At 57.1% G+C, this 54,761-nt stretch carries 61 protein-coding genes and 1 tRNA gene (1 of these 62 running past the window's edge); 33 read left to right on the forward strand and 29 right to left on the reverse strand.

Features of this window, described 5'->3' with window-relative positions:
- Nucleotides 1-1,054: N,N-dimethylformamidase beta subunit family domain-containing protein (locus ACR0M9_RS18045; RefSeq protein WP_480774281.1), on the forward strand; the 1,054-nt coding region annotated here is incomplete at its 5' end.
- A 385-nt stretch (nucleotides 1,055-1,439) separates the two neighbouring features.
- Here ACR0M9_RS18045 and ACR0M9_RS18050 read toward each other — a convergent pair.
- The 5 genes from ACR0M9_RS18050 to ACR0M9_RS18070 form a co-directional block, all read right to left on the reverse strand.
- Complete coding sequence (locus ACR0M9_RS18050; protein ID WP_480774282.1) at nucleotides 1,440-1,889, reverse strand: winged helix DNA-binding protein; 450 nt, start codon at nucleotides 1,887-1,889, stop codon at nucleotides 1,440-1,442.
- A gap of 203 nt (nucleotides 1,890-2,092) precedes the next feature.
- Nucleotides 2,093-2,926, reverse strand: coding sequence for a universal stress protein (locus ACR0M9_RS18055; protein ID WP_480774283.1), 834 nt, complete (start codon nucleotides 2,924-2,926; stop codon nucleotides 2,093-2,095).
- Nucleotides 2,927-2,938: 12 nt separating this feature from the next.
- Nucleotides 2,939-4,234 carry a TRAP transporter large permease gene (locus ACR0M9_RS18060; protein ID WP_480774284.1) on the reverse strand — a complete coding sequence of 432 codons (1,296 nt, stop codon included), beginning with the start codon at nucleotides 4,232-4,234 and terminating at the stop codon, nucleotides 2,939-2,941.
- Between the two features lie 9 nt (nucleotides 4,235-4,243).
- A complete protein-coding gene (locus tag ACR0M9_RS18065) occupies nucleotides 4,244-4,792 on the reverse strand; it encodes a TRAP transporter small permease (protein ID WP_480774285.1) in 549 nt (182 codons plus the stop codon).
- Between the two features lie 62 nt (nucleotides 4,793-4,854).
- Nucleotides 4,855-5,826 carry a TRAP transporter substrate-binding protein gene (locus ACR0M9_RS18070; RefSeq protein ID WP_480774286.1) on the reverse strand — a complete coding sequence of 324 codons (972 nt, stop codon included), beginning with the start codon at nucleotides 5,824-5,826 and terminating at the stop codon, nucleotides 4,855-4,857.
- Nucleotides 5,827-5,974: 148 nt separating this feature from the next.
- On the opposite strand from ACR0M9_RS18070, the gene ACR0M9_RS18075 reads away from it, so the two are divergent.
- Both ACR0M9_RS18075 and ACR0M9_RS18080 read left to right on the forward strand, forming a co-directional pair.
- On the forward strand, nucleotides 5,975-9,601 hold the full coding sequence (locus tag ACR0M9_RS18075) for a hydantoinase B/oxoprolinase family protein (protein WP_480774287.1): 3,627 nt from the start codon (nucleotides 5,975-5,977) through the stop codon (nucleotides 9,599-9,601).
- On the forward strand, nucleotides 9,598-11,004 hold the full coding sequence (locus tag ACR0M9_RS18080; protein WP_480774288.1) for a Glu/Leu/Phe/Val family dehydrogenase: 1,407 nt from the start codon (nucleotides 9,598-9,600) through the stop codon (nucleotides 11,002-11,004). Before ACR0M9_RS18075 ends, ACR0M9_RS18080 begins: the two co-directional genes overlap by 4 nt.
- Before the next feature lie 592 nt (nucleotides 11,005-11,596).
- On the opposite strand, the gene ACR0M9_RS18085 is transcribed toward ACR0M9_RS18080, so the two are convergent.
- From ACR0M9_RS18085 to ACR0M9_RS18105, 5 genes are all read right to left on the reverse strand, one after another.
- Nucleotides 11,597-13,336 carry an ATP-dependent nuclease gene (locus ACR0M9_RS18085; RefSeq protein ID WP_480774289.1) on the reverse strand — a complete coding sequence of 580 codons (1,740 nt, stop codon included), beginning with the start codon at nucleotides 13,334-13,336 and terminating at the stop codon, nucleotides 11,597-11,599.
- 851 nt (nucleotides 13,337-14,187) lie between these two features.
- Nucleotides 14,188-14,264: transfer RNA gene (locus ACR0M9_RS18090), tRNA-Arg, on the reverse strand.
- Nucleotides 14,265-14,328: 64 nt separating this feature from the next.
- Nucleotides 14,329-15,711, reverse strand: coding sequence for an ATP-binding protein (locus tag ACR0M9_RS18095; protein WP_480484751.1), 1,383 nt, complete (start codon nucleotides 15,709-15,711; stop codon nucleotides 14,329-14,331).
- Nucleotides 15,712-15,729: 18 nt separating this feature from the next.
- A complete protein-coding gene (locus ACR0M9_RS18100; protein WP_480774290.1) occupies nucleotides 15,730-17,148 on the reverse strand; it encodes a dihydrolipoyl dehydrogenase family protein in 1,419 nt (472 codons plus the stop codon).
- 3 nt (nucleotides 17,149-17,151) lie between these two features.
- Complete coding sequence (locus tag ACR0M9_RS18105) at nucleotides 17,152-17,910, reverse strand: TVP38/TMEM64 family protein (RefSeq protein WP_480774291.1); 759 nt, start codon at nucleotides 17,908-17,910, stop codon at nucleotides 17,152-17,154.
- 269 nt (nucleotides 17,911-18,179) lie between these two features.
- On the opposite strand from ACR0M9_RS18105, the gene rpmH reads away from it, so the two are divergent.
- The 3 genes from rpmH to yidD are packed head-to-tail and all read left to right on the forward strand — an operon-like array spanning nucleotide 18,180 to nucleotide 18,996.
- Nucleotides 18,180-18,314 carry a 50S ribosomal protein L34 gene (gene rpmH / locus ACR0M9_RS18110; RefSeq protein WP_005980833.1) on the forward strand — a complete coding sequence of 45 codons (135 nt, stop codon included), beginning with the start codon at nucleotides 18,180-18,182 and terminating at the stop codon, nucleotides 18,312-18,314.
- A gap of 26 nt (nucleotides 18,315-18,340) precedes the next feature.
- Nucleotides 18,341-18,766, forward strand: a complete 426-nt coding sequence (gene rnpA / locus ACR0M9_RS18115) for a ribonuclease P protein component (protein WP_480538810.1) — start codon at nucleotides 18,341-18,343, stop codon at nucleotides 18,764-18,766.
- Nucleotides 18,763-18,996, forward strand: coding sequence for a membrane protein insertion efficiency factor YidD (gene yidD, locus ACR0M9_RS18120; RefSeq protein ID WP_209505895.1), 234 nt, complete (start codon nucleotides 18,763-18,765; stop codon nucleotides 18,994-18,996). The genes rnpA and yidD overlap by 4 nt, the downstream gene beginning before the upstream one ends.
- Here the strand turns inward: yidD and ACR0M9_RS18125 are convergent.
- On the reverse strand, nucleotides 18,993-19,928 hold the full coding sequence (locus ACR0M9_RS18125; protein ID WP_480774292.1) for an alpha/beta fold hydrolase: 936 nt from the start codon (nucleotides 19,926-19,928) through the stop codon (nucleotides 18,993-18,995). The two genes, yidD and ACR0M9_RS18125, sit on opposite strands and share 4 nt — an antisense overlap.
- A 114-nt stretch (nucleotides 19,929-20,042) precedes the next feature.
- Here ACR0M9_RS18125 and ttcA point away from each other — a divergent pair, with 114 nt between their 5' ends.
- The 8 genes from ttcA (at nucleotide 20,043) to ACR0M9_RS18165 (ending at nucleotide 28,004) form a co-directional block, all read left to right on the forward strand.
- Complete coding sequence (ttcA, locus tag ACR0M9_RS18130; RefSeq protein ID WP_480774293.1) at nucleotides 20,043-20,936, forward strand: tRNA 2-thiocytidine(32) synthetase TtcA; 894 nt, start codon at nucleotides 20,043-20,045, stop codon at nucleotides 20,934-20,936.
- A 44-nt stretch (nucleotides 20,937-20,980) separates the two neighbouring features.
- Complete coding sequence (locus ACR0M9_RS18135; protein ID WP_480774294.1) at nucleotides 20,981-22,537, forward strand: putative bifunctional diguanylate cyclase/phosphodiesterase; 1,557 nt, start codon at nucleotides 20,981-20,983, stop codon at nucleotides 22,535-22,537.
- A gap of 126 nt (nucleotides 22,538-22,663) precedes the next feature.
- The gene (gene yidC / locus ACR0M9_RS18140) at nucleotides 22,664-24,493 is read left to right on the forward strand and encodes a membrane protein insertase YidC (protein ID WP_480484757.1); all 1,830 of its coding nucleotides are present in this window, start codon (nucleotides 22,664-22,666) and stop codon (nucleotides 24,491-24,493) included.
- Nucleotides 24,490-25,227, forward strand: coding sequence for an MOSC domain-containing protein (locus ACR0M9_RS18145; protein ID WP_480484758.1), 738 nt, complete (start codon nucleotides 24,490-24,492; stop codon nucleotides 25,225-25,227). The genes yidC and ACR0M9_RS18145 overlap by 4 nt, the downstream gene beginning before the upstream one ends.
- Entirely contained in the window at nucleotides 25,224-25,877 is a 654-nt protein-coding gene (yihA, locus tag ACR0M9_RS18150; RefSeq protein ID WP_480559544.1) for a ribosome biogenesis GTP-binding protein YihA/YsxC, read from the forward strand. Before ACR0M9_RS18145 ends, yihA begins: the two co-directional genes overlap by 4 nt.
- Nucleotides 25,878-25,937: 60 nt before the next feature.
- On the forward strand, nucleotides 25,938-26,801 hold the full coding sequence (gene argB / locus ACR0M9_RS18155) for an acetylglutamate kinase (protein ID WP_480774295.1): 864 nt from the start codon (nucleotides 25,938-25,940) through the stop codon (nucleotides 26,799-26,801).
- Between the two features lie 22 nt (nucleotides 26,802-26,823).
- Complete coding sequence (locus ACR0M9_RS18160) at nucleotides 26,824-27,510, forward strand: ferredoxin (RefSeq protein ID WP_480774296.1); 687 nt, start codon at nucleotides 26,824-26,826, stop codon at nucleotides 27,508-27,510.
- Nucleotides 27,507-28,004, forward strand: a complete 498-nt coding sequence (locus ACR0M9_RS18165) for a SixA phosphatase family protein (protein ID WP_480774297.1) — start codon at nucleotides 27,507-27,509, stop codon at nucleotides 28,002-28,004. Before ACR0M9_RS18160 ends, ACR0M9_RS18165 begins: the two co-directional genes overlap by 4 nt.
- 44 nt (nucleotides 28,005-28,048) lie before the next feature.
- Here the strand turns inward: ACR0M9_RS18165 and ACR0M9_RS18170 are convergent, their stop codons facing one another.
- The 18 genes from ACR0M9_RS18170 to rplO form a co-directional block, all read right to left on the reverse strand.
- On the reverse strand, nucleotides 28,049-28,840 hold the full coding sequence (locus ACR0M9_RS18170) for an amino acid ABC transporter ATP-binding protein (protein WP_480484762.1): 792 nt from the start codon (nucleotides 28,838-28,840) through the stop codon (nucleotides 28,049-28,051).
- Between the two features lie 12 nt (nucleotides 28,841-28,852).
- Nucleotides 28,853-30,157 (reverse strand): amino acid ABC transporter permease, encoded by a 1,305-nt coding sequence (locus ACR0M9_RS18175; protein ID WP_480484763.1) that lies wholly within the window; start codon nucleotides 30,155-30,157, stop codon nucleotides 28,853-28,855.
- Between the two features lies 1 nt (nucleotide 30,158).
- Nucleotides 30,159-31,427 (reverse strand): amino acid ABC transporter permease, encoded by a 1,269-nt coding sequence (locus tag ACR0M9_RS18180; RefSeq protein ID WP_480474035.1) that lies wholly within the window; start codon nucleotides 31,425-31,427, stop codon nucleotides 30,159-30,161.
- A 128-nt stretch (nucleotides 31,428-31,555) separates the two neighbouring features.
- Nucleotides 31,556-32,572, reverse strand: coding sequence for an amino acid ABC transporter substrate-binding protein (locus ACR0M9_RS18185; RefSeq protein WP_480474036.1), 1,017 nt, complete (start codon nucleotides 32,570-32,572; stop codon nucleotides 31,556-31,558).
- Nucleotides 32,573-32,777: 205 nt separating this feature from the next.
- On the reverse strand, nucleotides 32,778-33,485 hold the full coding sequence (locus ACR0M9_RS18190; protein WP_480774298.1) for an ATP12 family chaperone protein: 708 nt from the start codon (nucleotides 33,483-33,485) through the stop codon (nucleotides 32,778-32,780).
- Between the two features lie 3 nt (nucleotides 33,486-33,488).
- Nucleotides 33,489-34,160: an HAD-IA family hydrolase gene (locus ACR0M9_RS18195; RefSeq protein WP_480508505.1), complete on the reverse strand. Its 672-nt coding sequence runs from the start codon at nucleotides 34,158-34,160 to the stop codon at nucleotides 33,489-33,491.
- Entirely contained in the window at nucleotides 34,157-35,200 is a 1,044-nt protein-coding gene (locus ACR0M9_RS18200; protein ID WP_209505873.1) for an RluA family pseudouridine synthase, read from the reverse strand. Before ACR0M9_RS18200 ends, ACR0M9_RS18195 begins: the two co-directional genes overlap by 4 nt.
- Nucleotides 35,201-35,386: 186 nt before the next feature.
- Nucleotides 35,387-36,697: a replication-associated recombination protein A gene (locus ACR0M9_RS18205; RefSeq protein ID WP_480774299.1), complete on the reverse strand. Its 1,311-nt coding sequence runs from the start codon at nucleotides 36,695-36,697 to the stop codon at nucleotides 35,387-35,389.
- A gap of 3 nt (nucleotides 36,698-36,700) precedes the next feature.
- On the reverse strand, nucleotides 36,701-38,086 hold the full coding sequence (locus tag ACR0M9_RS18210; RefSeq protein WP_480774300.1) for a trypsin-like peptidase domain-containing protein: 1,386 nt from the start codon (nucleotides 38,084-38,086) through the stop codon (nucleotides 36,701-36,703).
- Nucleotides 38,087-38,151: 65 nt separating this feature from the next.
- The gene (locus tag ACR0M9_RS18215; protein ID WP_480774301.1) at nucleotides 38,152-38,559 is read right to left on the reverse strand and encodes a hypothetical protein; all 408 of its coding nucleotides are present in this window, start codon (nucleotides 38,557-38,559) and stop codon (nucleotides 38,152-38,154) included.
- A 110-nt stretch (nucleotides 38,560-38,669) separates the two neighbouring features.
- Entirely contained in the window at nucleotides 38,670-39,092 is a 423-nt protein-coding gene (rplQ, locus tag ACR0M9_RS18220; RefSeq protein WP_480774302.1) for a 50S ribosomal protein L17, read from the reverse strand.
- A gap of 175 nt (nucleotides 39,093-39,267) precedes the next feature.
- Complete coding sequence (locus ACR0M9_RS18225; protein ID WP_209598874.1) at nucleotides 39,268-40,284, reverse strand: DNA-directed RNA polymerase subunit alpha; 1,017 nt, start codon at nucleotides 40,282-40,284, stop codon at nucleotides 39,268-39,270.
- A gap of 114 nt (nucleotides 40,285-40,398) precedes the next feature.
- Nucleotides 40,399-40,788, reverse strand: a complete 390-nt coding sequence (rpsK, locus tag ACR0M9_RS18230) for a 30S ribosomal protein S11 (RefSeq protein ID WP_170462414.1) — start codon at nucleotides 40,786-40,788, stop codon at nucleotides 40,399-40,401.
- A gap of 15 nt (nucleotides 40,789-40,803) precedes the next feature.
- On the reverse strand, nucleotides 40,804-41,172 hold the full coding sequence (gene rpsM / locus ACR0M9_RS18235; RefSeq protein ID WP_209505862.1) for a 30S ribosomal protein S13: 369 nt from the start codon (nucleotides 41,170-41,172) through the stop codon (nucleotides 40,804-40,806).
- A gap of 264 nt (nucleotides 41,173-41,436) precedes the next feature.
- Nucleotides 41,437-41,796, reverse strand: a complete 360-nt coding sequence (locus tag ACR0M9_RS18240; RefSeq protein ID WP_480508515.1) for a hypothetical protein — start codon at nucleotides 41,794-41,796, stop codon at nucleotides 41,437-41,439.
- 16 nt (nucleotides 41,797-41,812) lie between these two features.
- Nucleotides 41,813-42,457 (reverse strand): adenylate kinase, encoded by a 645-nt coding sequence (locus ACR0M9_RS18245; RefSeq protein ID WP_267363761.1) that lies wholly within the window; start codon nucleotides 42,455-42,457, stop codon nucleotides 41,813-41,815.
- Complete coding sequence (secY, locus tag ACR0M9_RS18250) at nucleotides 42,454-43,818, reverse strand: preprotein translocase subunit SecY (RefSeq protein WP_480508517.1); 1,365 nt, start codon at nucleotides 43,816-43,818, stop codon at nucleotides 42,454-42,456. The genes ACR0M9_RS18245 and secY overlap by 4 nt, the downstream gene beginning before the upstream one ends.
- A 110-nt stretch (nucleotides 43,819-43,928) precedes the next feature.
- Nucleotides 43,929-44,402: a 50S ribosomal protein L15 gene (rplO, locus tag ACR0M9_RS18255; protein WP_480496037.1), complete on the reverse strand. Its 474-nt coding sequence runs from the start codon at nucleotides 44,400-44,402 to the stop codon at nucleotides 43,929-43,931.
- Nucleotides 44,403-44,721: 319 nt separating this feature from the next.
- Between rplO and ACR0M9_RS18260 the strand changes: the two genes are divergently transcribed.
- The 19 genes from ACR0M9_RS18260 to rplR form a co-directional block, all read left to right on the forward strand.
- Complete coding sequence (locus ACR0M9_RS18260) at nucleotides 44,722-45,756, forward strand: fatty acid desaturase (RefSeq protein WP_480774303.1); 1,035 nt, start codon at nucleotides 44,722-44,724, stop codon at nucleotides 45,754-45,756.
- Between the two features lie 336 nt (nucleotides 45,757-46,092).
- Nucleotides 46,093-46,656, forward strand: coding sequence for a hypothetical protein (locus ACR0M9_RS18265; RefSeq protein WP_480774304.1), 564 nt, complete (start codon nucleotides 46,093-46,095; stop codon nucleotides 46,654-46,656).
- Nucleotides 46,653-47,018 carry a hypothetical protein gene (locus ACR0M9_RS18270; RefSeq protein ID WP_480774305.1) on the forward strand — a complete coding sequence of 122 codons (366 nt, stop codon included), beginning with the start codon at nucleotides 46,653-46,655 and terminating at the stop codon, nucleotides 47,016-47,018. Before ACR0M9_RS18265 ends, ACR0M9_RS18270 begins: the two co-directional genes overlap by 4 nt.
- A 225-nt stretch (nucleotides 47,019-47,243) precedes the next feature.
- Complete coding sequence (gene rplB, locus ACR0M9_RS18275; RefSeq protein WP_170531634.1) at nucleotides 47,244-48,086, forward strand: 50S ribosomal protein L2; 843 nt, start codon at nucleotides 47,244-47,246, stop codon at nucleotides 48,084-48,086.
- Between the two features lie 3 nt (nucleotides 48,087-48,089).
- The gene (rpsS, locus tag ACR0M9_RS18280; RefSeq protein ID WP_005980699.1) at nucleotides 48,090-48,368 is read left to right on the forward strand and encodes a 30S ribosomal protein S19; all 279 of its coding nucleotides are present in this window, start codon (nucleotides 48,090-48,092) and stop codon (nucleotides 48,366-48,368) included.
- 3 nt (nucleotides 48,369-48,371) lie between these two features.
- Nucleotides 48,372-48,752: a 50S ribosomal protein L22 gene (gene rplV, locus ACR0M9_RS18285; RefSeq protein ID WP_039538267.1), complete on the forward strand. Its 381-nt coding sequence runs from the start codon at nucleotides 48,372-48,374 to the stop codon at nucleotides 48,750-48,752.
- The gene (gene rpsC / locus ACR0M9_RS18290; RefSeq protein WP_209505853.1) at nucleotides 48,752-49,462 is read left to right on the forward strand and encodes a 30S ribosomal protein S3; all 711 of its coding nucleotides are present in this window, start codon (nucleotides 48,752-48,754) and stop codon (nucleotides 49,460-49,462) included. Before rplV ends, rpsC begins: the two co-directional genes overlap by 1 nt.
- Before the next feature lie 12 nt (nucleotides 49,463-49,474).
- Entirely contained in the window at nucleotides 49,475-49,888 is a 414-nt protein-coding gene (rplP, locus tag ACR0M9_RS18295) for a 50S ribosomal protein L16 (RefSeq protein ID WP_267364819.1), read from the forward strand.
- A 236-nt stretch (nucleotides 49,889-50,124) separates the two neighbouring features.
- On the forward strand, nucleotides 50,125-50,745 hold the full coding sequence (locus ACR0M9_RS18300; RefSeq protein WP_480774306.1) for a 2OG-Fe(II) oxygenase family protein: 621 nt from the start codon (nucleotides 50,125-50,127) through the stop codon (nucleotides 50,743-50,745).
- 149 nt (nucleotides 50,746-50,894) lie between these two features.
- Nucleotides 50,895-51,398 carry a hypothetical protein gene (locus tag ACR0M9_RS18305; RefSeq protein ID WP_480538830.1) on the forward strand — a complete coding sequence of 168 codons (504 nt, stop codon included), beginning with the start codon at nucleotides 50,895-50,897 and terminating at the stop codon, nucleotides 51,396-51,398.
- A gap of 203 nt (nucleotides 51,399-51,601) precedes the next feature.
- Nucleotides 51,602-51,808 (forward strand): 50S ribosomal protein L29, encoded by a 207-nt coding sequence (gene rpmC / locus ACR0M9_RS18310; protein WP_209505847.1) that lies wholly within the window; start codon nucleotides 51,602-51,604, stop codon nucleotides 51,806-51,808.
- A gap of 4 nt (nucleotides 51,809-51,812) precedes the next feature.
- Entirely contained in the window at nucleotides 51,813-52,043 is a 231-nt protein-coding gene (gene rpsQ / locus ACR0M9_RS18315; protein WP_209505845.1) for a 30S ribosomal protein S17, read from the forward strand.
- A 75-nt stretch (nucleotides 52,044-52,118) separates the two neighbouring features.
- Nucleotides 52,119-52,487: a 50S ribosomal protein L14 gene (gene rplN / locus ACR0M9_RS18320; protein ID WP_005621870.1), complete on the forward strand. Its 369-nt coding sequence runs from the start codon at nucleotides 52,119-52,121 to the stop codon at nucleotides 52,485-52,487.
- Between the two features lie 2 nt (nucleotides 52,488-52,489).
- Nucleotides 52,490-52,801, forward strand: coding sequence for a 50S ribosomal protein L24 (gene rplX, locus ACR0M9_RS18325; RefSeq protein WP_480474055.1), 312 nt, complete (start codon nucleotides 52,490-52,492; stop codon nucleotides 52,799-52,801).
- Nucleotides 52,794-53,354: a 50S ribosomal protein L5 gene (gene rplE, locus ACR0M9_RS18330; RefSeq protein ID WP_480484777.1), complete on the forward strand. Its 561-nt coding sequence runs from the start codon at nucleotides 52,794-52,796 to the stop codon at nucleotides 53,352-53,354. The genes rplX and rplE overlap by 8 nt, the downstream gene beginning before the upstream one ends.
- A 19-nt stretch (nucleotides 53,355-53,373) precedes the next feature.
- Entirely contained in the window at nucleotides 53,374-53,679 is a 306-nt protein-coding gene (rpsN, locus tag ACR0M9_RS18335; RefSeq protein WP_142639784.1) for a 30S ribosomal protein S14, read from the forward strand.
- Nucleotides 53,680-53,692: 13 nt separating this feature from the next.
- Nucleotides 53,693-54,085: a 30S ribosomal protein S8 gene (gene rpsH, locus ACR0M9_RS18340; RefSeq protein WP_209505841.1), complete on the forward strand. Its 393-nt coding sequence runs from the start codon at nucleotides 53,693-53,695 to the stop codon at nucleotides 54,083-54,085.
- 11 nt (nucleotides 54,086-54,096) lie between these two features.
- Nucleotides 54,097-54,630, forward strand: coding sequence for a 50S ribosomal protein L6 (gene rplF, locus ACR0M9_RS18345; RefSeq protein ID WP_170467582.1), 534 nt, complete (start codon nucleotides 54,097-54,099; stop codon nucleotides 54,628-54,630).
- Between the two features lie 11 nt (nucleotides 54,631-54,641).
- A protein-coding gene (gene rplR / locus ACR0M9_RS18350; protein WP_010437103.1) for a 50S ribosomal protein L18 crosses the window boundary here: on the forward strand, nucleotides 54,642-54,761 show its 5' portion. It continues 240 nt past the right edge of the window; only the first 120 of its 360 coding nucleotides appear in the window; the start codon lies at nucleotides 54,642-54,644; the stop codon falls past the right edge of the window.

The following is a 54,761-nucleotide window of genomic DNA, read 5'->3' on the forward strand; positions in this document are numbered from 1 at the left end:
AAATTCGTCCGTCCGTTTCAGTCCCATAGTTCGTCTCCTTTGCTGCAATAAATGCTATCAAAGGAGCGGCAGCAAACCGCGACACGTCCACTATGCCTATGGCTACTCCAAGAAATACGCCTCGGCGGGCTGGGCCAGTTACGAGCGTCACTTCGCCCGCTGGGCCGAGGGTGAAGGTTATGACTTCGACGTGATCACGCAGCATGATCTGCATCGCGAGCCAGACGTGCTGAACCGCTACGCCTGCGCCGTGTTCGTCGGCCACGATGAATACTGGAGCGCGGAGATGCGCGATGCGGTCGACGCCTATGTCGACGGTGGCGGCAATGTCGCGCGGTTTGCGGGCAATTTCCTGTGGCAGACTAGGATCGAGAACGAGGGTCGCACGCAAGTCTGTTACAAGTATATCGCAGATCAGGATCCGCTGATGGGCACGAATCAGGAGCATCTCGTCTCGGGCGCCTTCGAGGTCGCGCCGGTGGGCCGCCCCGGTGCCCTGACCTTCGGGGTCAACGCCCTTCGCGGTGTCTATGCCGGTCTTGGCAATTGCGTGGGCGGCGGAGCGGGCGGTTTCACGATCTATCGCGACGATCATTGGGCGTTTGACGGAGCAGGTGTCGGCTATGGCGACGTGCTGGGTGCCCGGTCGCGGATATTCGGGTACGAGGTCGACGGGCTGGACTACCGCTTCGAAGATGGGCTGCCATACCCGACTTGTACCGACGGGGCCGTTCCAGAGATCGAGATCCTTGCAATGGGGCTGGCCACCAACATCGAGGCGGATCACGGCATCTGGGGCGAGACGCCTTACATCGGGTCAGCCGACGCGGCGTTCAAGGCGCAGGTGCTGTTCGGAGCGGTCACACCCGAAACTCTGGACGCCTGCAAACGCGGCAACGGAATGATCATCTCGTGGCCGCGTGGCAAGGGTGAGATATTCACCGCTGCGACCTGCGAATGGGTAGCGGGCCTGATCCGACAGGACAGACAGGTCGAACAGATCACACGCAACGTGCTAGGCAGGTTTGGCAAGTCGACAGGGTGCTCACGATAGCTTCTGCATCTTTGTCTAAAGCGGACCTCTGTTCAAACCGCAGCATCCGGTCAAACGGGCTCAGTGTTGCCGTTCTCCGCAGCAAGCATGATTGGCTGGTCCCAGCCCAAACCGGACCTTCATCGTCGGGCTTTGCAAATCCCGAGAAGCGGACTTTGCCGCCATTGCGCTTCCGGGTGTTTGCTGACGCAGCATCTACTCGCAGGCGCGGCACGCTATTTATTGCATCGCAGAGAATCTCCCGATTGCGGTCATTCATCGATGCAAAATCCCACAAGATTCAAATCGCACTTTCGCCGCAAACGGGTCTGACCATCGAGGACGGGACAAACCAGCCTTATGCACGTGCGGCCATTGCTTACGCAGCATTCATTCGCTCTGCCGCTTACAGAGATGCAGCTGCGCGCGAGGCCTGATCATAAAGCCCGGAGGTGTTTCTCAGAACCTTTGCGACATGGCTGATCTCATCAAAATCCCGACCGGCAGCGGAAGCTGTTTCAAGCAAACAAGCATTCCGGATCTTGCCATACTCCAGACATACCTGCTGACCTCGCGCCGTGGTGCGATAGAAAATCTCTTTTCCGGTTTTCTGGCCCTCCACCAACCCGGCCTTGATCAGTTTTTTGACCGCGTAGTTGACCGTATGGGTGTCCTCGATATTGAGCATGAACGCGATGTCGGCGAGTCGCTTTTCTTTTTCCCGATGATTGATGTTGTGCAGGATAAGGATATCCAGCGGGTTAAAATCCTTGTAACCAACGGTTTTCATGCAATGCATCATCCAGCGGGAAAACGCGTTATATGTCATGGTCATAGCGTATTCGAGCTCGCTCATTTGCCAGCCAACTGGCGAATCCGCGAGATGAGACGAGGATACGATTGCAGTTTCACTGCTGTTGGTTCCAGTACGGTTAGTTGACTTCGTCACTGCTACTCTCGCTTTCTTCTTGAATCTTCTCCCACTCTATATGACCTACGGGCTTTCGCGCAAGAAACGCTGTCGTAACGTTTGCAATTTGTTGGCGTTAAGTTCGCCACCTAGTGAGACAGAAATAGCGGTACCGTCGTGTGTCGCAACATATGCTGTGTCACGCCACCCAATACCAGGTCCCGCAAACGCGAATGGCCATAGGCACCAAGCACAATCACCTGAGAGCCCAGGTCCTCCGTCTTGGCAAGAAGATCTTTTCCAGCATTTCTGTGTACAGGAGCAATTTCATGGATATTTGCCTCAATACCATGGGCCTGAAGCAGTTCCTTGATCTGTTCACCCGAGATTTGAGGACGTGTTTCGTCCCCTTCATCCGCAATCAGGACGTCAACGGCTGTTGCCGTTGAAAGCAATTCAAGGGCATCGCGCAAGGCGCGGACAGCTTCGCGGCTGCCGTCCCAGCATACAGCGATCCGGTCAAATTCAACCTTGTTCGTGAAGGATTGCGGAATGACCAAGGTCGGGCAGCCGGACCCGATAGCCACGTGCTCGACAATGCGGCGCAGGTCGTTCAGATCATCGGAGGATTTCCCTGGATATCCCAGTATGGCCAGATCGGCGTATCTGGCCATACGGCGGGCTTCGACAACTGGATCTCCCTGGGTCGCCATCCAGCGCGAACGGACGCCAAACTCCTCTAACACCTCATCGAACCTGTCGAGCACCAGCTTCTCTCTGGTCTTTTCCACTGAGCTTTGCACCTGCCCAAGTTCATCCCCGACGGAGGAATCGTAGTAGTTTCGTCTGACCACTTTGGGCTCGACGTGCAGCCCAAGCAGGCGCGCGCCCCACTCTGCTGCCAGCTTCGCCGCCTGTTTGGTCCAGACGGGACACTGAGGCGAGTCATCTTGCAGAACCAGAATACGTTTGAATGAGTTCATGACTTTGAGGCCCTACATGTTGTTGGGGAGATATGTGACAATCCCCGGCACAGCGACGATGATGGCCAGTGCGACGATCATCAGGATGAAGAAGGGGAGTGCGGCGCGGGCAATCACCAGTATGTTTCGTCCGGTCAAAGACTGCAGAACGAACAGGTTGAAACCGACTGGCGGTGTGATCTGCGACATCTCCACCACGATCACCAGGAAGATACCAAACCAGAGAGGATCGATTCCAACCTGCTGCACCATCGGCATGACGACGGAAGTGGTCAGAACCACGACCGAAATTCCATCCAGGAACATGCCCATAATGATGAAGAACACGGTGAGTGCCGCCAGCAGGGCATAGGTAGACAGGTTCATACCTCCGATCCATTCCGCGAGGATACGCGGGATGCCGGTGAACCCCATGGCGACGGTCAGAAAAGACGCTCCTGCAAGAATGAAGGCAATCATGCAAGATGTTTTTGTGGCCCCCATGAGCCCTTCTGCGAAGGTTTTCCTATTCAGCGAACCCGAATGCCAGGAAAGAACCAACGCCAAAACCACCCCTACAGCAGCAGCATCTGTCGGTGAGGCGATGCCAGCGTAGATGGACCCAATCACGCCACCAATCAGAAGTATGACCGGGATCAATCGACGCGATCTGTGGAGTTTTTCCCGGAAGGAAAACTCGAAGGCTTCATCGGGCAGCTTGTCGCGGTTCAACAAAGACCAGATGGCAACATAGCCGACGAACAGGGCTACGAGCAGCAGCCCAGGCAACACGCCAGCCACGAAGAGGCGCGCAATCGATTGCTCGGTGGCAACGCCATAAACGATCAGAATGATGGACGGCGGGATCAATAGGCCCAGAGTGGCCGCACCCGCCAACGTGCCGATCATGAGTTTTTCAGGATAACCCCGTTGAGAGAGTTCGGGGATCGACAATTTGCCAATCGTGGCAGCTGTTGCTGCAGAAGAGCCCGAAACAGCCGCGAAGATGCCACAGCCGAAGATGTTCACATGGAGCAGGCGACCGGGTAGCCGGTTCATCCATGGTGACAGTCCGGTAAACATGTCGTCTGATAGCTTAGAGCGGAACAAGATTTCGCCCATCCAGATGAACAAAGGCAGGGCAGCCAGTGCCCAAGAATTACTGTGGCCCCAAATGGTTGTGGCCATGACAAGGCCAAGCGGCGCGTTTGAGAAGAGCGCCATTGCGGCAATGCCCACGCCCATCAGCGAGAAGGCGACCCAAACGCCTGCCCCGAGCATGGCAAAGAGCAGAACGAGGAGAATTACAGAAAGAAGTCCTACGGTCATAGCACGCTCCTATTCGCTCAGAAGGTTTTCACCCTGACCTTCGTAGGTCGGGGCCTGTCCGCGCAGGACGAGAATGAGTTCGTCGGCAAGTGCGATTGTAAGGATGGCAAGACCGACCAGAACAGGTACCTGTGGGACCCAAACCGGGATGGACACCATCCCGGATGTCATATCGCCAAACTCAATGGACTCGTGCACCAAGCCAAACATGTAGAATGTTGCGTAAGCCGTCATCGCGAGGCCGATCGACAGAGCCAGCGCCTCAAAACCGCGTTGCGCCTTGGGCGGCATTAAGCCAGTTACGAGGGTCACTCGGATGTGACCACCCGAGCGCAGCGTGTAAGCCAAAGCCAGGAACGAGGCTGCCGCAAGGAAGAAACCGGTGAAATCGGAATAAGACGGAATTGTCAGTCCAAGCGCGCTGCCAAATATGGCTGAGTAAATCTTGTCAGTCAGGTTCAGACAAACCTGTGCAAAAACGATTGCCACGATGGCGCTGATGAAAAGCGCGGCGGCAACACCGCTATAAATGTAGAGCGCATCGAGTATGCGTCGCATGGTATTTTCCTCCCTAGAATTGCAGTGGGGGCCATAAGACCCCCACCACATTGTTTTGCGGTTTATTGATTGTACGCATCCAGAATAGATGCACCTGCCTCGCCGGACGATGCCGTCCAGTCCTCAAGCATCTTTGTGCCAATCGCACGCAAACCACTCATCAGTTCTTCCGACGGTTCCTGAACGTCGATCCCATTTTCAGCCAATGCTGCGGTTTGGGCTTCAGTTTCCGCGCGGCTCATCTCCCAACCACGAGTTTCGGCGGCAGCTGCTGCTTCCAACACGGCTTGTTGGGTCGCTTCGTCCAAGCGCTGGAATGCACGTTTGTTGACCACAACGATGTTCTTGGGAATCCAAGCCTGAATGTCTGTGTAGTTGGACAGGAAGTCCCAGGCTTGCGAATTCACACCGGTTGAGGGCGACGTGATCATCGCCTCGACCCGACCCGTGGAGAAGGCTTGAGCGATATCCGGGACTTCGATCTGTGTCGGTGCAGCACCGGCCATTGAAGCGAAGGTTTCCAGAGTTGAGTTGTATGTCCGGAACTTGAGACCGGCCAGATCATCGACTGTTGGGATGGCCTTCGTGGTATACAGCCCCTGAGGCGGCCACGGCACAGCATAAAGAACCATCAGGCCTTGCTCACCGAGCAATTCGTCTACTACCGGACGCTGAGCGGCCCAAAGGCGCTCCGCATCGTCGTAGTTAGTTGCCAGGAACGGCAGAGAATCCACGCCGAAGGCCGGGTTGTCATTGTTCAGGAGCGACAGGAAGAATTCCCCGGCGGGCACCTGACCGCTGCGGACAGCCTTGGAAATTTCGGGATGTTTGAACAACGACCCCGCGGAATGGACGTTGATTTCCAACGCGCCATCTGTTGCAGCCGCCACGTCTGCAGCAAACTGGTTGATGTTTTGTGTGTGGAAAGTTGCGTCGGGATAGGGCGTCGCCATGTCCCAAGTTTCAGCTTGAACGCTTGCGGCCGAAACAGAAAGCGCAATCGCTGCGCCACTTAGAAGCTTCAGAAAACTCATTTGGTTCCTCCCTAAATCGAGTTCGTAGCATTACCCTGATGTTTCCTTGACACTTTGTCAACGTTTTATTACCGTCATGCTAACTAGCAAGATTCTGGGGGAGTACATTCGCCAGAAAGCGTTCACAAAAAGCCCGAGGAAGCTCACCATGAATGTAAATAATAACAAAGCACTATGGCAGTTTTGGGTGGATCGGGGCGGGACATTCACTGATATTGTGGCGCGCCGGCCAGATGGATCTCTGCAATCCCATAAGCTATTGTCGGAAAACCCTGAACGCTACAAAGACGCTGCCGTTCAGGGGATTCGCGAGTTGCTGGGGTTGTCATCAGACGACGAAATCCCTGCTGGCACCATTGAAGCCGTCAAGATGGGAACCACCGTTGCAACAAACGCGTTGCTCGAACGCAAGGGCGACCGCACCGTCTTGTTAATCTCCAAGGGGATGCGCGACCTGTTGCGGATCGGTTATCAGAACCGGCCTAAATTGTTCGATCTGGACATCGTTCTTCCGGAACTCCTCTATGAAGAGGCGATCGAAGTCGATGAACGACTGGATGCCGACGGGAATATTGTCTCGCCCTTGAATTTAAACCAAGTTCGCACGGCTCTCAGCACCGCATATGGTAAGGGCTATCGCTCTGTCGCAGTCGCCTTGATGCATGGATACCGTTTTCCAGAACATGAACAAAAAATCGGCCATATGGCCGAACAACAAGGCTTTACCCAGATATCGCTAAGCCATGAGGTCAGCCCGCTGATCAAGCTGGTATCGCGTGGCGATACAACAGTCGTTGACGCCTATCTGTCCCCCATCCTGCGCCGCTATGTTGGGCAGGTAAGTGACGCGCTTGGTGCCGATCGTAGTGGCTGCAAGTCGTTGATGTTCATGCAGTCAAACGGTGGCCTGACCGATGCGGCGTTGTTTCAGGGCAAGGATGCGATCCTGTCCGGGCCCGCCGGAGGTGTGGTCGGCATGGTGCGGACGGCGGAAGAGGCTGGCTTTGACAAGCTGATCGGTTTCGACATGGGCGGCACCTCGACGGATGTCTGCCACTATGCCGGTGAGTTTGAACGCTCGTTCGAGACCGAGGTGGCTGGCGTTCGGATGCGTGCCCCGATGATGAGCATCCATACGGTCGCGGCTGGGGGCGGGTCGATCCTCAGCTTCCGGCAGGGACGGATGCAGGTTGGCCCGGAAAGTGCGGGGGCAAACCCCGGTCCGGCCAGCTATCGTCGCGGCGGGCCGCTGGCAGTTACCGACTGCAACGTGGTGCTGGGCAAAATTCAGCCCGATCAGTTTCCAGCGGTGTTTGGCCCCGATGGGAACGAGCCGCTGGATGTGGCTGCGGCCCGCGCCAAATTCGAGGAGTTGTCTGCAATAATTGCCAATGAAACCGGTGAGGCTCCCAAGTCGCCAGAAGAACTGGCTGAAGGGTATTTGCGCATCGCGGTCGAAAACATGGCCAACGCGATCAAGAAAATCTCGGTGCAGCGCGGCTATGACGTGACCAGCTACACAATGAACTGCTTCGGCGGCGCCGGAGGGCAGCACGCCTGTCAGGTCGCCGACGTGTTGGGTATGGAAAGCATCTATATCCATCCCTTCGCCGGCGTTCTGTCCGCCTTCGGGATGGGGCTGGCCGACATACGTGCCATTCGGGAATACCAGTTTGCCAGGTCCATTTCACAGATCGAGGACGCAGGGGCGGCGCTCTCCAACATTGGATCTGACGCTCGCACCGAAGTGTTGAATCAGGGCATAGATGCCTCACAAATCAATTTGATCGAGACCGCTCATATCCGGACGCCGGGATCGCATCAGACCTTGCCTGTGCCTTTTGGAAGCGAAAAGGAAATGAAGGTGGGGTTTGAACAGGCCCATCAGCAACGCTTTGGCTTTGTCCCGGACTATGATGATCTGATCATTGATCTGCTCACTGCGGAAGCTGTGGGTGCGACGGGTGAGGGTGTCACTCTCTCAGCTGATGATCTGGCCAGCACCAAGAACAAACTCGCCCGTATGTTTACCAAGGGCGCGTGGCGCGACGTACCGCTGGTCATGCGCGAGACGATCGAGCCGGGTGACAGAGTTTCCGGCCCTGCGATCATTGTTGAGCCAACTGGGACCAATGTGCTTGAGCCGGGCTGGGACGCAGAGGGGCTTTCCGGTGGCGGCTTGGTTTTGCGTCGGGTTGAGGCCATTACCCGTGAAGAAGCAATTGGCACCAATGTCGATCCGGTGATGCTGGAAGTGTTCAACAACCTCTTCATGTCGATTGCTGATCAGATGGGCGCAACGCTGGCCAACACCGCCTATTCGGTAAACATCAAAGAGCGCTTTGATTTCTCCTGCGCGATCTTTGATGCCAATGGCGATCTGGTTGCCAACGCGCCGCACGTCCCGGTTCATTTGGGATCAATGTCGGAAAGCGTGCGCACAATCCTGCGTCAGAACACGGGCAAGATTCGCCCCGGCGACGTTTTCATGATGAACAACCCCTACAACGGCGGAACCCACCTGCCGGATGTGACTGTGATTACGCCCGTCTTTGATGAAGCTGGAAAGGACATCATCTTCCTCACAGCCTCGCGCGGGCACCATGCTGATATCGGTGGCAAGACCCCCGGATCGGCCCCGCCCGATAGTCGCCACATCGACGAAGAAGGCGTGCTGATCGACAATTTCCTGTTGGTTGATCGTGGCACGTTGCGCGAAGAGGAGACCCGCGCGCTTCTGGCCTCGGGCCGCTTTCCCTGTCGCAACATCACCGAAAACATGGCCGATCTTGCCGCACAGGTCGCCGCCAACGCGACCGGTGCAGAAGAGCTTGGCAAAATCACCCGCCAATTCGGCCTGGACGTGGTGCAAGCTTACATGGGTCACGTTCAGGACAATGCCGAGGAAAGCGTGCGCCGTGTGCTCGACGTGCTGAAGGACTGCGAGTTCACCTACCCGCTCGACAGCGGTGCGCAGATTGCGGTCAAGATCACTGTCGACAAAGAAACACGCAGTGCGATCGTTGATTTTGAAGGCACGTCGCCACAGGACCAGTTCAACTACAACGCGCCGTTTTCGATTTGCCGGGCTGTCGTGCTCTACGTCTTCCGCACACTTGTCGGGGCGGACATCCCGATGAATGAAGGTTGCCTGAAGCCAATGGATATTCGCGCGCCGGAAGGGTCGATGATCAATCCGAACTATCCCGCCGCCGTGATTTCAGGAAATACCGAAGTCAGTCAGGCGATTGCGGACACGCTCTACGGCGCTTTGGGTGTGATCGCCGGTTCACAAGGCACGATGAACAACTTCGTATACGGCAATGCGCGCTTGCAGAACTACGAGACCATCTGCGGTGGCGCGGGTGCTGGCGAGGGTTTTGACGGGGCCAGCGCGGTGCACAGCCACATGACCAACACCCGCATGACCGACCCGGAAGTGCTGGAGAGCCGGTTCCCGGTGCGTGTCGAGGAGTTTTCGATCCGGCATGGTTCTGGCGGAGAAGGTAAGTGGACTGGTGGCAGCGGGATCACCCGCAAATTGCGTTTCCTTGAGGAGATGACCGCGACGGTCCTGTCCTCGCACCGCGACGTCCCTCCGCATGGCGCCGCTGGCGGGAATCCGGGCCAAACTGGCGAGAACCACGTCGAACGCAAAGACGGCACCATTGTCCCGCTTCGTGGCAATGACGAGGCATTGATGGCCCCGGGCGATATCTTCGTCATGAACACGCCCGGCGGTGGCGGTTACGGCAAGCCGGAGGCCGCGAAATGAGCAGTTTCCTCTCAGATGTTGACGCCATGTTTGACGCAGCCACCGGCTCTCTGGATCTTCCTGATGGCCTGGCCGAGAAAATCCGGGTGTGCAACGCAACCTATGTGACCCGTTTTGGGGTACGGCTGCGCGGCAAAATGCACACCTTTACCGGTTGGCGTGCAGTGCACTCTACCCATAACAACCCCGCTAAGGGTGGCATTCGGTATTCCGCCCAGGCCGATCAGGGCGAGGTCGAGGCGCTGGCCGCGCTGATGACTTATAAGTGCGCCTTGCTCGGACTGCCTTTCGGTGGCTCCAAGGGGGCGCTGATGATCGACCCGCGCGAGTGGAATGAACTTGAACTGGAGAAAATCACGCGCCGGTTTGCGCAGGAGCTGATCCGTCATGGGTTCTTGAATTCGGGTATGAACGTGCCTGCCCCGGATATGGGCACCAATGATCAGACCATGATGTGGATCGCCGACGAATACCGGCGACTCAAGCCTGACGATATCAATGGAATGGCTTGTGTTACCGGCAAACCGCTTGGTGGCAATGGGATCGAAGGCCGGACCGAAGCCACCGGGCGGGGGGTTCAGTTCGCCGTGCAGGCCTTTTTTGAAATGGCCGAAGACGTACAAAAGGCTGGTTTTCAAGACAACGACCTGTCCGGTCGCCCCGTCATCGTGCAAGGTCTCGGTAATGTCGGCTATCACGCCGCGAAGTTCCTGAGCGAAGACGACAAGTGCCGGATCGTCGCGGTGATCGAGCGCGATGGCGTGGTCCGTAATTCCGAGGGCTTGAACATCGAGCGCCTCAAATCACATGTGACGGAAAACGGTGGCGTTCAGGGATTTGACGGTGGACGCTTTGACCCCGATGGCTCGAAAGCACTGGAAGATGAGTGTGACATCCTGATCCCCGCGGCAATGGAGCATGTGATCCACAGTGGCAATGCCGCGGCGATTCAGGCCCGGCTGATCGTGGAGGCTGCCAATGGGCCGATCAGCTACGAGGCAGACAGGTCATTACGGGAACGTGGGGTTGTGATCATCCCCGACCTATTTGCCAACGCCGGCGGCGTCGTGGTCAGCTATTTCGAATGGGTCAAGAACCTAACCCATATCCCTTTTGGCCTGATGGAACGTCGTTATGATGAAAAGGGTCACCGCACTCTGGCCCGATCACTAGAAGCCATGACGGGGCAGGCTTTTCCAAAGGACGCCGAAGATGAGTTCTTTCATGGCCGAACAGAGATCGATCTCGTCCGCTCCGGTCTGGATGACATGATGCGCTCCACCTACGCCGAGCTTTCGCGCCGCTGGAACAACCCTGATGACGCAGCGGTTGATCTGCGCAATGCCGCCTACGGTCTGGCCGTTAACCGCATTGCCGAGGCTTACAAGGCCATTGGAATCTGAATTGATGAAAAAGGTTCTACTCCCAACCTTGCTCGTCAAGAAGTGAAGTGAGCTGCAGGGCCTGCGGCTCACTTCACCGCTTCAATATCAGTGGTTTGATCGGAGGTTTCGGCCAGAGGAACCGCCGCAACCTAATTGCTGTGGTCCAGCTTACTTGCTGACACCCGACATTGCGCAGCTTCAGCGAAGGGCAACTTCGCCCGCATCTTGTTCCTTGCCTCAAAAATCTCGCCGCTCGGTGTATAAATGACTGGTTTTCCTGCTGCGCAACAGCATTGTTATCTGAGAATATGCAGCGATTTTCGTACTGCGAGCACTCGCAGCGAGAAATCCGAATTCACAGGTTGGGCTCGCCGCCGCCATTCTCTGCGGTTCGCACCGAATGGCGGTCAGAGCCCATTGCGGTCATTGCTGTGCTGCTTTGGCGCTGCGGATGCACTCGGAAGATTTCGGTTATTTTTTGCGGACCTTCGCGATGTAGCTAAGTGCTGCGGTGTGGCATTCGCAATCCTTGCCATCCGAGTATATTGCTGCCGTCCCCAGAACCAATGATGAACGAATATCCTTTTCTGCTTCAACAACTAACTAGGCTTCAACTCAGTCCGTTCCACTTCCGGATGTGGCCACAGAGCTTTTCAGTGCATTCCTCAAGGTCCAAATGACCAGTAATTGCATCACGTCTAATCAATCCTTCTGCCTTGTGGGCGAGATCAACCTTTGTCAATGCCAATTTGGACAGCACCGGAATTGCCGGAACATCTTCGTATTCATCTTTGATGGATAGAATTTTGCCCGCCACCTGATCCCAGATGTCGTTGGGCACATAGTTTTCAATTTCTTTCCCGGCAGTGATCCAAGCATAACCGCCAAGTTCTTCGACTTGCTTAATTATTTCTCGCTTGGTTTCGTTCAACCGCATTTGAGGACGTCGAGGCTTGCCAGTTTTCGTGCGCCATGCCTTCGGGCGTCTGTCGCTATCCATTACAACCGCGATGTTCCGGTTCACCGCTAACATAGCAATCTTCTTGGGTAATTCTTCTGGTGGAAGAGCATCAAAGTGTTTCAACACCTTTCCGCCGTAGAACATGAAAGTGTAGTGCGCTCCTTCTCGGAGGTTCCCTTCCGACACAACTTCAATCCATTTGTTGAGATATACTCGGTCTGAGGGTCCTTCGACCCAAATAATGCCATTGGCTTGCAGGATGTCTGAACCACGAACATCTAAATCCTCCAAGATGCTGGATTGCCCCGCGTAATCGAGCACGTTTTCGCAAACAGTTCGACCTTCGTCACTACGTACGTGCAATATGGTTGCGTCGTCCCGCCTTGCAGCAAGATCGATGCAAATCGGAGAGTGGGTGGTAATGACCAAGCAAAAACCCTGCTTTTCTCTTTGTCGTGCCAAGAAGTCTATGAGCCTTCTCAACAGTGCTGGGTGGAGATTGTTTTCGGGTTCCTCCAAACAGAAAACCAATTTCGACGCAGGTCCTGTTTTCTCAACAGCCGGATACAAACTCAAAAAAGCAAGGACTAAGAAGACCGTTCTCAGAGAGCTTCCGGATTGTGAAAGCCGTATATCGCCTTTGCCTTCTTCCCGAAGATAGATCTCCCACAATCCCGAGGCTTCACTTTCTTGGCAAATGATTTCCGAAAATTGGCTATCACCGAGATAGATTTCGTTTAGGTCACGAAGCAATTCGACTTCGACGAGGTGCCTTGGTAGGTCTTCACTATTGATGAATGCCCTCACAAGGTTGGTCAATCCTCTGCCGGTAGAGTCTAATTTCCTGCTTGTGTTGCGTTGTTCCGGTTGCACGTCACGTTCTGCGAGGATGCGAGTGCTCCAAACGCCGGAAAAAGGGAATTCAATACAATTCACCAAATTTTTCAGAGCATTAGGAACCAACTCGTGTTTATGATCACTTTCAACTTTAACCCTGACATTGCGACCTGGGTCGAAAACCCAGGTAAAACTATATGGACGAATGTGCGTCTCCGCGTACTCCCAGTGATTCCTTCCGGGAATTGATCCACCGCTTGTATTCGATGGAAAGGCTCTCCTTAATTTCGCTTCGTCGGGCCGCGTTTTGATTTCTATGTATGGTGTAGCACCGGCTCTGGACAATGGTCCTTCAAACAGTCTGCCATTTGATTTGCCACCCTCTTGCAAGACATCCAGAACCGTTGACTTTCCGGAGTTGTTCTTTCCGATGATGAAGGTAATGGGCGCAAAGCGAAAAAAAAAGCTGCCGTCGTCGTCAAAGCACTTTACACCACGAATATTGAGGTCGAAACCATCAAGTGGATGGGTTGTTTCATCCGCTTCACTCATGGTTCTGTATTCTCCAAAAAACTACGCTTGGGCGTTTGGTCAGAGCTCGATATCCGTTGGAACTCACGGCTTTCTTGTCGACCGCAATGCTGTTGCAGAAATCATCGAACCAGCTGGCAACATCCATTCCTAATTTTCTCGTTTTAGTAAAGTGCTTTCCAGGTTTTCTCGCCAACGGTAGCTGGATTCACTCCAACCGAAACCGAGAAACTGAGCCGAAAGGAGCAAAATGGGCTCGGGTAGGCGAAAGCCGGAAAAGGCGTTTATGAACATTGCGATCTCCGTTTATGCGCATAGCTGCCGTCGGTTAATTCCATTGTTGCAACCGCAACGAAAGTCTGCTCTGTGGCCGTCTATTACTTTTTGAATTTTGACAGAAGGGCTCAATCGCAAATGGCGGCAGGCCCTCTACCTCACCACTTTCTTTTCGTGGGCCAGCGGGATTTGGACAAGCCAAACGCCCTGGCCGTCAGGGTGAGGGCGCAGCCCTCCCCCTCGGGCAACCCCATTAGACAGGGCCGTGTCCTCGGCTGTGCCTGCGGGCCGCACCACCCCTGTCGAATAGCATTGCCTCGCCCCCTCCCGCGTTCGCCACGTGGCAGATTAGCAGGAACAGGCAGCTTCGCTGTCTGACCTACAAATCAGCTCTGATTTTCCGAAAGGGAAGTCAGATCAAACCACACTATCTGCGGGAATACGAAATGGCGGCGGCGTGTTAGCTGATGACACAAAGGTCAAATTCAACTGATGTCCAACATTGGGGGCGCCTTCTGATGTCGAACGTTCGCTGCTTTTCTGGTCCAACTATGAAGGTTGGGTCAGGTTCATGTGACGTTCAACAAGAAAACCAGTGGCGGACCGAGGAGGATTCGAACCCCCGACCCCTTGATTCGTAGTCAAGTACTCTATCCAGCTGAGCTATCGGTCCGCGTTGGTGAGGCGCTGTTTAGACCTGTGGTCAAAGACGTGCAAGCCGATTCTTCAAAAAAAAATCAAAAAGTCATGTCTCCACGCGGAAGCCTGATTTCAAAGATCGTTCCATCGGGTCCGGTCTCCTTCAGTGTCAGGTTACCGCCATGCCCGCGCACCAGTTCCTGTGAGATTGCAAGGCCCAGGCCAGAGCCTCCTTTGCGGACCCCACCCTGAAACGGTGTGAACAGGTTTTCACGTGCTTTTGGCGGAAGACCCGGCCCGGTGTCGCGAATTTCAAGACACCAGGCATCCTGATATTCACACCCGACGATGGTGATGTGACCCGGCTTACCCGAGGCTTCCAACGCCTGTCTTGCGTTACGCACGAGGTTCATGATGACACGAAACAACTGCTCGGGGTCGGCGCGGGCGATCAGATCTTCCGGCACTTCGTTCACGATCTCGACGCAGCCCCCTGCGACCGCCAGCTGTTCGCTGGTGGCGACATCAGCCGCAATTGTCCGCAGGGGCACCATCGTCAAGGTGGGCGCAGGTTCTTCTGCACGGCCGAATGCCAATGTGCTTTCACACAGCGATACAGCACGGGTGATCGAATTCACCAACTTCGGAGCCATTCGCCGGACCAGCGGGTCATCACTGGATTCGATCCTGTCCGTGAACAGCTGCGCCGATGTCAGAATGTTGCGCAGGTCATGGCTGACCTTTGCAACCGCCCCACCCAGTTGCGCCAACCGCTCGCGCTGTTTGAGAGCCTGCGTCAGTTCCGTTTGCAGCATCTTCAGCGCTTCTTCCGCCTCGCGCAATTCTGTCACTCTGGAATTCGGAGAGATGATGCCGCGCGCATCTTCGGGTGCGCTGGCATAGCGCTGCATATATCCAACCACGCTTTTGATGGGCCGGACAAGAACCACGCGCACCGCAAGGAACAGTAAGGACGCCGTGATGATCGAGATGACAAAGGACAGCCCCAGAATGCGCAGGCCGTAATCAACCATCGCCATACGGAGGGGAGCGCTGTCGATGGTGACCTCGATCAGCAGTCCCGCGCCCTTGACCGGCTCGCCAATGATACGAATGACTTCATTTTCAGGTATGAATATCCGGCTCACCGCATCCCGGATCAAAATCCATGGACCGGCATCCCGTAGATCAAATGTTTTGGTGATTGCCTCTGGAATCGGAGACGACAGCATGAGTTGGCGGACTTCATCCCGACGCAACACAACGTTGTAGACACCGGCATTCGCCAGCAATTCCGCCTCAAGATCTTCGGCCAGCATATCATCTGCCAACAAAGCCAGCGATGCGATCTGAGCGCGTTCCAGACGGTTCAGCAGGAAATCCTCGCGGAACCGGGCAATCGACGGGACAAAGATCAGGATTTCGGCCAACATAACGAAGACCGTCGTCAGGATCAGAAATCGGCCCGACAGCGAGTTCAATTTACGCTCCTTTACAGGTCAGGGAATCCAACGCTGAACAAACCTGACCACACGTTTAACTGTCTGATTCTCAAACAGCCTTGGAGAGAAATAAGCGCCAGCAACGCGTTTGTTAAGCTCTCCGATTGTCGGATAGGGTGAAACCATAGCAGCTATCTGCCCCATCTTCAGATTATTGGCCAAAGCCAGCGACCACATGTTTATCAACTCGCCCGCCTGATGGCCCACAATCGTGGCGCCGACGGGCCTGCCCTTCACCACCATGACCTTGATGAACCCTTTGGTTTTGCGCTCGGCCAAAGCGCGGTCATTGTGGTGATAATCAAAGCGCGCAACCTCCAGCCTGTCGCCATGCCGGTCGCGGGCCTGAGCTTCGGTCAGACCTACCTGTGCCAGTTCAGGATCGGTGAACGTTGCCCACGGGATATGCGCCGTTTTCGCCCTGGAGGGCAGGCCGAACAAGGCGGATCGAATGATGATACCCGCATGATACCCGGCAACATGGGTGAATTGCAGCCCCCCCACGACATCGCCAATCGCATAGACCCGGCGGTTTGACGTCCGCAAGCTGTCATCCGTCTTGATTCCGGTTCTGGTGCGGTCAATTCCCGCCGCAGTCAGGTTCAGACGCTCGATATTGGCCTTGCGCCCTACGGCGATCAAAAGGTGAGAGCCCCGGTGAATATCGCCGTTCTCGGTCACGACCTCCACAACGCCATCCTTTCCGCGAATCTGGGCCACCACGGCGTTTTCGTGGATCACGACACCTTCACTGCGCAAAGCCTCCAGCACAATGGACGCGGCCTCGGGGTCGTCTTTGCCCAACGCCCTCTGCCCTTCAACGACTGTTACCTTGCTGCCCAACCGGACATGAGCCTGCGCCATTTCCATACCCACCGGACCACCGCCAATGATCAGCAGGTGTTCCGGACGCTCGCGCAGGTCGAAGATGGTTTCGTTTGTTTGATAAGGTACAGTGTCCAGACCAGGGATTGGCGGAACCATTGGCGACGACCCGGTCGCAATCACGATCCGGCGCGCGGTGATGACATGATCTCCGGCCTGCACTTTGGTCGGGGAGATAAAGCTGCCATATTCGCGGATCACTTTGACACCCAAACCTTCGAAGCGCTCCTGGCTGTCCATCGGTTCGATCTGTGCAATCACATCCCGCACATGATCCTTCGCCGCTGCATAGTCGATCTGAGGGTTTACATCGGCCACGCCAAACGCGGCGGAATGCGCCTGACCAAAGGCCGCTTTGCCGCTTGCGATCAGCGCTTTCGACGGGACGCAGCCGAAGTTCAGGCAGTCGCCACCCATCTTGTGCCCTTCCAGAAGGATCACCTTCGCACCCATCTGGCTGGCACCGGCCGCAACCGATAACCCACCGGACCCGGCCCCAATGACCAGGATATCTGTCTTGAGGTGTTGCATGGGTCAGGCGTCCTTTCCGCCACGCAGGGACTTGATGACAATCGACAAAGCAGCCAGCACACACAAGCCGACAATGGGGCCAATGACGAAGGGTTCCCACAACAAAGAAACGTCCGGTGTTTCGCCACGGTCGAACACACCGCCCAGCCCAACGCCGATCCAGGTGTAAACGATACCCCCCGGAATAATGCCCAGCGCCGTCGTGATCAGAAAATTGCGAAATTTGACGCCCACCAGCGCAGGCACCAGATTGGCCACAAAGAACGGCACAACCGGGACAAGCCGCAGCAGGAACAGCACCGAGATTTCGTTCTCGCGCAACCTGTCTTTCAGCTTCCCAATCGTCCCCTTTGAAGCATCCAGCCGGGCCGTCAAAGCATTGCCCAACCCCCAGCGGGCAGCCAAAAAGATGGCCGATGCGCCAATAGTGGCCGAAAATACATTGAACACCGTTCCGGCAAACAGTCCAAACAGGAACCCACCTGTCATCGAGGCGACGGCAGCTCCGGGCAGCGAAAACGCGACGATTACGATATAGACGGCAACAAACCCGGCCACCATGGCCCAATAGTTTGCGTCCCGCCACGCCAGCAACGCTTCGCGGTTGTCGCGCAGGGTTTCGAAAGTCAGGTAATCACCCAGCGTGAAAAACCCCACCGCGGCGACACCGAGAATCACCAGCAAGGGGATATGACGCGCCAACCCGTTTCGTGGAGCGTGGCTTGTTTCGGACATCTGGCCTTCCGGTTCTTCTTGCTTCATCTTACGCCCAACATGCGCTGCTTGCGCTTTTGGCAACAGGGGGTTCACGGGGCCTTGATCTATGTGGCCGCGAACGTGACAGTTTCAGACGATAATCGACCGATTTGAAATCTTTTCTGCATCCGGTTTACAGAATTGTTGCAAAAGCCGCGAAAACCGGACCGTTGGGGTTTGACTTACACTTCGCTTGGCAGTAGAGGACGGGCTTCGAACACTAGGGCCAGGCGAATCCGCGCCGCACCCGACCGCTATAGATTGGAGACGGAGCGATGAAACGCACCTATCAGCCTTCGAACCTGGTTCGCAAACGCCGCCATGGTTTCCGCGCGCGCATGGCCACCAAAGCCGGCCGCAAGATCCTGAACGCACGCCGCGCCCGCGGCCGCAAATCGCTGAGCGCGTAAAACCGCCCGCCGATCAGGGTATGAACATGACGCCGCCGGAGGCCCCTGAGGATGGTAAGAACCACCCCGGGAATACGCCCCCGGCGGCTTCTGTTTGTCCGCCCAAATCTCTGACGATCCTGAAAAAACGAACCGATTTCCTGAAAGCCGCCCGCGCGCGCAGGCAGGGAACGTCTTCGATGATGGTGCAGGCCCGCAGACGCGATCCGGATGAAGCGGTGGGGCTGCGCGTTGGCTTTACCTGCTCAAAGAAAGTCGGCAATGCCGTGGCCCGCAATCGTGCCAAGCGCCGCCTGAGAGAAGTCGCACGGGCCGTCTTGCCTGTGTCTGGTCTTGAAGGTTGGGACTATGTGCTGATCGGGCGGGCTGATGTAACCGCCGATCTTCCTTATAACGTCCTGCTGAGCGACTTGCGGTATGCGCTTCGCAAAGTGCATGCGGATCGCAAATGACCTTCCTGTCCCATATCGTCGCCCTGCCCGTTCGCGCGTACCGGCTGATTTTCAGCCCCTGGGTTGGTTTCAACTGCCGCTATCAGCCCACATGCTCGGCCTATGCGCTGGAAGCATTGGAAAAACATGGCGCGATCCGGGGATCGTGGCTGGCTGCGCACCGGATTTGCCGGTGCCACCCCTGGGGCGGTGACGGTTACGATCCGGTGCCCGACAATACCGACCCTTAAGTCAACGCCAGGTTGCCGCGGTCGGTGAAGCTGCGGGTCGGAATGACCTCTCGGTCCAGTTTTCCCATCAACGTATGGTGCAGGTCTTCGAAAAACCGGGACGAATCAAAATACCAATTGTGTGTCGCCGAAGGCCCGTCCTCGTATTCATCGCGGGTATTCTTGAAATGGGACCCGCAATACAGATTGACCGCTTTCTCAGGCCGGTCGTTTGGCATTCCGACACGGCCCAGTCGGCGCGATACTCCGACACGCTTGACCTCTGAAATCGACAAAACCTCGTCAAAGGGGCTGTAATAGCATGTCAGCCTGGTACAACGTCGCATCAGAGAGGAGGTCTTGGAACTGCCGTCACGGAACGATTTCGCGGATACATCCGCCGCAACAAACGCGATCTGGCTGGTCATCCAGCTGTGTTGCGCGGTTTCATGGTCGTCATCGGCATAATCCATGGCTTCGCGCACCAAGAACGTGCCCATGGAATGCGCCAGAACATGGACGTTATACCGGCAATCCGCGGTCTGCATCCTGGACAGCCGCGTGATCCCGTGACTGAACAATTTTTCTGCCGCACGCCGCGCGTCAGCCCGGTCAACGTTATAGCCCAGAACCGATCCATCGCTTGGCCAATCATAGCTGATGACCACACCGTTAAAGCCATGCGCCTCAAGACCGGTGCGTATTTTGCGGTGACGTTCCAGCATCTGATATTGCTCGGTATTGAACCCGTGCACGAAGACGACAATATGCCCATTCACGGTAGCCGTCGCCCCGGCTTCGGCCTGAATCCGGCTTATCCATTGAGACTGCGGTATTTCATGCTGCCGTGCCGGTTGCCCGACATTTCCCGGAATAGCCAGATATCGCGCGGCACCCATCTTGTTTGAATAGTGATCGCCGCTGCGGGCGCGGACCGAAAAGAAGTAGTCCATAATATACCTCCTGAAAAATACGCGCAGGGTAACACGGGTGCAACTACGCTCCAAACGCGGTTGATCCTGCTTCTACGCCTTGCCCGGGCCTTCGGTCCGCTGTAACCACGGCGCATGTTTGATGATGCAGACGATATCCACCCGCTGTTTGCCGGCGCGCCCTCGACAACCGAGTTCAAGAAGCTGCGCAAACGCATTGTGCGCCAGACCCGTGAAGCGATCGAGCAATACGGGATGGTGGATCCGTCCGCCCACGACAAGGATGGCAAGCCGCCCCGCTGGCTGGTCTGTCTCTCGGGTGGCAAGGACAGCTATACATTGCTGGCCGTTCTCTACGAGCTCAAATGGCGGGGCCTGTTGCCTGTCGATCTGCTGGCCTGCAATCTGGATCAGGGCCAGCCGGGCTTTCCGGCCACGGTCCTGCCCGAGTTTCTGGGTCGAATGGACGTACCGCATCGGGTCGAATATCAGGACACATATTCCGTTGTGATGGACAAGGTTCCGCAGGGCCGGACCTATTGCGCCCTGTGTTCCCGTTTGCGCCGTGGCAACCTCTATCGCATCGCGCGCGAGGAGGGATGCTCGGCGGTCGTCCTGGGGCATCACCGCGACGATATCCTTGAGACATTTTTCATGAACCTGTTCCACGGCGGCCGCCTGGCCACGATGCCGCCAAAACTGGTGAATGAAGAAGGCGATCTTTTTGTATTCCGCCCGCTCGCCCATGTCGCCGAAGCCGATTGCGAGAAATTTGCAAAGGCGATGCAATACCCGATCATTCCCTGTGACCTGTGCGGCAGTCAGGATGGGTTGCAGCGCCAGCAGGTCAAACAGATTCTGGATCAATGGGAAAAGAACAGCCCGGGTCGGCGACAGGTTATGTTCCGAGCGTTAACAAATGCGCGGCCATCGCACCTTCTGGATGGAAAGCTATTTGATTTCATTAACCTTTCGCTAAATTCCAACGAAAATTCCGGGAATTTGGAAGAGATTCCGCTTCTGCGTTAACGACTGACTCAGACTGGTTTCATAGGCTTTGCCTTGTGCAGATCATGCCCAAGGCCAGAAAGCTGATGCGGAACCATCCCCTTACCGACCGTTTTGTCCATTCGTTGAAAACCGTTCTGAGCGGCCCAGCCGCGCTGGCCTTTGTTCCGGCGCTTTGTCTGAGTGCATTCTGGATTGGGGGAGAACAGGCCCTGGTTGCACTGGCCCTGGTTTTGCCTCTGATCGTCGCAGGCATCAATGCGTTCGCAGCCAATCCGTCGCGTAAGGGGCTTTGGCGTCCAGGCGGTCTGCTGTCAAAGGACCAGTTTGAAACAGTTTTGGAGAAGGTATTTGCCGACGCCCGCCTGAAGGGGGAAAACTCGGCCTGTTTCGCGGTGGTTCTGGATGACTTTACGCAATTGCTTGATCTGCACGGACAGGCGGCGGCAAACCACGTTGCACAGCAATTCTGCTCGCGCGTTTTGTCCATGATCCGCTCAAATGATTGCGCAACCCGGATGGGTGGAAACAGGATGATGGTTGTTCTGCATCCGGCACGGCAACTGGATTTGGAAGCTTGTATTCAGATGTCGGGCCGTATGCAAAACGCCGTAGAAGATCCCATCATGCTGAATGGCACCGGCGTGTATATGTCCTGTTCCATCGGCTTTTGCCTGAGCAGCAATATCACTGACGGCTCTGCAATCGATTGGCAGGAGGCCGCAAATAACGCCCTTTTGGAGGCACAACAAAACGGGCCATCCACGATTCGCGCTTTTTCCTCTCAGACGCGCAGACGGGCACAGGTCAGGATCAACTTGCGCAAAGAATTCGAAGCGGCGCTGGACAGCGGTGAGATCCGTCCATGGTTTCAACCCCAGATCTCAACCGATACCGGGCGTATCAGCGGGTTTGAAGCTCTGGCCCGCTGGGAACATCCGAAAAAAGGGGTTCTTGCCCCCAATGTGTTCCTGCCCTTTGCCGAACAGGCCGAACTGATGGACCGGTTGGGTCAGGCCATGCGGCATCATTCCTTTTCCGCAATGCGCGACTGGGATCGGTCCATGCTGTCGGTGCCGCGCATCGGGATCAACTTTTCATCTGACGAACTGCGCAATCCGGGCCTGATCGACCGTCTGAAATGGGAACTGGATCAATTCGATCTGACCCCTGACAGGTTGGCGGTCGAGGTGTTGGAGACCGTGTTCTCCAGACGGCCCGACGATGTCATAACCCGCAACGTCACCGGGCTTGCCGCAATGGGGTGCTGTATTGATCTGGACGATTTCGGGACAGGACATGCCTCGATCGGTTCTATCAAACGGTTCAACGTATCGCGCATCAAGATCGACAGGTCTTTTGTTGCCAAAGCGGATCTGGACCCAAGCCAGCAACAGCTTGCCAGCGCCATTCTGATGATGGCAGAACGTTTGCATCTGGAAACTCTGGCCGAAGGTGTCGAAACGCCGGGTGAGCACGCTTTGATGGCCCAACTGGGTTGCGATCATGTTCAGGGATTTGGCATCGGCAAGCCCATGCCATTCGAAAAAACCAAGGATTGGATCACGTCTTACCGCAACAAGGTCGACGGTGTTCCCAAAATCGGGCGGAAAACGCGGTAGGGAACCGGAAATCGCGGTAAAGAAGACCCCTCCGTGACGAAATGACGGGCGATTCCGCTTGACCTTTGGGTCTGCACTCTGTTGAACCCTGCGGGTGTCTTTCACTGCTCAAGGTGGCTGTCCCCGATGGACGATCAGAACAAGAACCTTATCCTCGCAACCGCGCTCAGCTTTATCGTGATCCTGGTCTGGTTCGTGCTGTTCCCCCCTCCGGAACAGACGACAACCCCGGATCAGGCTGAAGTAACCAGCGTCGAAGGCAGTGAGGTTCAGACGCCCAGTGCGGCCGACACCAGTACTGTCGGAGAGGCAACTGCGGCAGCTGCCGAAGCTGAACCCGAGGCCGAAGCGCCCCGCATCAATATCGACACGCCCCGCCTGACCGGTAGCCTGTCGCTTGCTGGCGGTCGGATCGACGAGCTGTCATTGAAAGACTACAAGGTCTCGCTGGCCGAGGATTCTCCGATTGTCGAGTTGTTGTCGCCAGTCGGATCGCAATCCGCCTATTACGCCCTCTATGGCTGGGCTCCTGGCGCGGGCCTGACCGGTGCAGATGTTCCCGGACCAAATACCATCTGGACGCTTGAGCAGGGCGAAACCCTGGGTGTTGACACACCTGTGACGCTGGCCTGGGAAAACGGCAATGGACTGACGTTCCGCCGCACCATCGCGGTCGACGAGAACTATATGTTCACGGTCACGCAATCTGTCGAAAACGCCACCGGGGTTGAAATTGGATTGGCACCTTATGGCATTCTTGCGCGCCACGGCATTGGCGAAGACGGGGACCTGCCGGACCTGAAGAACTTCTTCATTCTGCATGAGGGTGTGATCGGTATGGCCGACGGCACTCTGACCGAAGTGGACTATGGCGACGTTCGTGATTTCGATATCGACCCGGACGAGCGCGCTCAGGCCGAGGTGTTTCAGGTCAAGGAAAACGGCTGGATCGGGTTCACTGATCACTTCTGGATGACCACGCTGATCCCGGAACCCGGTTCTGCGTTCAAGGCGGCTGCCAAATACGACTCGCGTCGCAAGATTTACCAGACAGAAACGGTACTTCCGACGCTGACCGTGGCACCGGGTGCGACCGAGCAGGTGACAACCCAGCTGTTTGCGGGTGCAAAAGAGTGGGAGACCATCCGCGAATACCAGGCTGACGGTGTGCAGAAATTCATCGACAGCATCGACTGGGGCTGGTTCTTCTTCCTGACCAAGCCGATTTTCTGGCTGCTGCACAACATTCATGCACTGATCGGCAATATGGGTTGGTCCATTATCGGCCTGACGCTGATCATCAAGGCAATCCTGTTCCCGCTGGCCTTCAAATCCTACGTCTCGATGGCGAAGATGAAGGAACTGCAGCCGCAGATGGAAGCCCTGAAGGAAGCCGCGGGCGACGATCGTCAGAAGATGCAGCAGGGCATGATGGAGCTGTACAAGAAGGAAAAGGTGAACCCCGCTGCCGGTTGTTTGCCGATCCTGTTACAGATCCCGATCTTCTTTTCACTGTACAAGGTGATCTTCGTCACGATCGAACTGCGTCAGGCACCGTGGTTCGGCCCCTTCCAGGACCTGAGCGCACCTGACCCGACCTCGATCATGAACCTCTTTGGCTTGCTACCCTGGGCCGGCCCGCAGCCGGACACCCTGATGGCGCTTATCTTTATCGGTATTCTGCCGCTGCTGCTGGGAATCTCGATGTGGCTGCAACAGAAATTGAACCCGGCACCAACCGATGCCACACAAGCGATGATCTTCGCGTGGATGCCGTGGGTCTTCATGTTCATGCTGGGCGGTTTTGCCAGCGGTCTGGTCGTGTACTGGATTGCGAACAACACGATCACCTTTACCCAACAGTATCTGATCATGCGCAGTCAGGGCTATACGCCGGACGTGTTCGGAAACATCAAATCCGGATTTAAGCGATTGCCGAACACGGACAAGAAATGAGCGGAACAGTTTCAGGCCTTTGGCGTCACCCGATCAAAAGCCATGGGCGTGAAGCCCTGAGCCAGATTACCCTCAACCCCGGGCAGACCATGCCCGGGGATCGCGTTTGGGCCGTTGCCCATGAAGCGGCCAAGACCGACGGAACGGAATGGGCCCCGTGTGTGAATTTCAGTCGCGGTTCAAAAGCCCCCAAGCTTATGGCGATTTGGGCGAAACTGGACGGCGAGCAGGTCACGTTGCACCACCCGGACCGCCCGAATCTGAGCTTTCATCCTGACACAGAAGAATCGGTTTTCCTGGACTGGGTAAAACCGCTTATGCCCACGGATCGCGCTGCGTCCGCCCGAATTGTCCGGGTGCCCGGGCGCGGCATGACCGATACCGATTTCCCGTCAATCAGCCTGTGCAACATGGCGTCTCATCGCGCTGTTGAACAAAAGCTGGGCCAGTCTTTGTCTGCGGCGCGATGGCGCGGGAACATCTGGTTCGAAGGTCTGCCTGAGTGGGATGAATTCGACTGGCTGGGCCGAGACCTTCGCATTGGCGAAACCGTGCTCCGGGTTCGCGAGCGTATAGTCCGCTGTCTGGCCACCACCGCAAATCCGGAAACCGGCGAACGCGACGCGGATACTCTGGGCGCGCTGAACAGCTGGGATCATCAGGATTTCGGCGTCTATGCCGAGGTTGTTCAGGGTGGTGAAATCCGCCTGAATGATACCCTGGAGGTGTTATGACCACGCTTCCGTTTCCGCTGGCCGAAGAGCCGGATGACTTCGCAAAAGAACGCGGTCGCAAACTGTTTGCCGGCCCGTCTGAATTTGTCAAAGGCGTAGTCGCCATGACGGGCCTGCCCGCTCCTGACCGGCTGGAGGTTTGCTTTGCCGGTCGCTCGAATGTCGGCAAATCCAGCCTGATCAATGCGCTAACCGGAACAAAGGGTCTGGCGCGTGCCTCGAACACACCTGGCCGCACGCAAGAAATCAACTTTTTCACGCAAGGCCCGGACCTCTATCTGGTGGACCTGCCGGGCTATGGGTATGCCAATGCACCGGTTAACGTGGTTGAAAAATGGCAGAAGCTTCTCAAGCAATACCTGAGCGGCCGTCAGACACTGCGCCGTGCCTTTGTCCTGATCGATGCGCGCCACGGGGTAAAACCGGTCGACACTGAAATCATGAAATTGCTGGATACCAGTGCCGTGACCTTTCAATGCGTTCTCACCAAAGCCGACAAGGTCAAGGCCAACGAGCGCGAGAAGGTTCTGGAACAAACCCGTGCGGCTTTGTCCAAACATCCCGCAGCATTCCCGGAAATCGTCCTGACCTCGTCCGAAAAAGGCGACGGGATTCCGACCCTGCGCTCGATCATTGCGCATCTGGAATAGCTTCGCCCTTGGCAGCGCGGTGCAAAGGCCCTAACACGGACGGTCAGAGGGACCTTAGCAATGAAGACACGTGACATGAACCGGGACTGGATCGCCACCGCAGCAACTCTGAACAGCGCATTGCCCTATCTGCAGCGCTATGATGGGGCCATCGTCGTCATAAAGCTGGGCGGGCATGCCATGGGCAGTGACGAGGCGATGGAGAGCTTTGCCCGCGATGTCGTCTTGATGCGGCAGGTCGGCGTGAACCCGGTTGTCGTGCATGGCGGTGGTCCGATGATCAACGCGATGCTGAACAAACTTGATATCCAGTCCGACTTTGTGAACGGCAAGCGCGTGACCGACACGGCAACCGTCGAAGTTGTCGAGATGGTTCTGTCTGGCCTGGTGAACAAGCGCATCGTTCAGGCTATCAATGGACAGGGCGGTTCGGCCGTGGGTCTGTCGGGCAAGGATGCAAACCTGATGATCTGCGACCAGACGGATGCGTCTCTGGGTTATGTCGGCACCCCGTCCGAGATGAACCCGAAAGTCCTGCATGATCTGTTCTCACATGATGTGATCCCGGTCATCGCCCCTCTGGGCGCGGGCCGTGAGGGTGAAACGTTCAACGTGAACGGCGATACGGCTGCCGGGGCGATTGCCTCGGCATTGAAAGCTGACCGCCTTCTGCTGCTGACTGATGTCTCGGGCGTCAAGAACGCGGCGGGCGATGTGGTGACCGAGCTGAAAGCCGGCCAGATCCGCGAGATGACCCGCGAAGGCACCATCGCGGGCGGTATGATCCCCAAGACCGAAACGGCCCTCGATGCCCTGCACAGCGGCGTTCGGGCCGTCGTGATACTTGACGGGCGCGCGCCAAATGCGGTTCTGCTTGAACTGTTCACGGAACATGGCGCCGGGTCGCTGATACGGCCAGACTGATCGCAGCAACAGCCGAGGGAAGATGACAGACCTTGCGCAACCTTCCTCAGTTCCGGATGCGGCAACCTATGGCCGCGTAGAACACGCGGCGCGTCAGGCGGGGTTGATTGTCATGGGTGCGCTGCATCCTCATCGCGTGGCGGCCCGGCAACTTGACACTGGCACGTTGATCTTGCTGGGCGCAGGCTCTGATTTCTGGTCTGCTCTGAAAGCCTCGCCCGAATGGCGGGGGCCTGATCCAGTAGACCGCTGGTCAACCAGAATCGTCGGCCAGATGGCACATGCGTTCGGTGCACAGGCCTATTTCCCCTTTGGTGGTCCGCCCTATGCGCCTTTCATCGACTGGGCCCTGAAATCGGGACGCACCTTCAGCAGCCCGGTGGGGGCTTTGGTACATGACACGGTCGGTATGATGATCTCATATCGCGGCGCACTGCATTTCGCCCATGAGTTTGCCATCCCAGAAACACCCGGCGTTTCCCCCTGTAACACCTGCGCCGCTCCGTGCACGACGGCCTGCCCTGTCGGCGCGCTGAACGCGCAAAACTTCTATGACCTTGCAGCCTGCCACGACCATCTTGATACCACTGAGGGTCAAACCTGCATGACAGGCGGCTGTCTGGCCCGCCTCGCCTGCCCGCTCAGCGCGGGCGCAGGGCGCGACCCCGAACAATCAGCCCATCATATGAGGGCTTTTCACCCGTCATGACCCGCACTCTGATCCTGACGCGTCACGCCAAATCCAGCTGGGATAACCCAGGACTTGGCGATCATGAACGCCCCCTGAGCAAGCGTGGGCGCAGGTCAGCCCCGGCCATTGGTGCATGGCTGCGCGATAACGGCTGGCTGCCGGATGAAGTGCTAAGCTCGACGTCAACCCGCACTCGCGAGACATGGGACCGGATGGGGTTAACGGCCGATAAGGTCCGCTTTCACAATGTGCTCTACCACGCCGGCGCCGAAGACATGTTGCGCGAGTTAGCAGGTGCCACGGAACCGACTGTTTTGATGCTGGGCCATAACCCCGGAATCGCCGAATTCGCCAACCGCCTTGTGCAACGGCCACCGGATCACATGCGCTTTTTCGATTATCCGACTTGTGCAACCACTGTGATGACATTCAACGCCGACAGCTGGTCGGACGTGCGATGGCATATGGGCACCGTGCTGGGCTTCACCACCGCGCGAGAGTTGCTGGAATAGAAAAAGGCGGGGCAAAACCCCGCCTTTCCACCATCTTGAGCCGTTCAGTGTCCCAGAATCTGGCTGAGGAACAGTTTGGTCCGCTCGCTTTGCGGATTATTGAAGAACTCTTCCGGTTCGTTCTGTTCCACGATCTGGCCCGCATCCATAAAGATCACACGGTTGGCAACCTGACGGGCAAAGCCCATCTCGTGCGTCACGCACAGCATCGTCATGCCTTCTTCGGCCAGCTCGATCATGGTGTCGAGCACCTCTTTGATCATCTCGGGGTCCAACGCCGATGTCGGTTCATCGAACAACATGATCCGCGGCATCATGCACAGCGAGCGGGCAATTGCCACACGCTGCTGCTGACCACCCGAAAGCTGACCAGGATACTTGTCGGCCTGCTCGGGGATTTTCACCTTTTCAAGGAAATGCATCGCGCGCTCTTCGGCCTCTTTCTTGGGCGTCTTGCGCACCCAGATCGGGGCCAGCGTGCAGTTCTCCAGAATGGTCAGGTGCGGGAACAGGTTGAAGTGCTGGAACACCATGCCAACCTCGGACCGGATCTTGTCGATGTTCTTGAGGTCATTCGACAGCTCGGTCCCATCCACGATGATCGTGCCCTGCTGGTGTTCCTCCAACGCGTTCAGGCAGCGGATCAGGGTAGATTTCCCTGACCCGGACGGACCCGCAATAACAATCCGCTCGCCCTGATTGACGGTCAGATTGATGTCGCGCAGCACGTGAAAGGAACCGTACCACTTGTTCATGTTGGTGATTTCGATGGCGACCTCGTCGCTCACCTGCATTTTGGAACGGTCGATTTCGCGGTCAATTGCAAGTTCAGACATGTGTTGAACTCCTTAACGGTGGCCAGTCTGAAGCTTGCGCTCCAGATACATGGAATAACGGGACATAGAGAAGCAGACGATGAAGAACAGGAACGCGATGAACGCGAACAGTTCCCAATAGATGCCGTTCCAGGCTGTGTCGGCGCGGATAGCAGATGCCAATCCGATCACGTCGAACAACCCGATAATCGACACCAGCGTCGTATCCTTGAAGATCCCGATGAATGTGCTCACGATGCCCGGAATTGAGATTTTCAGGGCTTGCGGCATGATGATCAGCCTCTGCGCCTGCCAGTAGTTCAGGCCCAGACTGTCGGCGCCTTCGTACTGTCCTCGTGGCAGGGCAGCCAGACCACCCCGGATCACCTCGGCCATGTAGGCCGCCGAGAACAGGGTCATCATGATCATCACCCGCAAGATGATGTCAAAGTTGGTGCCTGGCGGCAGGAACAGGTTCAGAAGCAGCGACGCCACGAACAACAAGGTGATCAGCGGCACACCGCGAATGAACTCGATAAAGCCCACGCACAGGTATTTGACGATCAGCAGGTCCGACTGACGCCCCAGCGCCAGAACGATGCCGATCGGAAGTGAGACACCAATGGCCACAACGCCCAGCAGGATCGCCAGCATGAAACCACCGAACTGACGGCTTTCAACAGCTTCGATGCCAATCGGCAGAACCGAGTCCAACGCGCCCGTGAAATAGCTGGACAGCACCAGCCACCAGATCACTGCGGCAACGACCGCACCGATCATACCCACCAGTTCACTCACCTGCTTGCTGAGGACCGAATACACGAACCAACCGACGACAAACCCAAGCGCGGCCGAGATTGGCCCCCAGATGGTTCCGCCCCACATCAGGAACGGCATCAGGAACGGGTAGATTGCCGTGAAGATCAGCATCTTGGTTGGGACGCGATCCGAATACAGAACCGGCGCCAATGCGACCAGCAACAGAACCAGCGCAAGGATCGGTCTCCAGTACAGATGGCTTGGATAGAAGCCGAACAGCAACTGTAACCATCGGTCATTGATAACCGCCCAGCAGGCGTGCCCATGGGTCGACCCCCAGGTGGCCATCATGATCTCGCGGCACTCGTTGAGAGAGTCGGCATTCCACACGGACTGGAAAATCCATGGCAGAACACCTGACAGCACGTAGTAGATCGCATAAAGCGAAACCACCGTCAGGATCGTGTTAAACCAACTTGAGAACAGGTTGTGCTTGACCCATCCCAGCGCACCGACCTCGGAAGCAGGCGGTGCCTGCTCGGGCAGCATTTCCGTGCGGACAAATGAAACATCACTCATATTACCGCTCCACCAGTTTTACACGGTTGTTGTACCAGTTCATCACCCCTGAGATGCTCAGCGAGATGGACAGATAGACCAGCATCAACAGCAGAACACATTCCAGCTCGCGACCGGTCTGGTTCATGGTGATGCCGCCAAGGGTCCCCGTGATGTCCATATACCCGACCGCGATCGCCAGTGACGAGTTCTTGGTCAGGTTCAGATAGTTCGAGATCATGGGCGGAATGATCACCCGCAATGCCTGCGGCAGGATCACAAGGCGCATGGTCCGGCCCGGGCGCAGACCCAGCGCCGATGCGGCTTCGGTTTGGCCTTTTGAGATGGCCAGGATACCCGCACGAACGATCTCGGCGATGAAGGCCGCCGTGTAAAGCGACAAGGCCAGCCACAGCGCGATCAACGAGTTACGCAAATGTGTGCCGCCGGTAAAGTTGAAGCCTTTCAGCTCAGGGAAACCAAGGTGAAACCCCAGGATGGTGAGAAGGACAATCATCGGCACAAACAGAATACCCAGCTGGATGTGCCAGATAGTCGGACGATCACCGGATGCCTCTTGCTTGGCTTGTGCCCAGGCGGACACCTTGCGCATCGCAAAGATGCTGCCACCAAGCACGATCAGAATGGCGATCAGGTCCAGCGAGATATCGAACCGCAGGCTCGACGCACCGAAGATGTGTATATCACCCAGGCTGCGCGAGAACAGGAACTCCGGGATATAGACCCCGCGATTGGTCACTGCGACAGAATCGAACAGATTCATCGTGGCTTCTGGGTTTTCTCCACGGAACGCCCTTGGTGCTGGCAGGCTTTCGATCAGAATGGCCATGGCCAGAACGATCCACAGCAGCACAGGTACGTTGCGGAACATCTCGACATAGACGGTCATGATCCGCGCAACCAGCCAGTTGTTGGACAGGCGCAGAACACCAACCAAAACACCGACTATCGTTGCTGTGATACAACCAAGAACCGCCACAACCAGCGTGTTCAGCAAGCCGATAAAGGCCGCGCGCAAGTGACTGTCGCGCGAATCGTATTCAAGCAAGCGTTGGTTGATATCGTAACTGGCCGGTTCTGCAAAAAAGCCGAACTCAACCGGTTTTCCAAGCGCTTCGAGGTTTTGGATGGTATTGGAAATGATCCAGGCTGCCAGAAGCATAAAACCAATCATTGCAATGACCTGAATGGTCGCAGATCGGTACCGCGTATCATAAAGGAGCATGGACAGCCGGAACTGCTCCTTCGGCGGGTCAGTGAGAGTCGTCATGACCTATGTATATCCCCGTGCATCCCGTAAATATGTCGGCAGAGTTGATCCCTGCTCAAAACCGTACGGGCGTGATTCTTATGGATGGAAAAAGGGCGCAGGTTGCCCTGCGCCCTTCTCCGTCGATATTAGCGGAACGGCGGCGAGTACAGCAGGCCGCCTTCGGTCCACTGTGCGTTCAGGCCGCGTGCCAGACCAATCGGGGTTTCTTCACCGATGTTCTTGGCAAACACTTCGCCATAGTTGCCGCCGGCTTTGATCGCCTTGGCTGCCCAGTCAGCGTTCAGACCCAGCATCTCGCCCAGGGTGCCTTCGGTACCCAGCAGGCGGTTGATTTCGGGGTTTTCGGTGCCAGCGGCCAGTTCATCGATATTGGCCGAGGTTACGCCCAGTTCTTCAGCCGAGATCAGCGCGTTCAGAGTCCAGCGCACAACGTCGCCCCACTCGTGGTCGCCGTGACGGACCAGCGGGCCCAGCGGCTCTTTCGAGATGATTTCAGGCAGCAGGATGTGATCACCGGGGTTTTCGAATGTGGCGCGGGTTGCCGCCAGACCCGAAGCGTCGGTGGTGTAAACGTCACATGCGCCAGCCAGGTACTGCTGCTGTGCTTCGGCGTTGGTTTCGATCGGAACCGGTTCGTAGCTGATGTTGTTCGAACGGAAGAAGTCCGCCAAGTTCAGCTCGGTTGTGGTGCCGGTCTGGATACAAACGGTTGCGCCGTCCAGTTCCTTGGCCGAGCTTACGCCCAGTGCCTTGGGAACCATAAAGCCCTGACCGTCATAGTAGTTCACACCGGTGAATTCGAACTTCAGGTCGACGTCGCGGCTGAAGGTCCAGGTGGTGTTCCGCGCCAGCATGTCGATCTCGCCCGAGGCCAGAGCGGTAAAACGTGTCTTACCGGTGGTCGGAACGAATTCTACCGCGCTTGCATCGCCCAGAACTGCAGCAGCAACGGCACGGCACAGAGATACGTCAAAGCCCTGCCATTCGCCATTGGCGTCAGGAGCAGCAAAGCCAACCAGACCGGTGGTCACACCACAGTTCAGCTTGCCGCGCGCTTTAACGTCGTCAACGGTCCCTGCCACGGCTGCGCCAGCAGCAAGACCGGCAATCGTTGCCGCGCCCAAGATTACGGATTTTTTCATTTTTACCTCTTCCTGATTTCCCGCCCCATCAGAGGCGGCTCTGCCCGGCAAGTGGATGCCGGATAGGTTACTCCAAAGGTGTCTCCCCTTTAGTGGCACTGAGTTTGGGCGTATTCATAAACAAACGTCAAGGGTCGGATCATCGAAAACGATGGATCAGACCCCAACCAATTTGAACATTTGGCCAAAAATCGGAAAATAAGGATCAAACCGACATATCAAAGAAGCGTTTAGCATGCAGAAATGCGGCTTTCTTCGTTTCGGCAACCGCATGGGCCTCGTCATCGTGACCCCATTGTTCGATCTGCCAGGTTTCGTCCAACCTCGAAATGCGCCATATTTCCGCCGGTTCGCGCCAATCCATGGCCGCCGCAAACCCGAGAATCAATGACCCCGACAAGCTGACCAGATCGTGGAACGCCGCCAGTTGAAACGCATCCAGCGCATGGACGCGAGCACGCAGCGCCGACAGGGCAGTGGCAGATTGCGGCTTGTGCAACACACCTATAACCGGCTGCAAGCGAGCAGACAGCGCAGCCTCGGCCCAGTCCAGTGCCGGATCCCATTCGGCGCTTTGACGTTCCTGCAACTCTGTTGGATGTGTCGCTCGATAGCACAGCAGATCAGAATCGCCGTAATCCGCAAGCATATCGGCAACTTCCCCGTGCTGGGACCGAACCTTGTCGATTGCCGCATTCGCCGAACGGGTGCATGGCATCGTCGACGGATCTACCTCACTCTGCTGGGCATCCCATTCTGACGCAACCGCTTCGGCCATGGCGCGGGTCGGCAGGATCAACGCCGCTTTGGCAGGGGTCTTGACGCGGCGGCCATCCAGTTCAACCGTAAACCCGCCGTCGACCTCGGTAATCCGGCTTTCTTTCCAGAAGCGTTTCGGTTTCCAGTCACTCATGTTTCAGTTCCATATCCCGGCCAGCGCAGTGGGCAACTGGTCAAAGGTCTCAATCATGCAGGTGGCCGAGGTCAAAGCAGACCGATCATGGTACCCCCATGCCACGCCGATGCCGCGCACCCCGGCAGCGGCGGCCATGTCCATGTCATAGCTTGTATCGCCGACCATCACCGCGCAGTCGGATTCGACACCGGTCTCGGCCAACGCGGCCTGCACCATGGAAGGATGCGGTTTCGACGGATGGTGGTCGGCGACCTGCCGGGTGACGAAGTAGCGCTCAAGCCCATGTACTTCGATCAACGCATCAAGTCCGCGCTGGGATTTGCCGGTTGCCACCCCAAGAAGCACTTCGGGCACGGCGTGCAAAGCTTCAATCGCCTCTCTCGCACCGGGATAGAGCGGAGAGCTGGCCGCGCCCAAATCCAAGCGATGCGCATGATAAGCTTCCTTGTACCCTTCAACTAGATCGTTCTGGACCGAGGAAGGTTGGTCCGGCACCAACCGTGCGATTGCATGTGGCAGGGACAGCCCGACAATGGACAGGATCACCTCTCGCGTCGGTACAGGGACCGAAGCGGCCTGAAAGCTGGTGGTCATGGCGTGAACGATACTGCCCTGACTGTCGACCAGAGTGCCATCGACATCAAACAAAACCAGCCGCAGCGGTGCGCTCATTGCAGCGCCTCAAACGGGTCGTCGGCGGCCAGATCCTCGGTCCAGCCGAAGGTGTCCCAGCTGTGTTTCATATGTTCCGGCAAGGGCGCAGTCACCGTTACCGGTTTGCGCGTTATCGGATGCAGGAATGACAGTCGCCGCGCGTGCAGATGCAGCTTTTTGCTGATGATCCCACCCAGTTGCGCGCCCCAGCCATCACCCAGGTTTTCCTGCCCCGAGCCACCATATTTGCCGTCGCCGATGATCGGATGACCGATCGCTGCCATATGCGCGCGCAGTTGGTGGGTGCGGCCCGTGATTGGCTCCATCGCCACCCAAGCGGCGCGCCCGGCCACCCGGTAGAGGGTCGCATAATGTGTATGTGCCCGTTTCGCACCGGGGGTGCTGTCGATCTCGTTCATATGGACGGGGATCATCTTTTCACCCTCGCCGTGGGCGCCATGACCAGCTGCTTTCACAAGACCCGTCTTGATTTCACCCAGATATGGCGTGGGAACACCTGCAACCAGCGCCCAGTAAATCTTGCGCGTGTCGCGGTGGCGGAAAGCGGCTGTCAGCCCCTTTGCGGCTTCGCGCGTGCGGGCCAGCAGCAGAACTCCTGACGTGTCCTTGTCCAGGCGGTGAACCAGACGCGGGTTTTCGTCATACCCAAACCGCAACGCCTCGGACAGGCTGTCGACATGCCGGGTCTGCCCGCTGCCGCCCTGTACCGGCAGGCCCTGCGGTTTGTTCAGGGCCAGAATGTGATCATCACGGTAGATCACGCAGGACTGGATCATCTTGGCATCCGCATCCGAGATACGATGCTTAACCTCAACCGGTTTGTGATCAGGCCCCGGCAATGGCGGTACACGAACCACCTGCCCGACCTCCAATCGGGTCGAGGCCTTGGCCCGACTGCCATCCACACGCAGTTCTCCCTTGCGGCACATCTTTTCGATGCGGCCCTGGCTGACATGCGGGAACAGGCGGCGCAACCAGCGGTCCACACGCTGATCGCCGTCCCCTTCAGCGACTGTAATCATCTGTACGCCACTCATGCCATTGCCCCTTGCGCCGCGCGGGTGATCCGCCCGGATTGTGTCTTTGTCCGTGTCCCAGAAATCATGGGGGTCTCTCGCGCGCAATGCGGCAAGAGTCAAGGTATCAGACAGGAACCTTTGGCGTTCGAGGGGGCTCAGCACCGCCCGCCACTTCTCGGCACGATCAATACATTCCCAGCCAGCCTAGCTGTTGCGCTGGGTCCGAAGCTTGGCGAAGTAATCGAGGCGCTTTTTCAGCTCACGCTCGAACCCACGCTCGACCGGTTGATACAGAACCGGGCGTTTCATCGTTTCAGGGAAATAGTTCTGACCGGAAAACCCGTCTTCGGCGTCATGGTCATACGCATAGCCGGCACCATATCCCTGATCCTTCATCATTGATGTAGGGGCATTCAGGATATGTTTGGGCGGTGGCTCGCTGCCCGATTGCTTGGCCAGCCGCATCGCTGCCTTATAGCCGACATAAGCACCGTTGGATTTCGGGGCCAGGGCCAGATAGACCAGCGCCTGCGCCAGCGCCAGCTCACCTTCGGGAGAGCCGAGCCGCTCATACGTTTCCCAGGATTGCAGGCAAATGGCCTGTGCCTGCGGATCGGCCAGGCCGATATCCTCGACCGCCATCCGTGTGATCCGACGCGCCAGATAGCGCGGGTCTTCGCCCCCTGTCAGCATTCGCGCGAACCAGTACAGCGCCGCGTCCGGGTCGGACCCGCGTACCGATTTGTGCAGGGCTGAAATCAAGTTGTAATGTTCATCGCCCGACTTGTCATATTTCGCCGCCCGCCGCATCAGACGCGTCGACAGCGCGTCCGTGTCCAGTGGCGCATCCACCTTCCAGGCCGAGACCTGTTCGATCAGGTTCAGCAACGCCCGTCCGTCACCATCGGCCATTTCCTGCAACGCATCGCGGGCTGCGGGTGTCAACGGCAACGCGCGGTCCAGCTCTTTTTCGGCACGCTGGGTCAGGCGTTCAAGATCGGAAAGGCCAAGCCGCTCCAGCACCAGAACCTGCGACCGGCTGAGAACCGCAGCGTTCAGCTCAAAGGACGGGTTCTCGGTCGTGGCCCCGACCAGAAGGATCGTGCCGTCCTCCATATGCGGCAGAAACCCGTCCTGTTGCGCCTTGTTGAAGCGGTGTATCTCGTCCACGAACAGCAAGGTCCCCTGCCCGTTCTGGCGCCTGATCTTGGCCGCTTCGAAAACCTTCTTCAAATCCGGAACACCGGTGAAAATCGCACTGATCTGAACGAATTGCAGATCGGTTTCCTGCGCCAGCAACCGTGCGATCGTCGTCTTGCCGACACCGGGCGGCCCCCAGAAGATCAGGCTGGACAGACTGCCTGACGCCAGCATGACCCCCAGCGGTGCATCCGGGCCAAGAACCTGTTCCTGACCGATGACCTCGGCCAGTGACTGCGGGCGCAACCGGTCCGCCAGGGGACGGTGTGGCGCAGCAGTGGGTTCCGTTGGCCCGGTATCGAACAGATCGCTCACGGGTTACAGCCGGAACCGCAATGAGACTGACCGGCCACCGCGCAGAAGACCCATCTGCACACGACGACCCGGATCTGTCAGCGCATTCTCCACATCCCCAGGACGTTCGATGTCATTGGAATTGATGCTTTCAAGAATATCCCCCGATCGCAAACCCGCGCGTCCACCATAGGGGCCGGGATCAACAACAACGACACCTGTCTGGGACAGTGGCAAGCCCATATCGGAGATCACCGCAGGGTTGACGCGGGACACCACCAACCCCGGCAGGACAGTGGCTTCATCCAATGTCGTCTCTTCAGCTGACGGGACTTCGGGCGCTTTGATCAGCGCCACCTCAACCTCTTCGCTCTGGGTGCCGCGCAGCCGTGTCAGAACCGAGGTTCCCCCCACCCCTGCAACGGACATGCGAAACTTCATCTCGGCGGGTGAGTTCACTTCGTCCCCGTCCACATGGGTCACGACGTCCCCCACCTTAAGCCCCGCCTCACGCAGCGGGCTAAGGTCATGCAGGTCCGAGATGACAACACCCAGCGGGATGGCAAGACCAAGGGATTCAGCAATGTCCGCGCTCATATGCTGACCGGTCATGCCTGCCCAGGGGCTGACAAAACTGTCATTGCCCTGCTGCGCCTGTTTCAGAAACTCGGCCACAAGATTTGCGGGGATGGCAAAACCAATGCCATTCGACCCGCCCGAGCGTGTCAGAATAGAGGTGTTGATCCCGATCAGGTCCCCGTTCACATCAATCAACGCACCGCCAGAGTTGCCCGGGTTGATGGCCGCATCCGTCTGAATGAAATACCCGCGTGCATTGCCTGTCGCCGTACCTGTGCGCGCCAAGCCCGAAATGATACCAGAGGACACCGTCTGCCCCACCCCGAACGGGTTGCCGATGGCAAGGGTCAGTTCGCCAACCTCGACCTGATCGGAATCGCGCAGGGTCAGGTAGGGCAGGTCTTGCGCCTGTCCCAGACGCAGGATCGCTATATCGCTTTCTTCGTGCCCCAGTACGACTGTGGCAGAAAACTCGCGCCGGTCGGTTGTCACGACCCTGATTTCGGTCGCCGAGCCCACAACATGGTAGTTGGACACAACGTAGCCATCTTCAGACAGGATGACCCCGGAGCCCAACGAGTTCTGAACCCGCTGCTGCGGCGCTCCCAGGCTGCCGCCAAAGAAATCCCGAAAGAACGGGTCCGAGTAAAACGGGCTGGCCCGCCCCTGCCGCACGATCTTGGCGTAGATATTCACCACCGCAGGCGAGGCCTTTTTGACCACCGGAGCAAAGCCCAGAGAGATTTCGGACTGCGATTGCGGGATGCGGGTTTCGGCAAATGCTGGCAGGGCCATGACAAGCATAAGAGAGATGAAGGATGCGCGGATCATGGGGGCTCCGGATTAGATTATCCTTGGGATATGCGGGGCAAAGGCAATAAATGCAAGCCGCGCGCTCAGCTTCGGCGGCGCAGGAACTTGAGCCCGGACCAATCGGCGTCAACCGCGCAAACCTTCACGTCGACCCAGCCCAGCGGCAGGATTTCACTGCGCAGCATATCCTCGGTCACGCCAGCATGCAGGGGCGAAGATTTCTTGGCCCAGGAGACCCACAGCATTCCTCCGGGCCGTATGTGGGCGATTTGCTCAGCGGCCAATTCGGCGATCTGGCCCGGGTGGATCAGGAACATGTGAACTGCATCCGCGGGATCGGCTGCGGGATCGAACAGAACACCGTCGGCACCTGCTGTCAGGTTGGGATAATGGGCAGGGGCGTTGAGCGTACGGACCGTGTATCCAGGTTTGAACCCCAGTTTCGCCCAGAGCGGTTTGCCCGAGTATCCAGTTGCAGGTTTCTTTGCCATAACGGTTTGAACTTAATGGACAAACCGTATGTTGACAATCGGCTGGCTGAGGCACAAAAAAAGCCTGCCCGATTGCTCGGGCAGGCGCATTAGGTCGATGACCTTAGTGCTTATTCTTCGGCTGCGGCTTCTTCAGCAGCAGTACGGGCTTTGTCCGCGGCGCCTTTGGCATCAACATCGCGATCGACGAATTCGATGATCGCCATCGGAGCCATGTCACCATAGCGGAAGCCTGCTTTCAGGATACGGACATAACCGCCCTGACGCTCGGCATAGCGGGGGCCCAGAACTTCGAACAGCTTGGTGACATCTTTGTCTTCTTTCAGCTGTGCTGCGGCCTGACGGCGGGCGTGCAGGTCGCCGCGCTTGCCCAGGGTGACCAGCTTTTCGATGATCGGGCGCAGTTCTTTTGCCTTGGGCAGAGTTGTCTTGATCTGCTCATGTTCGATGAGCGAGCCAGCCATGTTTGCAAACAGAGCCTTGCGGTGCTCATGAGTACGGTTCAGGCGGCGGTAACCACGTGCGTGACGCATTTTTCAATTCCTTCTTTCGCGTTTTGCTTTGTCCGGCTTCCGATGCGTGTCAGAAGCTCACCTTGGGGCGGGATTGCCCGGATTGTACGTTTTGTACAGGCTTTCAGACCCCATTGGTCCGAAATGTACAAAACCTGCGACGGCAGGTTGGCCCCGCCGCCGCAGTCGAAGATGCTTAGAACGCGTCTTCGAATTTCTTTGCCAGATCTTCGATGTTGTCGGGCGGCCAGTCCTCGACATCCATGCCGAGGTGCAGACCCATGCCGGACAGCACTTCCTTGATCTCGTTCAGCGACTTGCGGCCGAAGTTCGGGGTGCGCAGCATCTCGGCTTCGGTCTTCTGGATCAGGTCGCCGATATAGACGATGTTGTCGTTCTTCAGGCAGTTTGCCGAACGGACCGACAGTTCCAGCTCGTCCACTTTCTTAAGCAGCAGCGGGTTGAACTCCAGACCATCATCTTCGTCCTGGCGACCAGCCGATTCCGGCTCGTCGAAGTTGACGAAGATCGACAGCTGATCCTGCAGGATGCGCGCGGCGTAGGCCAGTGCGTCATCGGGGGTGATCGAACCGTCGGTGTCGATCTTCAGGGTCAGCTTGTCATAGTCCAGAACCTGACCTTCACGGGTCGGCTGAACGTCATAGGCGACTTTCTTGACCGGCGAATAGATCGCGTCGATCGGGATCAGACCGATGGGCGCATCTTCCGGCTTGTTCTTTTCAGCCGAAACGTAACCCTTGCCGGTGTTGACGGTCAGCTCCATGAACAGGTCGGCGCCGTCATCCAGGTGACAGATGACGTGATCGCGGTTCAGAACCTCGATACCTGCGCTTTCGCTGATGTCACCAGCCGTTACGATTGCCGGACCTTTGGCATTGATCGACAGGCGCTTGGGGCCTTCGACTTCCATGCGCAAGGAAACCTGCTTGAGGTTCAGGATGATGTCGGTGACGTCTTCACGCACACCCGCCACGCTCGAGAACTCGTGCAGGACGTTGTCGATCTGGACGCTGGTGATGGCCGCGCCTTGCAGCGAGCTCATCAAAACGCGACGCAGGGCGTTGCCCAGGGTCAGACCAAAACCACGTTCCAGCGGTTCGGCAACCAGTGTCGCCTGACGCGCAGGGTCGTTGCCCGGCTTGGCTTCCAGCTGGGTCGGCTTGATCAATTCTGCCCAATTCTTGTGGATCATGTAATCCCTCCATTCCTGCCCGCGCCCCATGACCAACAAGGTGCAGACGCCCGAGGTTCAAAATGACGTGCTGGGGCCGTGCAAAAACACAGCCCCAGCTTAATTCCAGATCGCTTAGACGCGACGACGCTTCGGCGGACGGCAGCCGTTGTGAGCAATCGGGGTCACGTCGCGGATCGACGTGATGTTGAAGCCCACGGCAGCCAGTGCGCGCAGAGCCGATTCACGACCCGAACCGGGGCCCTGAACTTCGACTTCCAGCGTCTTGACGCCATGTTCCTGCGCTTTCTTGCCTGCGTCTTCCGCAGCCATCTGCGCGGCATACGGAGTAGATTTCCGCGATCCCTTGAAGCCCATGGTACCGGCAGACGACCACGAGATGGCGTTGCCCTGTACGTCCGAGATCAGGATCTTGGTGTTGTTGAAGGTCGAGTTCACATGGGCAACGCCCGATGCGATGTTCTTGCGCTCTTTGCGCTTGATGCGAGTCTTATCGCGTGCCATCGGTCAGACCCTCCCTTATTTCTTCTTACCGGCAATGGCCTTTGCGGGGCCTTTGCGAGTACGAGCGTTGGTGTGGGTACGCTGACCGCGAACCGGCAGGTTGCGGCGGTGACGCAGACCGCGATAGCAGCCCAGGTCCATCAGACGCTTGACGTTCATCTGAACTTCGCGACGCAGGTCACCTTCGACGGTGTAGTTGGCGTCGATATGTTCACGGATGGCCAGAACTTCGGCATCCGACAGTTCATTGACGCGGCGGTGCGCTTCAATGCCCACGGCTTCGCAGATTGCGTTGGCCGAGGTGTTGCCGATACCGGTGATATATGTGAGGGCGATTGGAACCCGCTTTGCAGTCGGGATGTTTACGCCGGCAATACGTGCCACGTGTCACTTTCCTTTTTGTTGCGGTTCCGTAACTCCGGAACCTTTTTTCACAACACTTTACCGTGGCAGTGACGCCAGAGGGTCCAGTATTATTCGAGGTGGTCGGGGCAATTGGGACGAATCCCGCATGCGGTCTTGATTCCCTTTAGGGATGGGGGTCGATATGGGCTTTTGGCGCTGGCGTCAAGTCCGAAACGAGGGCCGTCAATCTCGAAGGTAATTACAGAGAACTCAAAAGCCTAGATATCGCGAACTTTGGAGCAGTTAAGACCACTTATCAACGCTGATGTTTGACCCTGGATCGTGAGCGATGCTCAATCCCTTTCGTTGAAACTCATACTGAATAGCGAAAATCTGGTTTTGCAAAGCATCCCGCTTACGGCGGATATCCCACGTGATCAAAGCAGGTAAACCAAATACAGTGAAGAGGTAGAACAGAGAAACGCTGATATACTGCAAAATGTACTCTGCCAAGAACAGCCACAATGCAACGATGGGTAATCCAAGCAAAAACCATCGCTTCGTAGACTTTAAGAAAAGGCTGCGCCCCTCTTCCAAAAGATCTCTATAAAGATCAATCTTTGGCTCCAATTCAGGAGGCACAGCTGCGTTTCGATAAATCATGCGAAGTCCCGGCGGACTAACCCAGTATCGCCTCGATCGACGCCGTCACTTCCTTGATATCCGCCAGCCCGTTCACGGGGCGCAGATCGCCCTTGGCGTAGTAATAGCCAATCAGCGGAGACGTCTTCTTGTAGTATTCCATCAGGCGCGTGCGCAGGCTGTCTTCGTTGTCATCGGCGCGGCGCTGGAAGTCATTTTCCTTGCCGCAATTGGTGCATTTGCCATCCGCCGGGATCGGCTTGGTGTTGTCGTTATAGACCTCGCCACATCCGCCGCAGGTTGACCGCGCCGTGATCCGGCCCACCAGCGCGTCGTCATCAACGCGCATCTCGATCACGGTGTGCAGCGACTGGCCCAGCTTGGCCAGCAAAGCGGCCAGAGCATCGGCCTGCGCCAGCGTGCGGGGAAAGCCGTCAAAGATGAAACCGGCGCCTGTTTCGGTGGTCAGTTTCTCTTCGATCAGGCCGATCACGATTTCATCGGTGACCAGCTTGCCCGCGTCCATGATCGCCGCAACCTTCCGGCCCATCTCGGTGCCCGAGGTCTTGGCTTCGCGCAGCATGTCGCCCGTGCTGAGCTGCACCATGCCGCGTGTTTCAACCAGATGACGCGCCTGCGTTCCTTTCCCTGCCCCCGGGGGGCCCAACAGAATGATATTCATCGACGAGAGGGTCCCTTCCTGCCGCGTTTCTTGCTTTTGCCGCGCAGTTGAGACTTTTCGATAAGCCCTTCGTATTGATGCGCCAGAAGATGGCTCTGAACCTGTTGGATCGTGTCCATGGTCACGGAGACGATAATCAGAACCGAGGTGCCGCCGAAATAGAACGGGATGGCAAACTGGCCCCGCAGGATTTCAGGCAGCAGACAGACGGCGGCCAGATAGGCCGAACCCAGCACCAGCACGCGGTTGACCACGTATTCCAGATACTCGGCGGTTTTCTTGCCGGGGCGGATACCGGGCACGAACCCGTTCTGCTTTTTGAGGTTGTCCGCCACATCATCCGGCTTGAACGACACGTTGAACGTGTAGAAATAGGCGAAGAATACGATCATCGACGCGAAGAACAGCAGATACAGCGGCTGTCCGGGGCCGAAATTGGCCAGCAGCCACGACATGACCGGCCCGTTTGCAGCGCCCGACGAGAAGGTCGAGATCGTCACCGGCAGCAGCAGCAGCGAGCTGGCAAAGATCGCCGGGATCACGCCCGCGGGGTTGACCTTGACCGGCAGGTGGCTGGAGCCGCCTTCATAGATTTTCATCCCGGCCTGACGGCGCGGGTACTGAATATGGATCTTTCGCAGCGCCCGTTCCATGAAGACCACGAACATGATCACGGCGATCACCATTACGATCACACCAACGATCACGGCGGGGCTGATTGCGCCCGAACGGCCCGACGCGAAGAACTGCGCCAGGGCGGCGGGGACCTCGGCGATGATGCCGACGAAAATGATCAGAGAGATACCGTTGCCGATGCCGCGCGCGGTGATCTGCTCACCCAGCCACATCAGGAACATGGTGCCGCCGACCAGCGTGATCATGGTCGACATGCGGAAATACAGCCCCGGATCGGTCGCCAGATCGCCCGATTCCAGCGAAACAGCCAGACCATAGGCCTGAACGGTGGCCAGCGCCACGGTGCCGAAACGGGTGTATTGGTTGATCTTCTTGCGGCCCTGCTCGCCCTCTTTCTTGAGCTGTTCGAGCGCGGGAACCATCGATGTCAGCAGCTGCACGATGATCGAGGCCGAGATATAGGGCATGATGCCAAGGGCAAAGATGCCCATTCGGCCAAGCGCCCCGCCTGTAAACATCGAAACCATGCCGCCGATGCCCTGCCCCGCCTGTTCCATGAACTCGCGCAATGCTGCTCCGTCGATCCCCGGCACCGGAATGAAGGTGCCCAGACGATAGACGATCAGCAAACCCAGCGTGAACAGGATGCGGTTGCGCAGATCGGTGGCCTTGCCAAGGGCAGCCCAGCTTGTGTTGGCTGCCATTTGTTCTGCTGCTGATACCATAAAGTCGGTCTCTCTTATGCAAACGCCGCCCGGAACCGTTTTCCGGCTCGGACGGCGTCTTGGAAAACTCTGAAGTCTATGTAAGCGGGTCTTTGCCCGCTCACAAGCGCTTACTCTGCCGCAGCGGCTTTTGTGACTTTCAGTGAACCGCCCGCTTTTTCAACTGCCTCGACAGCAGCTTTCGACGCACCGGTCACTTCCAGATCAACCTTGGCGCTGATCTCGCCTTTGGCCAGAACGCGGATACCGTCCAGCTTGCGGCGGACCAGACCGGACGCAACCAGAGCGTCTTCGGTGATCGCAGCCTTGGCGTCCAGCTTGCCGGCTTCGACGAATTTCTGGATCAGGCCCAGATTGATGACGGCGAATTCCTTGCGGTTGGGCTTGTTGAAGCCACGCTTGGGCAGACGCTGGTACAAGGGCATCTGACCGCCTTCATAGCCGTTAATGGCCACACCCGAGCGGGATTTCTGGCCTTTGATACCACGGCCACCCATTTTACCTTTGCCGGAACCCGGACCACGGCCAACGCGGGTGCGTTTTGGGGCGGCGCCAGGATTGTCGCGCAATTCGTTCAGTTTCATTTCGCTTCTCCTAAGCCGGATATGACCCCCGAAGCGTGATGGGCCAAACACGGCATTTCTTGGTTTTGATTCTCGCGGCCAAAAAGCCACCGCAGGCGTATAGGCCCGATGGCAGGGCTTGGCAAGACTGTAGATCGCCAGCCGCTTGTCATGACCGGCAAAAGCCCCGGGACCGGCCCCGCGGGTGAACCCAAAAGGACACCTTCACCGGGGTCTGACCGAAAATTGAGCACGAAATATGGCGATTTTGGCAAATATCGCTTGCCATGACCGGGCGGTAGTCTATCCGGATTGCCACAAACAAGAACTTGGCAGGCGCATGACTGAAACCACTCTCTCGACCCGGAAACAGCCTGGGGCTACCGCTGCACGTGACTGGGTAACAACGCTTGCCAAATATCGCGAACCCGACCAGCTGCGCAGCGCGTTTGAGCTGGGCGTCAGTATCATCCCCTTCTTCGCGCTCTGGGCTTTGTCCTGGATGTCGCTGTCGGTCAGCTATTGGCTGGCTTTTGCGATTTCCGTTCTCAACGCGGCCTTTCTGTTGCGTCTGTTTGCCATCCAGCATGATTGCGGGCACGGCGCGTTTTTCAAGAACCGGACGGTCAGCGACTGGGTTGGACGCGCGATCGGAGTTCTGACGCTGACACCTTATGATGTCTGGCGCCGCACGCATTCCACACATCACAACAGTTCCGGCAATCTGGGCAAGCGCGGTATGGGCGATATCCACACCCTGACCGTGGCCGAATATCAGGCGAAAACCCCGATGAACCGGTTCTGGTATCGTGTGTATCGAAACCCGATCACCCTGTTTGTCTTTGGCCCCGGATATCTGTTCCTGTTTCAGAACCGGCTTCCACTGGGCCTGACCGACAGCGTCCGGTTCTGGGTCAGCGCGATGGCCACCAATCTTGCCATTCTGGTTGCGCTTGTGGCCATTTACTATTTTGGCGGGCTGATGCCGATGGTTCTGATCTTCCTGCCCTCGACCCTGATTGCCGCCACCGCCGGGGTATGGCTGTTCTATGTGCAACACCAGTTCGAGGACACGCATTGGGACGCCGATGAAGACTGGCAGTTGCACGAAGCGGCGCTGCACGGAAGCTCTCATTATATATTGCCGTCCGTGTTGCAGTGGTTCACCGCCAATATCGGCATCCACCACGTGCATCACCTGTACAGCCGCATTCCGTTCTATCGCCTGACCGAAGTGCTGCGCGACCATGATGAGCTGGCCAACAGCAACCGGATGACCATCCGCGAAAGCCTCGCCAACGCGCGCCTGCACCTGTGGGATGAGCAAAGCCGCCGACTGCTGTCCTTCGCCGAGGCGCGGGCGCTTTACGGGTGAGGTCTTCTGCGGCGTCGAGCGCAGGTGGAGTTTTCAGAGTTACCGGTCCGTGAGCCGCGCCAGCGACTGCCCGTGGGGTGGCGCTGCAACAGCTGATCCGCGCGCTTTATGGTACCAGATACGTGGGAAGTTTGAGCGAGGCGCCAACGTCCCCAAAGCGCCAGCCCGCCGGGACGGGCAGTCGCTGGCGCGGCGGGCTTTGGTTTTGATGTGCGCTTGGGTTGGGAGTAGATGGGCGTTGAGAGGGAAATATGTGTCTCTGGAGGAGGGGGGTTTTGCGTTCTGGAATTTTCTGTAACAAAACGACAGAAACGTGGGGTTTGGAAAGGAAGGAATTTGCTGGAGCATTTCAATTCACGACTTGTCGGGTGGGTGGTGGTCCCAGTCTTACTTTGCATAATCGGGTTTTTAGTGTGGCCCGGATTGTTTTTGGTCGCCGGCGCGACGCACTCGGTTGGTGCCTTTTGGTCTTTCTTGGGCAATTTTTTAGGATATCTCAGTTTTTTGTTCTCTTTCCTCGCCTTGGTAGAAGTCCGAAGGCTCTCGGAGCGCTACTATAAGCGTCAAAGGTTGCCTGAACTGCAATTACAGATTGAAGAAATGTCTAATCGGATGCGAGAAGTTGAGCAAAACCAAGTTAAAAACATAAAGGGCGAGAGATTCATCGGTGAAGCTAGAGTGGTGGCACGGCAGCTTGAAAAGACCAAGGTCCCAGATTTTCAAGAACTGCCCGAACGTATTGAAGATGCGTGTTCCAAGCTTGAGAAAGATATCAAGAAGCAGACCAATGGAGGTCGGCGCGTAAACGAATTGGATACTTATTGGGATCTTTACCGTCTACTATCTGAGATTGAGGACTCCATAACGGCATACGATTTAGAAAGAAAGGCGACACTATGAGTTACACACAGTCAGACTGGCGTCTTGCGATCACAAATCTTTTGAAAAGCACCTCCAAAGAAGAGGTTTCTTGGGAAACCACGGACATTTTTGAGGGCGACGTTTGGCATCTTGTAGACGCATCATACAAGTGTGTAGTGAATGACAAGATTTACGTGGTTTCACGCACACGTCGGAAAAACTACATAGATGAAGATGAATATTATTGGGTCATGGACTACGACTTTAGCATCTTCCGGAACTCCTTTGACAAAGTCAAACTAGCTTCAGCGCCGAGTGAACTCAGCATTATCAGCACTTTATTCAATGCGGCTGAGAACAGCTATGCCTACAGTAGCAACGCGTTGGGCGATCTTCTTTAGTTAGATTCTATAGGCGAACCTCGTTTTGCAGAGCAAGAAGGATGCCCCCTTGCCACCCACCTCCAACACTGCTAAACGCTCCCAATCTTGCGGCCTCGGATTCGTTCCGGGGCCTTAGATATTTTGCAACCGGGGACCTTCGGGGCCCTATACCTTTGGCACCTACGGGGGCCTATCACATAGCGGGGGACCTCCCCTGCACTTGCTAAACGGAAGACAGAAAGCATGGCACTCAAGTCGTACAAGCCGACGACGCCGGGCCAGCGCGGGCTGGTGCTGATCGACCGTTCGGAGCTTTGGAAAGGACGTCCGGTCAAGTCTCTCACAGAGGGTTTGACCAAATCGGGCGGCCGGAACAACACCGGACGGATCACTTCACGCCGCCGCGGCGGTGGCGCAAAGCGTCTCTACCGGATCGTTGACTTCAAACGGAACAAATTTGATGTCGCGGCAACCGTCGAGCGGATCGAATATGACCCGAACCGGACCGCGTTCATCGCACTGGTAAAATACGAAGACGGCGAGCAGGCGTATATCCTGGCTCCGCAGCGTCTGGCTGTTGGTGACAAGGTCATCGCGTCGGCAAAGGCCGATATCAAGCCGGGCAACGCAATGCCGTTCTCGGGCATGCCCATCGGTACCATCGTCCACAACATCGAGATGAAGCCTGGCAAAGGCGGTCAGATCGCACGTGCGGCCGGTACTTACGCGCAATTCGTGGGCCGCGATGGCGGTTACGCTCAGATCCGTCTGAGCTCGGGCGAGCTGCGCATGGTCCGTCAGGAATGCATGGCCACCATCGGTGCCGTGTCCAACCCCGACAACAGCAACCAGAACCTTGGTAAAGCCGGTCGTATGCGCCACAAGGGCGTTCGTCCGTCGGTTCGTGGTGTTGCTATGAACCCGATCGATCACCCGCATGGTGGTGGTGAGGGTCGTACCTCGGGTGGCCGTACACCGGTTACGCCGTGGGGTAAGGACACCAAGGGTAAGCGTACCCGCAACAAGAACAAAGCGTCCCAGAAGCTGATTATCCGCTCGCGGCACGCCAAGAAGAAGGGACGTTAATCCATGTCTCGCTCTGTTTGGAAGGGTCCTTTCGTCGATGCTTACGTGCTGAAAAAAGCCGAAGCAGCGCGCGAGTCGGGCCGCAACGAAGTCATCAAGATCTGGTCGCGTCGTTCCACCATCCTGCCCCAGTTCGTGGGTCTGACCTTTGGTGTGTACAACGGCCAGAAGCATATCCCGGTAAACGTCTCGGAAGACATGATCGGTCAGAAGTTCGGTGAATATTCGCCGACACGGACCTATTATGGCCACGCCGCAGACAAAAAAGCGAAGCGGAAGTAAGTCATGGGCAAGGAAAAGAACCCCCGCCGCGTGGCTGAAAACGAAGCAATGGCGAAAACGCGCATGCTTCGCACCAGCCCGCAGAAACTGAACCTGGTTGCGCAAATGATCCGCGGCAAGAAAGTCGAGAAGGCCCTGACCGACCTGACTTTCTCGAACAAGCGCGTCGCGCAGGACGTCAAGAAGTGCCTGCAGTCCGCAATCGCGAATGCCGAAAACAACCACAACCTGGACGTTGACGAGCTGATCGTCGCCGAAGCCTGGGTTGGCAAGAACCTGGTCATGAAGCGCGGTCGCCCGCGTGCCCGTGGCCGTTTCGGCAAGATCATGAAGCCGTTCTCGGAGATCACCATCAAGGTGCGTCAAGTTGAGGAGCAAGCCTAATGGGACATAAAGTCAATCCGATCGGCATGCGCCTTCAGGTCAACCGCACCTGGGACAGCCGCTGGTACGCAGATACCAAGGACTACGGTGATCTTCTTCTGGAAGACCTCAAGATCCGTGAGTTCATTCAGAAAGAGTGCAAGCAGGCCGGTGTTGCCCGTGTGATCATCGAACGTCCGCACAAGAAGTGCCGCGTTACGATCCACACCGCACGTCCGGGTGTCATCATCGGCAAGAAAGGTGCAGACATCGAAGTTCTGCGCAAGAAGCTGGCCGCGATGACCGACAGCGAACTGCACCTGAACATCGTCGAAGTGCGCAAGCCCGAGCTTGACGGTCAGCTGGTTGCCGAGTCAATCGCTCAGCAGTTGGAACGCCGTGTTTCGTTCCGCCGCGCGATGAAGCGTGCCGTACAGAACGCCATGCGCATGGGCGCCCTGGGTATCCGGGTGAACGTCGCTGGCCGTCTGGGTGGTGCCGAAATCGCACGGACCGAATGGTACCGCGAAGGCCGTGTGCCGCTGCACACGCTGCGCGCCGACATCGATTACGCACATGCCGAAGCGATGACCCCCTACGGGATCATCGGGATCAAGGTCTGGATCTTCAAAGGGGAGATCATGGAGCACGATCCGCAGGCACGTGACCGTAAAGCACAGGAACTCCAGGACGGCCCTGCACCTCGTGGTGCTGGTGGCGGTCGTCGCTAAGGAGGGAAAGATATGCTTCAACCAAAGCGTACAAAATTCCGCAAGTTGCACAAAGGCCGGATCAAGGGCGAAGCCAAGGGCGGCTCTGATCTGAACTTTGGCACCTACGGCCTGAAAGCGATCGAGCCTGAGCGTGTAACCGCACGCCAGATCGAAGCTGCACGTCGTGCCATGACGCGTCACATGAAGCGTCAGGGCCGTGTCTGGATCCGCATCTTCCCCGACACTCCGGTCACTGCAAAGCCGATCGAAGTTCGTATGGGTAAAGGTAAGGGTTCGGTCGACCGCTGGGTTTGCAAGGTCAAGCCCGGTCGCGTGATGTTCGAGATCGACGGCGTCAATGACGACATCGCCCGCGAGGCCCTGCGCCTGGCTGCGATGAAGCTGCCGATCAAGACCCGCGTCGTGGTTCGCGAAGACTGGTAAGCGATCCGGGGGCACCCCCGCTCGTGACAAGATTGACCCCCGTCGGAACACCGGCGGGGGTTTTTCTATAGGGGGCTCTGCCCCCGTCGCGCGTGCCGCGCGCCTCCCCCGGGATATTTTGGGCCAGATGAAGCAGGGGATCCGTTCTTCATCTGGCTGCAAATATCCCGGAGCGCGAGGCAGAGCCTCGCAAAACAGCCATCGCCTTCACCGCGCGGCTGGTTTAAGACAGCGCCATGCCACAGATTGAATCACTTTTCGTCACCCGCCTCTATCGTGCCTCCTTGTCCGAATTCGGTCCCCCGATCGATGCGGAGGAGTTGGAAAGCTCATGCCTTGTCATCGCCGAGGATGACGAGGCCGGTCAGGACTGGTGCGAAGAAAACGGCTATCCCGGTTACACCAGCTATGCTTCGCTGACCGACCTGCCCTGGCGGTTTCCGATATTCGCCGATCTGGTCAAAGCGCTGGACAGCCATGTGGCGGCTTTTGCCAAGGATCTGGAGTTTGATCTGGGTGAGGGTGAGCTGAAGCTGGAAGACCTGTGGATCAACATCCTGCCCGAGGGTGGCATGCATTCCAGCCATCTGCACCCGCACAGTGTGATTTCCGGCACCACCTATGTGGCGATGCCCGAAGGCGCGAGCGCGCTGAAGCTGGAAGACCCCCGCTCAGGCCGCATGATGGCCGCGCCGACGCGGCTGAAAGGCGGGCGACGCGATTTGCAGCCCTTCATCTATATGAAGCCGCAGGTGGGCGATGTCCTGCTATGGGAAAGCTGGCTGCGCCACGAGGTGCCGATGAACATGTCCGAGGATGAGCGGATTTCGGTGAGTTTCAACTATAAGTGGGACTGACCGTTTCTGGCAGGGCTGACTTCTGCACCTGTTTGATTGATCGGGATCAAGCACACTTAAGCCTGCTCGTTGTAGACTCCGCTCCAATGCGTCGGTCTGCCTGATGAGTCGGACCGGAGTGCCGCGTATCTGGTTTGATCGGACACACCGTGCTGAGATTTGTCACATTGATCATAGGGCTACTGGTCTCAAGCGCGACTGGCGTAGTGGGACAGGAGGTCGACCCGCACCGCATCTACGAAAACAGCTGTTCCGGATGCCACGCCCCCCATTCCGGTGATTTCGTTTGGGATGAGCTTAATGTGTCAGATGGCGTGCTGGTCGGAGCCCGGTCCGGACGGGCGGTCGAAATTTACCTGCGCTCCGGTCATGGCGGGGTGACTCCGGACAAGGCCGAGGTTCTGCTTGCTCATTTCCGAATTATCCGGGACTCGGGCGGGATCTTCATCGAGAAATGCCGTATTTGCCATGTGACCGCCGTGGAGCTCGTGCGAAACAATCTGATCCTTGAGGAAGGGAAGCTGACGGGGCGATATACCGGGCGTGACATCGGAGCGTTCCTGGACGGTCATGGCCGTCTTTCACCGGAAGAGGTTTCCGAGATGCTGTCCGTATTGACCAGAGTGGCAAATAGCCAGGGTCTGACACGGTGACACACGCGAGTTTTTGATTTTGGGAATTTCCCTGTTCCCGCATGGCAAACTTTCCCTTGCCACCCCACCCCTAACCCCCTATAGAGCGGCATCTTGCGGTCTCCCGGCGTTGTCGGGCGATTCGTATGTCTATCATTCATCCACCAGGTCAAAGGTGACCCGTGTACGGGGCCTTCTGGTGTTTTGAGCAAAGGAAAAAGGCGATGAACGCCCAAGAACTGCGTGACAAGACCCCTGATCAGCTCCGCGAGGAACTGGTCAACCTGAAGAAAGAAAGCTTTAACCTGCGCTTTCAACAGGCAACCGGTCAGCTGGAAAACACTGCTGGCATCAAAGCGGCCCGCCGCAACGCTGCCCGCGTCAAAACCATCCTGAACGAAAAGGCCGCTGCTGCGGCATCCGAGGAGTAATCAGATGCCCAAGCGTATCCTGCAAGGCACCGTGACCAGCGACGCCAACGAACAGACCATCACCGTGCTGGTCGAGCGCCGTTTCAAGCACCCGCTGCTGCACAAAACCGTTCGTAAGTCCAAGAAATACCGGGCTCATGACGAAAAGAACGCCTTCAAGGTCGGCGACTCTGTACGCATCATCGAATGCGCGCCGAAATCGAAGACGAAACGTTGGGAAGTTCTGGAAGCGTAAGCTTCCGGGATTTTTCATTTGTCGAAACCCTGGGGGATTTAATCAGACCAGCCCCCACAGGTCGGGAGAAACCACATGATCCAGATGCAGACCAATCTGGATGTCGCTGACAACTCTGGCGCACGCCGAGTTCAGTGCATCAAGGTCCTGGGTGGTTCCAAGCGTAAATACGCCTCCGTTGGCGACATCATTGTCGTCTCGGTGAAGGAAGCCATCCCGCGCGGCCGCGTAAAGAAAGGTGACGTCCGTAAGGCCGTCGTCGTACGCACCGCCAAGGAAGTCCGTCGCGAAGACGGCACCGCGATCCGTTTCGATCGCAACGCCGCCGTCATCCTGAACAACAACAACGAGCCCGTAGGTACCCGTATCTTTGGCCCCGTTGTTCGTGAACTGCGCGCGAAGAACTTCATGAAAATCATCTCGCTGGCTCCGGAGGTGCTGTAATCATGGCTGCTAAACTCCGCAAAGGCGACAAGGTCGTCGTGCTGTCCGGCAAGGACAAGGGCAAAGAGGGAACTATCACCTCGGTTGACCCCAAAGCCGGTAAAGCTGTGGTCGATGGCATCAACATCGCCATCCGCCACACCCGCCAGTCGCAAACCTCGCAAGGTGGTCGCCTGCCTCAGGCAAACCCGATCGAGCTGTCGAACCTGGCACTGCTGGACAAGAACGGCAAAGCAACCCGCGTTGGCTTCCGCATGGAAGGTGACAAGAAGGTGCGTTTCGCCAAGACCACAGGGGACGTGATCGATGCTTGATAACGCAACCTACACCCCGCGCCTGAAAGCGCAGTACGCCGAGACCATCCGTGCCGCTCTGAAAGAAGAGTTCGGCTACAAGAACGACATGCAGCTGCCCAAGCTGGAAAAAATCGTTCTGAACATCGGTTGTGGTGCTGAGGCCGTCAAAGACTCGAAGAAAGCGAAAGCTGCTGTCGAGGATCTGACTGCAATTGCCGGTCAACAGGCCGTTTCAACCAAGGCGAAGAAGTCGATCGCGGGTTTCCGCGTCCGGGAAGACATGCCGCTGGGTGCGAAAGTGACCCTGCGCGGTGACCGGATGTACGAATTCCTGGATCGTCTGATCACGATCGCAATGCCGCGTATTCGTGACTTCCGCGGTGTTAAGCCTTCTTTCGACGGTCGTGGCAACTTTGCCATGGGCATGAAAGAGCACATCGTGTTCCCGGAAATCGACTTCGACAAGGTCGACGAGGTCTGGGGCCTGGATATCGTAATTGCCACCACAGCGAAAACCGACGCTGAAGCAAAGGCACTGTTGAAAGCATTCAACATGCCGTTCAACGCGTAAGCGCCGGGAGGATTGAGACATGGCTAAAAAAGCAATGATCGAACGCGAGAAGAAGCGCGAACGCCTGGTGGCCAAATATGCCGCAAAGCGCGCCGAGCTGAAAGAAATCGCGAATGACGAGAGCAAGCCGATGGAAGAGCGTTTCAAAGCGCGTCTGAAACTGGCGAAACTGCCGCGCAACAGCTCGGCTACCCGTCTGCACAACCGTTGTCAGCTGACCGGTCGTCCCCACGCTTACTACCGTAAGCTGAAGGTCAGCCGTATCATGCTGCGCGAGCTGGGTTCTGCTGGTCAGATCCCCGGCATGGTGAAATCGAGCTGGTAAGGGAGACATAGATATGAATGATCCTATCGGCGATATGCTCACCCGTATCCGCAACGCGCAAATGCGCGGCAAGTCCACCGTTTCCACTCCGGCGTCGAAGCTGCGTGTTTGGGTTCTGGACGTGCTGGCGGACGAAGGCTACATCCGTGGCTATGAAAAGACGACCGGTGAAAACGGTCATCCGGCCATCGAAATCAGCCTGAAATACTACGAAGGCACCCCTGTCATTCGCGAACTGAAGCGGGTTTCGAAACCCGGTCGCCGCGTATACATGGGCGTCAATGACATCCCGCAGGTCCGTCAGGGTCTGGGCGTGTCGATTGTCAGCACTCCGAAAGGTGTGATGTCGGACGCAAACGCTCGCTCCAACAATGTTGGCGGCGAAGTGCTCTGCACCGTCTTCTAAGGAGGTCTGCAATGTCTCGTATTGGTAAAAAACCGGTCGAGCTGCCCAGCGGCGTAACCGCCTCTGTGTCGGGTCAGACCATCGAAGTCAAAGGTCCGAAAGGCACCCGCAGCTTCACCGCCACCGACGACGTAACGCTGTCGGTTGAAGACAACGTGGTCAAGATCGACCCTCGTGGCATGTCCAAGCGTGCCCGCCAGCAGTGGGGCATGAGCCGCACCATGGTTGCCAACCTGGTAACCGGTGTGACCACAGGCTTCAAAAAAGAGCTGGAGATCCAGGGTGTTGGTTACCGGGCGCAGATGCAGGGCAACACCCTGAAGCTGAACCTGGGCTATAGCCACGATGTTGATTTCACAGCTCCGGAAGGTGTCACCATCACCGCACCGAAGCAGACCGAGATCGTTGTGGAAGGTATCGACCAGCAGCTGGTGGGCGAAACCGCGGCCAAAATCCGCGAGTGGCGCCGCCCCGAGCCGTACAAAGGCAAGGGCATCCGCTATAAGGGCGAGTTCATCTTCCGCAAGGAAGGCAAGAAGAAGTAAGGACGCAGACAATGGCAAACAGCAAAAGAACCCTGTTTCTGAAGCGCCGCCTGCGCGTTCGGAACAAACTTCGCAAGGTCAACGCGGGTCGTCCGCGCCTGTCCGTACACCGTTCGAACAAGAACATCTCT

It is taken from the genome of Ruegeria sp. CH2 (assembly GCF_056537065.1).

Excerpts from the sequence above, each read along its gene's own strand:
- ACR0M9_RS18050 (WP_480774282.1), bottom strand. The coding sequence starts at position 1,889 with ATGAGCGAGCTCGAATACGCTATGACCATGACATATAACGCGTTTTCC.
- ACR0M9_RS18055 (WP_480774283.1), bottom strand. The coding sequence starts at position 2,926 with ATGAACTCATTCAAACGTATTCTGGTTCTGCAAGATGACTCGCCTCAG.
- ACR0M9_RS18060 (WP_480774284.1), bottom strand. The coding sequence starts at position 4,234 with ATGACCGTAGGACTTCTTTCTGTAATTCTCCTCGTTCTGCTCTTTGCC.
- ACR0M9_RS18065 (WP_480774285.1), bottom strand. The coding sequence starts at position 4,792 with ATGCGACGCATACTCGATGCGCTCTACATTTATAGCGGTGTTGCCGCC.
- ACR0M9_RS18070 (WP_480774286.1), bottom strand. The coding sequence starts at position 5,826 with ATGAGTTTTCTGAAGCTTCTAAGTGGCGCAGCGATTGCGCTTTCTGTT.
- ACR0M9_RS18075 (WP_480774287.1), top strand. The coding sequence starts at position 5,975 with ATGAATGTAAATAATAACAAAGCACTATGGCAGTTTTGGGTGGATCGG.
- ACR0M9_RS18080 (WP_480774288.1), top strand. The coding sequence starts at position 9,598 with ATGAGCAGTTTCCTCTCAGATGTTGACGCCATGTTTGACGCAGCCACC.
- ACR0M9_RS18085 (WP_480774289.1), bottom strand. The coding sequence starts at position 13,336 with ATGAGTGAAGCGGATGAAACAACCCATCCACTTGATGGTTTCGACCTC.
- ACR0M9_RS18100 (WP_480774290.1), bottom strand. The coding sequence starts at position 17,148 with ATGCAACACCTCAAGACAGATATCCTGGTCATTGGGGCCGGGTCCGGT.
- ACR0M9_RS18105 (WP_480774291.1), bottom strand. The coding sequence starts at position 17,910 with ATGAAGCAAGAAGAACCGGAAGGCCAGATGTCCGAAACAAGCCACGCT.
- rpmH (WP_005980833.1), top strand. The coding sequence starts at position 18,180 with ATGAAACGCACCTATCAGCCTTCGAACCTGGTTCGCAAACGCCGCCAT.
- rnpA (WP_480538810.1), top strand. The coding sequence starts at position 18,341 with ATGACGCCGCCGGAGGCCCCTGAGGATGGTAAGAACCACCCCGGGAAT.
- yidD (WP_209505895.1), top strand. The coding sequence starts at position 18,763 with ATGACCTTCCTGTCCCATATCGTCGCCCTGCCCGTTCGCGCGTACCGG.
- ACR0M9_RS18125 (WP_480774292.1), bottom strand. The coding sequence starts at position 19,928 with ATGGACTACTTCTTTTCGGTCCGCGCCCGCAGCGGCGATCACTATTCA.
- ttcA (WP_480774293.1), top strand. The coding sequence starts at position 20,043 with ATGTTTGATGATGCAGACGATATCCACCCGCTGTTTGCCGGCGCGCCC.
- ACR0M9_RS18135 (WP_480774294.1), top strand. The coding sequence starts at position 20,981 with ATGCCCAAGGCCAGAAAGCTGATGCGGAACCATCCCCTTACCGACCGT.
- yidC (WP_480484757.1), top strand. The coding sequence starts at position 22,664 with ATGGACGATCAGAACAAGAACCTTATCCTCGCAACCGCGCTCAGCTTT.
- ACR0M9_RS18145 (WP_480484758.1), top strand. The coding sequence starts at position 24,490 with ATGAGCGGAACAGTTTCAGGCCTTTGGCGTCACCCGATCAAAAGCCAT.
- yihA (WP_480559544.1), top strand. The coding sequence starts at position 25,224 with ATGACCACGCTTCCGTTTCCGCTGGCCGAAGAGCCGGATGACTTCGCA.
- argB (WP_480774295.1), top strand. The coding sequence starts at position 25,938 with ATGAAGACACGTGACATGAACCGGGACTGGATCGCCACCGCAGCAACT.
- ACR0M9_RS18160 (WP_480774296.1), top strand. The coding sequence starts at position 26,824 with ATGACAGACCTTGCGCAACCTTCCTCAGTTCCGGATGCGGCAACCTAT.
- ACR0M9_RS18165 (WP_480774297.1), top strand. The coding sequence starts at position 27,507 with ATGACCCGCACTCTGATCCTGACGCGTCACGCCAAATCCAGCTGGGAT.
- ACR0M9_RS18170 (WP_480484762.1), bottom strand. The coding sequence starts at position 28,840 with ATGTCTGAACTTGCAATTGACCGCGAAATCGACCGTTCCAAAATGCAG.
- ACR0M9_RS18175 (WP_480484763.1), bottom strand. The coding sequence starts at position 30,157 with ATGAGTGATGTTTCATTTGTCCGCACGGAAATGCTGCCCGAGCAGGCA.
- ACR0M9_RS18180 (WP_480474035.1), bottom strand. The coding sequence starts at position 31,427 with ATGACGACTCTCACTGACCCGCCGAAGGAGCAGTTCCGGCTGTCCATG.
- ACR0M9_RS18185 (WP_480474036.1), bottom strand. The coding sequence starts at position 32,572 with ATGAAAAAATCCGTAATCTTGGGCGCGGCAACGATTGCCGGTCTTGCT.
- ACR0M9_RS18190 (WP_480774298.1), bottom strand. The coding sequence starts at position 33,485 with ATGAGTGACTGGAAACCGAAACGCTTCTGGAAAGAAAGCCGGATTACC.
- ACR0M9_RS18195 (WP_480508505.1), bottom strand. The coding sequence starts at position 34,160 with ATGAGCGCACCGCTGCGGCTGGTTTTGTTTGATGTCGATGGCACTCTG.
- ACR0M9_RS18200 (WP_209505873.1), bottom strand. The coding sequence starts at position 35,200 with ATGAGTGGCGTACAGATGATTACAGTCGCTGAAGGGGACGGCGATCAG.
- ACR0M9_RS18210 (WP_480774300.1), bottom strand. The coding sequence starts at position 38,086 with ATGATCCGCGCATCCTTCATCTCTCTTATGCTTGTCATGGCCCTGCCA.
- ACR0M9_RS18215 (WP_480774301.1), bottom strand. The coding sequence starts at position 38,559 with ATGGCAAAGAAACCTGCAACTGGATACTCGGGCAAACCGCTCTGGGCG.
- rplQ (WP_480774302.1), bottom strand. The coding sequence starts at position 39,092 with ATGCGTCACGCACGTGGTTACCGCCGCCTGAACCGTACTCATGAGCAC.
- ACR0M9_RS18225 (WP_209598874.1), bottom strand. The coding sequence starts at position 40,284 with ATGATCCACAAGAATTGGGCAGAATTGATCAAGCCGACCCAGCTGGAA.
- rpsK (WP_170462414.1), bottom strand. The coding sequence starts at position 40,788 with ATGGCACGCGATAAGACTCGCATCAAGCGCAAAGAGCGCAAGAACATC.
- ACR0M9_RS18240 (WP_480508515.1), bottom strand. The coding sequence starts at position 41,796 with ATGATTTATCGAAACGCAGCTGTGCCTCCTGAATTGGAGCCAAAGATT.
- ACR0M9_RS18245 (WP_267363761.1), bottom strand. The coding sequence starts at position 42,457 with ATGAATATCATTCTGTTGGGCCCCCCGGGGGCAGGGAAAGGAACGCAG.
- secY (WP_480508517.1), bottom strand. The coding sequence starts at position 43,818 with ATGGTATCAGCAGCAGAACAAATGGCAGCCAACACAAGCTGGGCTGCC.
- rplO (WP_480496037.1), bottom strand. The coding sequence starts at position 44,402 with ATGAAACTGAACGAATTGCGCGACAATCCTGGCGCCGCCCCAAAACGC.
- ACR0M9_RS18260 (WP_480774303.1), top strand. The coding sequence starts at position 44,722 with ATGACTGAAACCACTCTCTCGACCCGGAAACAGCCTGGGGCTACCGCT.
- ACR0M9_RS18270 (WP_480774305.1), top strand. The coding sequence starts at position 46,653 with ATGAGTTACACACAGTCAGACTGGCGTCTTGCGATCACAAATCTTTTG.
- rplB (WP_170531634.1), top strand. The coding sequence starts at position 47,244 with ATGGCACTCAAGTCGTACAAGCCGACGACGCCGGGCCAGCGCGGGCTG.
- rpsS (WP_005980699.1), top strand. The coding sequence starts at position 48,090 with ATGTCTCGCTCTGTTTGGAAGGGTCCTTTCGTCGATGCTTACGTGCTG.
- rplV (WP_039538267.1), top strand. The coding sequence starts at position 48,372 with ATGGGCAAGGAAAAGAACCCCCGCCGCGTGGCTGAAAACGAAGCAATG.
- rpsC (WP_209505853.1), top strand. The coding sequence starts at position 48,752 with ATGGGACATAAAGTCAATCCGATCGGCATGCGCCTTCAGGTCAACCGC.
- rplP (WP_267364819.1), top strand. The coding sequence starts at position 49,475 with ATGCTTCAACCAAAGCGTACAAAATTCCGCAAGTTGCACAAAGGCCGG.
- ACR0M9_RS18300 (WP_480774306.1), top strand. The coding sequence starts at position 50,125 with ATGCCACAGATTGAATCACTTTTCGTCACCCGCCTCTATCGTGCCTCC.
- rpmC (WP_209505847.1), top strand. The coding sequence starts at position 51,602 with ATGAACGCCCAAGAACTGCGTGACAAGACCCCTGATCAGCTCCGCGAG.
- rpsQ (WP_209505845.1), top strand. The coding sequence starts at position 51,813 with ATGCCCAAGCGTATCCTGCAAGGCACCGTGACCAGCGACGCCAACGAA.
- rplN (WP_005621870.1), top strand. The coding sequence starts at position 52,119 with ATGATCCAGATGCAGACCAATCTGGATGTCGCTGACAACTCTGGCGCA.
- rplX (WP_480474055.1), top strand. The coding sequence starts at position 52,490 with ATGGCTGCTAAACTCCGCAAAGGCGACAAGGTCGTCGTGCTGTCCGGC.
- rplE (WP_480484777.1), top strand. The coding sequence starts at position 52,794 with ATGCTTGATAACGCAACCTACACCCCGCGCCTGAAAGCGCAGTACGCC.
- rpsN (WP_142639784.1), top strand. The coding sequence starts at position 53,374 with ATGGCTAAAAAAGCAATGATCGAACGCGAGAAGAAGCGCGAACGCCTG.
- rpsH (WP_209505841.1), top strand. The coding sequence starts at position 53,693 with ATGAATGATCCTATCGGCGATATGCTCACCCGTATCCGCAACGCGCAA.
- rplF (WP_170467582.1), top strand. The coding sequence starts at position 54,097 with ATGTCTCGTATTGGTAAAAAACCGGTCGAGCTGCCCAGCGGCGTAACC.